The following is a 55,105-nucleotide window of genomic DNA, read 5'->3' on the forward strand; positions in this document are numbered from 1 at the left end:
GGGGGGACCCTGTGGGAGAGTAGGACGCCGCCGAACAATTCTTGGGAAAACCCCCGCATCGAAAGATGCGGGGGTTTTCTGCGTTCCGGGTCCTTCAGGAGGCTTTTCTAGAAGGCCACCTCGGCCGTCTTCACCGTGCCGCCCTGGCGGCCGGGCGCCCTGTGATACGCCCAGTAGAGGTTGGTGTGGGCGATCACCTGCTCCGGGGCGGGAGCGCCGTACTTGGTGAGGTCCTCGGTGGTGTGGGCGTCGGCGACCAGCGTCGCGTCGTAACCACGGACGATCGCGCCGTGCAGGGTGGAGCGGATGCACGCGTCCGTCTGGGCGCCCATGACGAGCAGCCGGCCCACCTTCCGCTCCGCCAGTACTTCCTCCAGACAGGTTTCCTCGAAGGAGTCCGCGTAGGTCTTGGGGACCAGGGGCTCGGTGTCCCGGCGGACCAGCTCGGGGACGTAGGCCCAGCTCTCGCTGCCCTCCTGCAACTGTTCGTCGGAGTGCTGCACCCAGATGACCGGCACGTCCGCCGCGCGGGCCCTGCCGATCAGAGTGTCGATGTTGGCGATGACGCCGTCGCGGTCGTGGGCATCCGCCACCACGCCGTTCTGGACGTCGATGACGAGCAGTGCGGTGTTGGGTCGTTCGGGAAGCGTGGTCATGGAGCCACCGTAGAACCCGGCACCGACAGCGGGCGCCCGTATATCGGGTGAGGGCGGTGACGGGCGAAGCTACCGTGGCCCCATGAGTACCCCGACCAGCGATGTCTACGTCGTCCGTGCCATACGTCCCGAGGAGTGGGCGGCCGTGAAGCAGCTGCGTCTGGACGCGCTGCGGGACCCGGTCGCGCACATCGCCTTCCTCGAGACCTTCGATGACGCCCTGGCCCGGCCGGACTCCTTCTACCAGGAACGGGCGACCCGCTCCGGTGAAGGGTCCGACACGGCACGGCAGTTCGTCGCCGAGGCGCCCGACGGGAGCTGGGCCGGCACCGTCACCGTGCTGATCGAGCAGGCCGGGACGACGGACTGGGCCGGGTATCCGGTCGAGCGGCGGCAGGGCCATGTGGTCGGGGTGTTCGTCCGGCCGGAGCACCGGGGCAACGGGCTGATCAAGACGCTGTTCGACGCCGGTGTCTCCTGGGCCTGGCAGCAGAGTGCCGAGCGGGTACGGCTGTTCGTGCACGCGGACAACGTGCGGGCCCAGGGCGCCTACCGCAAGGCGGGGTTCGGGCCGAGCGGGCTGGTCGTGTCGTTCTCGAAGGACGAGGCCGAGCACGAGCTGGAGTTCGTGCTGGAGCGGTGACCGGCCCGCCGCGGCCTACTTGGATCCCGTTCCGGTGACCGGGCGGTCGTCGCGCAGCTCGGCGAAGAGCCGACGCGACTTCTTCCTGTCCCAGGTCACCACGTTCCCCTTGGAGGTGGGGACGCCGATGCCGGCGACCGGGACGTTCATGTGCTCGACCCGCCCGCCGGACACGTTTCGCATCGCCCGGAACAGCCGGGCCAGTGCGGGCAGGTGCATGCCGTCGTCGACGACGAGGCTGTCCAGCCCCGCCCGGGCCGCCGGATACATGGCGGTGGGGTCCAGCAGCGTGTCGCGGCGCGCCGCCCGGTGGGCGAGCGCCGAGAGGAATCTCTGCTGGTTCTGTGTGCGGTCGAGGTCGCCCCTGGCCTCCTGGTGACGCTCGCGCACGAAGGCCAGTGACTGTCTGCCGGAGAGCGTCTGGCAGCCCTTGTGGAGGTCGGCTCCCGACTTCTCGTCCTTTATGTCGCGGTCCAGGCACATCGGGACGCCTCCGACGGCGTCGACGATGTGCACGAACCCGCCGAAGCCGATCTCCGCGTAGTGGTCGATGCGCAGGCCCGTGTTGCGCTCGATGGTGCTGACGAGCAGCTCGGGGCCGCCGTAGGAGAAGGCGGCGTTCAGCTTGTCGCGTGCCGTGCGCAGGGTCTTTCCGGTCGAGGGGTCCAGCCGGCCGGGCAGCGCGACCCACGAGTCGCGGGGCAGGCTCACCATGGTCGCGCCGTGCGCGCCTGTGTGCAGGATCATCATCGAGTCCGTCCGTCGGCCGCCGCCACCGCCGGCGTGCAGGTTCTCCACCTCCTCGGACGACAGCCCGTCACGGTTGTCGGAGCCCACGACGAGGTAGTTGGTGCCCCTGCCCGGCGGCGGGCGGTGTCCGTAGGCGTTCAGGTCGACGTCACGGTTCAGTTCGGCCTCCGCCCACCCGTAGGTGCCGCCGACCGCGGTGACGACGGTGACGAGCAGGGCCAGCAGACAGCGCCGGAGTTTGCGCCGTTTCCTCTTCGTCTGACGGGCGTGGGCGCGCCGTGGGGCGTAGCGGGAGCTGGGCCGCCCGGAGAACCGGGTGATCGTGTCGGTGCCGTGCCCGCCCTGCCGGGCCGGTGGGGTCGTCATGCTCGGACTCCCGTGTTCCGGCCCGGTGGGCTTCCCGGTGTTCACCGTCATGCCGACGCCACCCCCTCCCGCGAGGGCCGTCCCGCGGCCGGTTCCTGGAGGAGCGGGTCCGCGGTGCCGGAGCGGTGCATGCTGTGCCACTTCAGGCGGGTGCCGAGGAGCGCCGTGATCACGGACTGGACGACCACCAGGTACATCAGCTGCCGGTAGACGAAGAGCTGGAGCGGCAGCACCCACAGGGTGCGCAGCCGCTCCCGGTCCAGTCGCAGCGCGTACGCGGCGGTGACCATCTGGACGGCGAGGAAGCCGAGCCAGATCGCGACGGACTGGACGAGCCCGCGGAAGAGGACCCCGTACAGCGCGTAGAGGTCCATCACCGGTGCGCACAGCGGGGCGCGGATCTGGAACACCATGAGGTAGGAAAGGGCGCGGCGGCTGAAGCGGCCGGCGGGGCCGATCTCCGTGAGCGAGTGGCGGTGCTTCCACATCGACTGCAGCGTGCCGTAGCACCAGCGGTAGCGCTGCCGCCACAACTGGCGCAGGGTGCTGGGCACTTCGGTCCAGGCGACCGCCGACTCCTCGTAGACGACGCGCCAGCCGGCCCGCCAGAGCGCCATCGTGAGGTCGGTGTCCTCGGCCAGGGTCTCGTCGCTGACGCCGCCGATGCCCATGAGCGCGTCCCTGCGGAAGGCGCCGATCGCGCCGGGGACGGTCGCCATGCACTCGAGGACGTCGAAGGTGCGCCGGTCGAGGTTGAAGCCGTTGACGTACTCCAGGTGCTGGAACTTGCCCAGCAGGTGACGTCGGTTGCCGACCTTGGTGTTGCCGCTGACCGCCCCGACGGACGGGTGGGCGAGCGGCTGGACCAGCCGGGACAGCGACTCCGGTTCGAAGATGGTGTCGGCGTCCACCATCACGACGATGTCGTGGCGGGCGTGGGCCAGGCCGGTGTTGAGCGCCTGCGGCTTGCCGCTGTTCGGCTGCCGGATCGCTCGTACCCGGGGGTCGGCGATGGCCTCGGCGATGCGGGCGGTGGAGTCCGTCGAGCCGTCGTCGACCACGATGATCTCCAGCTGGCGATGGGTGGAGGCGAGCAGGGAGTAGACGGTGGAGGCGATGCCCGCCTCCTCGTTGTAGGCGGGCACCAGGACCGTCACCGGGGCGGCGACCGGGCGCAGGCGGGGGGTGCCGGAGCGGAAGGTGTGCACACGGCGCTTGTGGACGCGGGCGAAGACGCTGAGCAGCAGCAGCCTGAGGACACCGAGCGAGCCGGCGACGGCGAGGGTCCATGCCATCACGGTGGTGAGGACGTGCCCGATCCGCACCGACCAGATGAGGCCCTCGCCCTTGACGCGCTGGGCCGCGGGGACCCGGGACACGAAGGAGGGGCGTCCGAGTCCGCCGCTGACGGTGGTGAACCTCGTGACCCTGTGGTCCCGCAGCAGCGCCCGCGCCTCGTGGTAGCCGAGGTCGGTGTGGCTGTACCGGGTGATCACCCCTTGCGACGGCTTGCGGGCCGGGTGGTCGGAGGCGACCACGAGGTAGCCCTGGGTCTCCGCGCGCCGCGCCGCTTGCCACTCGGGGCCGCAGAGGGTGTCCGCGGCGGTCGTCTGCGGCAGCCGCAGCAGGCTGGTGTGGATGCCGGCGGCACCGGCGAGCGCGGTCTGGGTGAGGGCCAGTTCGGCGCGGGCGCGGAACGGCGAGGCGGTTCCGAGGTCGCCGCCGGTGTACGTGTACGAGCCGACCTCGTGGCCCTCACGGACGATCCGCCGCAGGAGGGCGGGGTGGCGGACGACGTCGTTGCCGTGGACGAAGAAGGTCGCCCGTGCGTGGTGTCTGCGCAGCAGGTCGAGCAGGCGTGGCGTCCACACCGGGTCCGGGCCGCCCTCGAAGGTGAGGGCGGCGGTGCCCGGCGGCATGCCGGAGGTCTCGACGCCGGACGGGCCGAAGCGGAGCACCGGTTTCCCGTCGTCGGCCGCGCGCGGTATGGGCCGTGTGCAGGGCTGTTTGGCTCGTGCGGAGTCGACCTGGTGGGTGGTCCAGCCTTCGCAGACGAGGGTGACGGCGACGACCGTCAGGGAGAGCAGGAGCAGCAGCCAGTGTCCGCGTGGTGGCCGTCGTACGTCGGCGTGCGGGCTCACCGGGGGGTGCCTCCGCCCTCCGCCCGGAGCCGGGGCGCGCGTCTCTGCGCGACGTCGTGGTGGCCGGGGTCCGGCGTGTGGGACGGACGGTGCGCGCGGGCGGGGCCGCCGGTGGGTCCGGGGGTGCCGTGGCCGCCGGGTCCGGGTACGTGGGTACGGGGCGGAGCCGAGCCCATCGGTTCCATGAGCCCGCCGACCAGCGTGCCGACGAACAGCAGATAGCCGGAGCAGGCCAGTCCCACGCTCAGGGACACGAGTTGCATCAGCCTGCGGCGCCGCCCGGACTGGTCGATGAACACGGGGCGCCTGCGGGCCTCGGGCGGCTGTGCCTCGGGACGCTGCGCGGGGTGGGTGCCGGATGCGTGGTGGTACTGCCAGCCCGGAGTCGTCCGGACCTTGATCGTCGGCGCCGTCGAATACGGCGGCCGCCTCATGAGCGCGCCTTGCCGTTGCGGACGCGCGGGCGTCCGTCGTCGGCAGGCGCCGGGGGCGCCAGGCGCCCGTCGTTCGATGTGCCGGCTATGTGGGGGGTGCCCTGCACGGGTTGCTCCTGATCTGTCGCCGCGCGGACACGCGGCTGTTGTGGTGGGGGGACGGACCCGGGGGTCCGCTGTGGTGCGCCGCGTGAGGCACCGGTACGCGTACCTGCCGCCAACTCGTGGGGGAGTCAGAGGACTTGAGGGTGCGGCGACCGGCAAATCACACGGCTTCCGACCCTACTCGCCAGAAAACTTTCGGGGCACCCCCCTCTGATCGGGTGGCATATCCCACAGCCGCCGGGAGACGGCGCTCCGAAGCCCGTCCCGGGACGACGGTCAGGCCGGCAGTTCCTCGTGCGGCCAGCGGGCCCTGGCCTGTTCGCGGGAGCGGAGCAGGGCGAGGGTGGGCATGCCCTGGGCGGCTCCGGTGGCGAGCAGATCGGGGAGCTGAGGGAGGGGGGCCACGGCCGCGATGTCGTCGAGGACCAGGGTCAGTGGTGGGTCGAGCCGACCGGAGGATGACCGTTCGGCCATGCGCCGGCCGCGCTCGACCACGCTCGAGACGAGGGCCGTCAGGAGGGGCATCGCACCCGGGTGGGTCCTGGGGTCCTCGATGGATTCACCGACCACATAAAGCGTGCCCCCTTCGTGGACAAAGGAATCCAAGGCGAGGCCATCGGTTCGGTTTGGGGTGCAGGCTTCGCGGATGTTGACGGTGGAGAGGGCGGACAGCGCCCTGCTGATCAACTCCTGTGCCACATCACGGCGTTCGGGATGCGCGGTGAGGGCGGCCTCGAGCTCGCCCGCGGCGCCGGGGGCGGCCTTGGGGTGGGTGCGGAGGGTGCGTACGGCGTCCTGGACCTGGGTGCCCTGGGCCCAGCGGTGGACATGGCGGACGGTGCGGGACTCGAGGGCGGCGGCGTGCAGATAGCTGCGCAGCAGCGTGGTGGCGGTGTCGGCCACGGCCTGGTCGAGTCTGGCGGTCGGCCGGACGGGGGCGAGGAGGCCCTTGGCCCTGTTCAGCGCCGTTTCCTTGTCCTCGCAGCCGCTGGTGGGGGACCAGTGGAGGCGGGCCGGGGTGTCGCAGAGGTGGGCGGGGTCGTAGAGGTGGGCGGGGCCCAGTTTGGTCCTGGCGTCCTTGGTCTCCGCCCAGAGTGCGGGGTTCGAGCTGACCACCAGGGCCGGGCCCGGGGCGTCGGCCACGGCCTGGACGGCGTTGGTGTGCCGGGTCGCCGGCGGGCCGTAGCGCACCCCGCCCGCGGTTCCGGGCGCCTCCGGGCCTGCCGTCGGAGCACCGCCGCCCATGAGGTGTTCCACAGGCTGTGGAGCCGGCTCCGTCTGGGGCACCGGGACCACCTCGTGCCGCTGCTCCGGCACCGCCTCGTGGACGGGAACGACGGCGGGAACGGCGGGAACGGTCGTCGGGGCGGGAGTGGCCGTTGGGGCGGGAACGGTCGTCGGGGCGGGAGCGGGTGCCGTGGCCTCCGCCGGGCCCCGGGCCGCCGTGCCCCGCTCGGAGGCGCGCCGTGCCCTCTCCGCCCGCCATCTCGCCACCGTGCCCATCACGAACAGGGTGAGGACGAGCAGGATCATGAGCTGCCCGATGAACAGGCCCCAGAACAGGCCCCAGCCGGAGAGCTGAGCGGCGGGGGTGTCCGGCCAGGCGCCGGGCAGGTCGTGCGGCTCGCCGATGAGGTGGCGCATGGCCAGGGCCGTGCGGGTGAACGTCACGCCGTCCGGCCAGGCGCCGTGGGCGAACAGGGCCGCCAGACCGGTGGCCGTCCACACCAGCACGGTCATGCCGAGGAGGAAGGCGAGTATGCCGATCAGCAGCCCGTCGGGGATTCCGCCCTGACCCTCGCGGCGGGCGTCACGGCGATCGTCCGGTCTCACTCCTTGCCTCCCCCTACGCCACCGTCGATTCCGAGTCGCCCAGGTGCTGCTCCACGAAGGCCGCCGCACGCTGCTCGGCCTCCAGTTCGGCGGCGCGCAGGGCGTCGTCGGCCGCCCGGTCGCTGGAGGACTCGGTCATCGCGCGGTCGGTGAAGACCAGCGGGCGTTCGGTCTCCGTGACGAGGTGTTTGACCACCTGGACGTTGCCGTTGACGTCCCAGACGGCGATGCCCGGGGTGAGGGAGGGGATGATCTCGACCGCCCAGCGCGGCAGGCCGAGGACCCGGCCCGTCGCTCTCGCCTCGTCGGCCTTCTGGGCGTAGATGGTCCTGGTCGACGCCATCTTCAGGATCGCCGCCGCCTCCTTCGCCGCCGCGCCGTCCACCACGTCGGACAGGTGGTGGACGACCGCCACGAAGGACAGGCCGAGCCGGCGCCCGAACTTCAGCAGCCGCTGGAAGAGCTGCGCGACGAACGGGCTGTTGATGATGTGCCAGGCCTCTTCCACGAGGAAGATGCGCTTCTTGCGGTCGGGGCGGATCCAGGTGTGCTCCAGCCACACGCCGACGATCGCCATCAGGATCGGCATGGCGATGGAGTTGCGGTCGATGTGGGACAGGTCGAACACGATCAGCGGGGCGTCCAGGTCGATGCCGACGGTGGTCGGGCCGTCGAACATGCCGCGCAGGTCACCGTCGACCAGCCGGTCCAGGACCAGGGCGACGTCCAGGCCCCACGCCCGTACATCGTCTATGGCGACGTTCATCGCCTCCGCGGACTCCGGTTCCGGGTGACGCAGTTGCTCAACGATGTCGGTGAGGACCGGCTGGCGGTCGACGATGGACTCGTTGACGTAGGAGTGGGCGACCTTGAGGGCGAAGCCGGAGCGCTCGTCCAGGCCGTGCCCCATCGCGACCTCGATGATGGTGCGCAGCAGCGCGAGCTGGCCCGTCGTGGTGATCGAGGGGTCCAGGGGGTTCAGCCGGATGCCGTGGTTCAGGGCGGCGGTCGGGTCCAGGCGGATGGGAGTTATGCCCAGCTCCTCCGCGATCAGGTTCCATTCGCCGACGCCGTCCTCGCCCTGGGCGTCCAGGACGACGACCTGGCGGTCCTTGAAGCGGAGCTGCCTGAGGACGTACGTCTTCTCCAGGGCCGACTTGCCGTTGCCGGACTCGCCGAGCACCAGCCAGTGGGGGGCCGGCAGCTGCTGGCCGTAGAGCTGGAAGGGGTCGTAGATGTAGCCCTTCCCGGAGTACACCTCGCGGCCGATGATGACGCCCGAATCGCCGAGGCCGGGCGCGGCGGTGGGCAGGTAGACCGCCTGGGCCTGGCCCGTGGAGGTGCGCACCGGCAGCCGGGTCGTCTCGACCTTTCCGAACAGGAAGGACGTGAAGGCATCCGTGAGGACGGACAGCGGGTCCCGCATCAGCGCATCAGCCCCTACCTTCGAATGCCGGTGGCGAAGGGAAGTGTGTTCACGAAGGCCCGGTGGTGCTCGCGGTCGCACCACTCCAGCTTCAGGTACGACTTTCCCGCGGAGGCCCTTATGGTCCGTTTGTCGCGGTTGAGGGCCTCGGGGGACCGGGCGGAGACGGTGATGTAGCCGACCAGGTTGACTCCGGCCGCGCCGCTGGCGAGGTCTTCTCCTCGCTGGTCCAGGCGGTTGTGGGCGGCGATGTCGCGCGGGTCGACGGTGCGGTTCATCTTGGCGGCGCGGGAGGCCTCGGCCTCGTCGTTGGTCTTCTCGGTCAGCATGCGTTCGATGGCCACCTCGGTGGGCTCGAGATCCATCGTCACGGCGACCGTCCGGATGACGTCCGGGGTGTGGACCAGCAGGGGCGCGAGGAAGTTGACGCCGACGGGGGTCATCGGCCACTCCTTCACCCAGGCGGTGGCGTGGCACCAGGGGGCGCGGGTGGCGGACTCGCGGGTCTTGGCCTGGAGGTAGGTGGGCTCCATGGCGTCCAGTTCGGCCGGCCAGGCGTTGCGCTGGGTCATCGCCTGGATGTGGTCGATGGGGTGGTCCGGGTCGTACATGGAGTGGATGAGGGAGGCGAGTCTGCCCTGCCCGAGGGGCTGGCGGACGCGGATGTCGGCCTCCTGCAGCCGGGAGCAGATGTCGGTCAGCTCGCGGGCCATGACCACGGCGAGCCCGGCGTCCCGGTCGACCTTGCCGCCGTGCGCGCGGACGGCCCGGGCCATGGCGTGCGCCTCGGCGGCCAGTTCGCGGCCGTAGTGCATGCAGGCGACGAGGTAGGCGCGGTGCTGCTCGCTGCTGGTGGACACCATGGACTGGAGCTGGTCGTAGGACCGGGACAGCCAGTCGGGTGCCTTGTCGTCGCCGCGCAGCGTGACGTCCTTGGCGTGGGCGTCGGGGTCGGCGGGCAGGGTGCGGGCGAGCATCTGCAGCCGGGTGACGAAGCCGTCGCCGTTGGCGACGTGCTTGAGCAGCGTGCCGAAGCGGTCGACGAGGGCCTCCTGGTCCTCGGAGTCGCGCAGGCCGACGCCGGGGCCCTCGATCTCGATCGCGGCGGTGACGGTCTTGCGGTCGGCGTGCAGCAGCACGGCGATCTCGTCGGGCCCGAACGGCGCGGCGAGCCAGGTGATCCGCCCGATGCCGGGCGGCGGCCCGACCTCGACCTCCCGCCCGTCCAGCCGGATGCCGGCCTCGACCACACCGGAGCGGTAGGTGGTGCCGCGCTTGACGGTGCGCTTGTACGAGCGGTTGATCTCGAACCACTTGTAGAACGTGCGGCGCTTGTACGGCACGTAGACCGCGGCGAGCGCGAGCAGCGGGAAGCCCGTCAGCAGCACGATCCGCAGGGACAGGACGGGAACGAGCAGGCCGCACATCATGCCGAGGAACGCGCCGGCGACGATCAGCGCGATCTCGCCGGACTCGCGGTTCCGGCCGATGATCGCGTTCGGCCGGGCGCGGCCGATCAGATACGTACGGCGGGGCGTGACCGGATGGGACATGTGGGACTCGGTCGTCAACGCCCGTCACCTCCTGAGCGGTTGCTGCTGCTGTTGCGTGTGTTGCCGGCGTGCGGGGTGTTGACCGGGCTGGGCGCGCGCGGTGCGGGCGCGGTGGAGGGGACTGCTCCGCCGCCGCCCTGCGCGGTACGGGTGCTGTGCGCGGCGACGCCGCCGGAGACGGGGTTGGCGGGGCGGGCGCCGCCGGATCCGCCGCCCGAGCCGTTGTTGTCGGCGCGGGCGCTGTGCGTCTTGATGCCCTGGGCGACCATGGTGGCCGGGGAGCTGATCACCGCGGCGGCCTTGCCCTCGGCGCCCTGCATGATGCGGTTGCTGCGGGAGCCGGCGATCTCGTCGCCGAAGCCGGGGACGAAGCGGTAGATCATCGCGCTGGCGAAGATGGCGAGCAGGATGATGGCGAGGCCGGAGACGACGGCGGAGAAGGCGTCGGGGCCGTTGTCGCCGGCCAGCGCGCCGGCCAGGCCGAGCACGATGACGATGACGGGCTTGACCAGGATGACGGCGATCATGATCCCGGCCCAGCGCCGCACGTGGCCCCACAGGTTCTTGTCGACCAGGCCGGCGTAGACGACGGTGCCGAGCAGGGCGCCGACGTAGAGCAGGGCGGCGCGGATGACCAGCTCGAGCCAGAGGATGCCGGCGGCGAGGATGCTGACCAGGGAGACGACGATCAGCATGATCGGTCCGCCGCCGATGTCGTCGCCCTTGTCGAGCGCGCCGGAGAAGGTGCCGAAGAACGTGTCGGTCTGGTCGCCGGTCGCCTTGGCGAGGACGTCCGTGACGCCGTCGGCCGCGGAGACGACGGTGTAAAGGATCAGCGGGGTGAAGGCGGAGGCCAGCACCGTCAGCCACAGGAAGCCGACGGCCTCCGAGATGGCGGTGGTCAGCGGCACGCCGCGCACGGCCCGCTTGGCGACGGCCAGCAGCCACAGCAGCAGCGTGAGGATCGTGGAGGCCGCGAAGACCACGGCGTACTGCTGCAGGAACTTGGTGTTCGTGAAGTCGACGTTCGCGGTCTCCTTCACGGCGTCACTGAGCTTGCCGATGGTCCACGACGCGGCGTCCGCACAGCCCTTGCCGAGAGAGGAGAGGGGGTCGAGGGTGGAGGTGAGGGGGTTGTCGGGGGTGGTGAGGCCCTTTTTGGAGCTGCCGCCGTCCTTCTCGCAGAACTGTTTGGCGGCGCCGTGGATCAAGTCGCAGGCGTCGTCGCTCTTCGTCGGCGAGGGCGACGGTGAGGGCGCGGCGAAGGCATGGGTCGCCATGAGGACCGCTGCCGTCTGCACGGCCGTGACGGCGGCGGCCAAGGTGAGTACGCGGCGGTTAGCGGGCATAGGTGAACCCTCCGTACTCGTCGACGGCCTTCGAGATGTCTTCCGAGCTGGAGGCCTTGTCGTCGCCGGGGACGGGCGCCGGGCCCTCCTGCTGGGAGTGCTTGATGATCTTCCAGTCGTCGGCGGCCCACTCGAGCTTCATCGTGATGGTGAACCAGCTGTTGGTGACCGGGTTGGTGGACTTGTCGCCCGCGAGGCCGAGAAGCCCGCTGCACCAGATCTCGACCGTGGCGGCGTCACCGGTTGCCTCGGTGACCTTCGTGCCGATCGGGCTCGTACGCGAGACGAACGTGTAGCCCTTCGGCGCCGTGCCGTCCGCGTACAGACCGAGACTCTGACTGAAGCCGGGCGTGTAGGCCTTGTCCATCGCGGCCTTCGAACTCGCGACCGTGGAGGGGGTCATGATGGCCTGGAGGATGGAGTCGCGCTCGTTCTTGTTGAACATCTCCGCCGACCCCAACGCCACCGCGTAGTTGGCTGCAGCGCTCTGCGCCCCCTGCTCCGTGTGGGCGAAGCCCGAGGCGATGCCGGCGGACTTGGTGTCGACCGGCTTGGTGCCGCTCGCCGCCGTGGACGCGGCCTTCGGACGGTCTTCCTTGTCGGCGGAGCCGTCCGTCGAGGAACCGTCTCCCCGGTTCGCGAAGGCGATCGCCGCGATGAGGAGGACCACCACGCCGACGACCGTGATCAGGCCCCGGGAGGAGGAGCGGCCCGTTCTGCGGGGCGCGCCGCCGTAGGGGTCGCCGCCGGGCAGGCGGGTACGGGTCTGGCCCGTCTCGGTGTAACCCTGCTCGTCTCCGGGACTCATGCCGGGTAGGCCCCCTCCACGTCGTAGACATACGACGGTAGCCGTGCTGGTTCCCGCGCGGGCGCGGTGTGGTGACTCGACATCAGGGAAACGCAACCTCAGCCGGTGGGCACGACGGGTGGGTGGGGTGGAGGGGACGGCCGGGCCGGCCCGGCGGTGGAGGGGGCGTCAGACCGCCATGCCGTACACGATCGTGAACAGTGTGCCGAGCGAGCCGATGATGAACACCCCGGTGAGGCCCGCGATGATGAGGCCCTTGCCCTGTTCCGCGCTGAAGGTGTCCCGCAGGGCTGTCGCGCCGATCCGCTGTTTGGCCGCTCCCCAGACCGCGATGCCCAGGCAGAGCAGAATGGCCACGGCCATGACCACCTCGATCATCACCTTGGCCTCGTTGCCCAGGCTGCCGAAGGGGCCCCAGTCCGGAGCGATCCCGCCGATGATGGTGTTGATGTCTCCCTTGTCGGCCGCAAAGAGCATGTAAGTCACCGCCCCTGGTGGGTAGTTCCGCAAGCCCCCTGCGGTGTGCAGAGGTCAGGTCCATTCTCGCCGACAACGCCGCGGTCGTATGTCGACTTGACGTCATTGACTGGAGGGTTTCGTACGAATGAGCCGTATGGTCACTCTGTGTATCACGGCAGGTCACGCCGGGCAACGACGCCGGAGCGGAACCTGTCGTGTGGTTCCGTCGTTGACCCCTTCTACGACCCCGCACGGTTCCTGACGGCTGGTCGGGTGAGGCGTCGATACGATGTTCTCACGGGTGGCATACGGCAGTCCGGGTGACTCACGTGAGCTTGACGCCGGGCAGCAGGCTGTCCCGAACCGGCTGGGCTGCCGGCCCCCTGCCGAATCCAGTGTTGATGACCTCCGCACCTTGGTCGGTGGCGTATCGGATCGCCGTCGCCATCGCCCTGGCGAAGACTTCGTCCGCCACGGCCGGATCGATCTTCTCGACGCGCGGGAGGCGAACAGGGAGGACTTTTGCGCCAGGTGCGAGGCCAAATGCTCCGTGTCCTCCAGCGCGGGTTCCGGTGCCTGCGATGAAGCCGGCCATCCTGGTGCCGTGGCCGTCGTAATCGGTGCGCTCGTCACCGCGCTCGGTGGTTGCCATGTCCTTACCGGGCAGGACCCGGCCCACGAGGTCGGGATGGTCGGAGTTGACGCCGGTGTCGATGACCGCGACCGTGACACCCTTGCCGGTACTGGTTCGCCACATCTGCTCAGCCTTCATGGCATCCAAAAACCACTGCTGGTCGCGGACCGATTCGGAGTGCGCGGGCGCGGCTGCGGTGCCCGCCAGAATCAGCCCCATGGCGGCGGAGAGCACGGCTCGGCGGGCGTACAGTCGGCGACGGCTGCTGAACATACGGGTACGATCCGCTTTCTGCGAGGAGTCAGTCGACGGTAGGCGGCACGATACGGCGTCGGTCCGGAAGCCACGTCTCCTCGTCCTCGGTGAGGTATCCCGGACGTACGGCGTCGCGTTCCTCATTGCGGCGCCGCGGCGAGGACGACGTCGGAACGCCTCCGGTGTTCGTGCGAGCCTTGCCGCTGCGCTCGGCCGAGGCGGAGCCACCCGCGATCCCGTCAGGGGATAGTGCGGCACCGCCCGGAACAGCCCGTTCCCCGGTTGCCGTTCGGGCCGCACGCCGCGCGGGCAGAGCGCCCATGACACCTCGACTCTGAGCGGGCGTGCCCTGCCCCGACGGGGCCCGCCCACGCCCCGTCACAGTCTGCCCCGGGCCCGACTCGGAAGTAGAGCCAGATCGGCCACCAGTCTGCGTCCCGCGCAGAGTCCGTTCACCAGGCCGGCTCCCGGGCGTGATCCGGCTGCCAGGTGTGGTCCCGCCCGCCGCCTCACCGCCTACGACCGTGCCGCGATACGGGGTCGCCCTGCCCACCTGCGTCTGCGAGGGACGGCCGCCATGGATCCCATTGGAACCATCAGAGGTGTGCCCGTACGGCGTCGATGCCGAAGTACGTCCGGCAACGGGTGACGTTCGGCCCTCACTATGCCCGGGCGTACCCGTACCCGTAGCCGGGCGCCCGGTTCCCGGCCCGAGCGGCCGTGTCGTGCCCGCAGCATGGCCCTGGCCCGCATGGGCCGAAGGCGCGGCGGGCAGCCGCGTCCCCGATCCGGTGCCTGTACGCCGCGTGGCTCCACTGGTCAGGGGCGGCACAGCAACGGTCGGGGTGCTGGGACCGCTGGACACCGGCCCGGGGGCGGGCGACGTGATGTCTGTCGAGGGGGCATGCGTACGCGTGTCCGGTGCCGTCGCGGCAGAGTCGATGCCCGTGTGCGGAGCATCGGCCGGGTCCACATACGGCGCACGGCCTGCCGATACCTCGCCACCGTGGCCCGGCGCCGTGCTCTGCGCCGTGTGGATCGCCGCGCCAGTGGACCCAGTCCCAGTGTGGCCCGAAGCAACTGCACTGGACGCTACACCGGAAGATCTCGAGCCGGTGGTGGGAACCGGGAAGGCCTTGTCTCTCTCGGAGCCGACGTTCTTGGAGCCTTTCGGCACGATCGCGTCCGGCGGCGGCGGGACCTTCGGCGGCTTCATCCCAGTCAGCCGCTCGGCCGACTGCTGGTACGCCTGCCCCAGCTTCGTCATCTCGTCGGCCGCCTGCTGGCGCACCGCTTCCTTCCGCGCGGTGGCCTTGGCCAGGATCCCGGCCGCATCAGGGTCGTTCGGTGTCGCCTTCGCCGCGTCGATGTCGGCCTGAGCGCCACCGTCGTTCCGTGGAATCGACGACTTGGTGCGGGCGATCGCATCCGCAGCATGGGTGGTCGGCGATCCGCAACGCGGCATTGGCCAGGTCCCCTCCCCAGGCGCGGAAGGAGTCGGCGCCCCGGCCCCTCCATTCCACGTACTGGGGCCTGGTCTTGAGCTCGGTGGCGATCTTCTCGATCACATCGGCCGCTGCGAGTAGCTTCTCTGCGCCTGCCTGCACGATGGCGGGGTTGACCTTGTCGAGCCAGTCCAGCATCTCCTCATGGGACATGTCGGCGAACGGGTCGTTCCCCATCAGATGTCTCCTGCGATCTCGCCGCCCGATTCCTCCGCCGTCGGTGTGCTGCTCAGATCGCCGTGCGTGCCGCCCGCCTTCTCGTTGGGCAGGTAGGTCACATATTGACCGCCGAAGCTCTTCTTCGTCTCAGCGGTGATGGCATGCAGCCGGTCCCGCACGTCGGCGTCCACGTTCTCGTAACCCTTGTTCGAAGCGAGCACCGCAATCCCCATGCCCTCGATCGAGTCGGACAACAGCTTGGACAGTTTCTCCAGCTCGCCAATCACCTTTTCGTGGGCGGTGTCCAGCGCGTCGGCCGAACGCCAGGCGCCTGCACCACCACCGAAATGACACCGGGCGGGCTGGTCCGTGCCGACGTGATGGGAACTGGCCGGCGACGACTTCAAGTCACGGACCAGTTCGTCTATCCGCTCCTGGAACTTGGTGAACGACGTCAGCTCCGCCATCACGTCCGCGGCGGCATCCTTGGCAGCCTCGAAAACGCCCGACGCCCACGAACCCGCGTTCCCCGCAGTCACCACGTCCTCCCTGACCCATCAGGCCCAGCTCACCGCTCGCCGCTGTTCGATGTCACCGCCGGCACTGCCGGACAACTCCGTAAACCGTAATAAGGGCTGACTCTCAAATGCTTGAGTACGCATACTCAAGCCGCGCACAAGCAGGAAGAATGGCGCGAAGCCACTGCCCGGGTCAGCCGACCTCGATGTGCTGGTCCATCCCGAGTTGCTTGTGGCCGTCGACCGGGCAGTACAGGTCGTACGTGCCCTTCTTGAGGTGCACCGTCAGCGTGCCCTCCTGGCCGCTGCGGAGGTTCCCGGTCCTGGCGTCCTCCACGCCGGGGCCGTCGATCGACAGGGCGTGCGTGATCCTGCCGTGGTTGTCGGAGACGAAGGTGTAGGTGCCCGGTGCGAACGACGACCGGGACAGCTTCAGCGCGTACTCGGTCTCGGTGACCGTCACCCGGGTTCCCGGGGTGGCTCCGGTCGCTGAGTGGCTCGCCGTCGGGCCGCTCGCCCGGCCGCCGGCCCCGCCGGAGCAGGCGGCGAGGAGGAGCGCGGCCGCGCACGCCGCCGCCGTGGCGCCGAGTGGCGTGAGGGTCCTGTGTGCCGTGGGTGTCATCCGGCTCATCCCCTTCCGGGTGAAAGGCCGTCCATCCGTCCATGGCTGTATACGGGCGAGTGCGCGTCAGGGTTTGCCGCGGCCGGCGTTCCCCCGCGGGTGCGGGAATGGTCACCTGGTGTGACGGCTCGGGAGGCGGGAGTGGCGGCGGGACAGTACGGTGGATGCGATCGTGTGGCCTGTCCGGGAGGTTCCGCGGGAAGAGTTTCGGTGTGGTCGGGACGGCTTTCACAGCTCGTGGCGGAGAGTGGGGGCCTGATGAAGCGCAGCTCTCGCACCGCCCGTGCCCGGTTCACCTCGCGGCCCGCGCTCCTCGGTGCCGTGGTGCTGCTCGCGCTGACCTCCGCCTCCGTCGCGGCCGCCGACGACGGGCCCGGGCCGCTCGGTGTCACGGCCGAGGCCGCCGGGACGGCGCGGACGGCTCGGGTGGGCGCGCTCTTCGGGGCCGACCGGACCGGCGCACCGGCGGGCGGGCACTTCTGCACCGCCTCGGTCGTGCACAGCCCGCAGCGCGATCTGATCGTCACGGCGGCCCACTGCGTGGACGGCGCCGACGGCGACTTGGTGTTCGTGCCGGGGTACCGGGACGGGAAGGCGCCGTACGGGGTGTGGAGGGTGGGGAAGCGGTTCGTCCCGGACGGGTGGGCGAAGGGGCAGGACGAGGACAGCGACGTGGCCCTGGCGCGCCTGGACGCGCTCGACGGCAGGAAGGTCGAGGACGTGGTCGGGGCCGGCCGGTTCCGGGCCGGGGTGGCCACCGGTGCCACCGCCGTGACGCTGACCGGCTATCCCGACTCCCGTGAGGCGCCCGTCAGCTGCACCAACAGGCCGGGCCGGCAGAGCCGCACCCAGCAGCGCATCGACTGCCCCGACTTCCCGGGCGGCACCAGCGGCAGCCCGTGGACCGACGGCGACGGTCAGGTCGTCGGGGTGCTCGGCGGGTACGAGAAGGGCGGGAGCACGGCCGACGTCTCGTACAGCGTGGTGCTGCGCGGGCAGGCCACGGAGCTGTACCGCGAGGCGACGACGGCATCTTGAGGGCTTGTCAGCCTCCGTTCCCACCCGGCGTTCTCGCCGTTCCCCTGTGAAATGGCGCCACTTCGGGCCGATGATGACTGGAACCGGTCCGACATGGGGGAGAGTTGCACCGTGCGTAAGGTATGGGTGCTCGGTGGTGCGGCGGTCGGGCTCGGCATGGGCTTCGTCATGCTGCTCGTCGTCGGGGTGTACGTGGTCGCCGGAAACCTCGTCAACAACGTCGCCACGGGCAGCCGCGGACTCGCCAAGGGCGCCGTACCGGCCGCCTACAAGCAACTCGTGCAGCAGTGGGGCAACCTGTGCCCCGCGCTGAGCCCCGCGCTGCTGGCCGCCCAGCTCTACCAGGAGAGCGGCTGGAATCCGACCGTCGTCAGCCCGGCGGACGCGCGCGGCATCGCCCAGTTCATCCCGAGCACCTGGGCGACCCACGGCATCGACGGCAACGGCGACGGCAAGCGCGACATCTGGGACCCGAATGACGCGATTCCGTCGGCCGCGTCGTACGACTGCGAACTCGCCAAGTACGTCAAGGACGTTCCCGGGAACGTCTCCGACAACATGCTCGCCGCCTACAACGCGGGCGCCTACCGCGTCATAAGGTCGGGCGGGGTACCGGCCATCAGCGAGACGCAGAACTACGTCAAGCGGATCCGCAGCCTGGAGGAGAGCTTCGCCGCGCCGGTCGCCCGGCTCGACCCGAGCCGGCAGGCCGCGGGTGCCATCGCCTTCGCCCAGAGCAAGCTCGGCACGCCCTATCTCTGGGGTGGCAACGGCACCGCCGACCAGGGAGGACGCTTCGACTGCTCGGGTCTGACCAAGGCCGCGTACGAGAAGGTCGGCATCACCCTGCCCCGGGTCGCCAACGACCAGTACAACGCCGGTCCGCACCCCTCGCGGGACGAGCTGATGCCGGGCGATCTGGTCTTCTTCTCCGACGACCTCACCGACTCGCGGGCCATCCGGCACGTGGGTGTCTACGTCGGCGGCGGGTACATGATCGACGCGCCGAGGACGGGGGCCGTGATCCGGTTCGACCCGATCGACACCCCCGACTACTTCGGTGCCACCCGGGTGACCGAAGATGGCGCAAAAGCACTCCCCACGAACATCTGAACCGAGCGTGAACCTGCCCCCTGAGCTGCGGAGATGAGTCTCTCTTCGATAACGTCTGCGTGATCATTCGGTGGAGAGTGGAACGTTCTGATGGGGGCCGTGCGTTCCTGTTGACGTAGCCGAGCGGACGTCAGTACGGCAGTGCGGCGGATGCGGATCTACGAACCACGGGGAGCCGGAGCGACGCACACGAGGTGCGTCCGGGACTACGACGAAGGGGCCACAGCACCATGGCTGTACTCGCCGAATCCGGATCGAACCCCGACGTCGAGCTGCTGTACGACATCAATGGCCTGGCCAAGGACGCGCCGCACTGGTTCGACCGGGCCATGGAGTTCGTGGGTGAGTACGGGCTGCTGGTGGCCATGGTGCTGCTCGTGCTGTGGTGCTGGTGGTCCGTGCGGCGACGGGGCGGCGAGGAGGCGGCCTCCTCCGTCTCGGCGCTGGTGTGGGCCCCGTTGGCGGCCGGCATCGCGGTGCTGGTGAACGTGCCGATACGGGGGTTCGTCGAGCGGCCGCGGCCCTTCGTGGACCATCGGGGGCTGGACGTCCTCGTCTCCGGGAAGACGGACTTCTCCTTCGTCAGCGACCACGCGACGATCACCATGGCGCTCGGGGTCGGACTGTTCGTGGCCAACCGCCGCTTCGGCCTGGCCGGCATCGGGCTGGCGCTACTGGAGGGGTTCTGCCGGGTCTACATGGGCGTGCACTACCCGACGGACGTCGTCGGCGGATTCGCGCTGGGCACGGCGGTCGCGCTGCTGCTGTCACCCCTGGCCATGGCGCTGCTGACGCCGCTGATGAAGGCGGTCGAGCGGTCACCGCGGGCGGGTTGGATCGTACGGAGCCGGTCCGCGGGGGAGCAGCGCAATGCCCTGCTTCCCGGTTCCCGCGACTCGCTGAAGTCCCAGGAACGGGATCTCGCGGCGTGACGGGTACCGCGCGCCGCCGGTCGCCCGCCGGCGCTCCGGGCATAGTCCCTGGCACTCCCTGCTAAGGCGTTCCGTGGTGCGCCCGGCGACGATGGGTTGCCGGACCAGCACCACCGGACGAACCTGGGGGAACCAGATGAGCAAACGGCACGCCCTGCCCGTAGCGGCTGCCCTCGCGGCGGCGGTCCTGACGCTGACGTCGACCAGTCAGGCTGCACGTGGGAGCCGGAGCGGGGAAGCGCGATCTGCAGGCACTCCGGATCGGACGCGCGGATCAGGTGTGGTGTCCGCAGGGTGCAGAACGACGAGTACGACATGGCCGAGACCTGCGCCCGGCCCAGCGGCATCGTCTTGAACCAGCCGTCGAAGGTGTCGATGTCCAACAGCCGGAAGGCCGTGGGCATCACCGCGCGACGAGTGACCTCGGCCCACGCGGCAAGGCCATCCCGCGCGGGAAGGTCCTCGCTGTCGAAGACCTTCTCCACGATCCCCTTCAGGCCGCCGGTCCCGAGCCGGCCGTCCCGCACAGTCTTCCCGTCCGGATGCTCCCACGCGGCCGGCGACGGTACGCGGTCCCCTACAGCCCCTGCGCGTAGGTGAAGAAGCGGTCCGGGTCGTACTGCTTCTTCACCATGCTCAGCCGTGTCGCCGCGTCCCCGTAGTAGGCCTTGCGCCAGTTCTTCAAGGTGGGGTCCGTGTAGTTCTGGTAGGCCGCGCCGGAGGCGTGGGGCGCCATGGCCTGGTGAGCCGACGTCAGCCACGACTGCGCCGTACCGCCGGAGGCGCCCGCGCCCCAGGAGGCGATGTACTGCGCCAGCATCCGGGAGCGGCGGTGGACGAAGGCCGTCGCCGTGGGGGAGACCCGGTTGACCGCGCCGCCGAGCGCGGTGAACGCGATGCTGCCCGCGCCGCCGCGGACGGAGCCGATCTGCCTGAGCAGGGTCTGGATGCCCGCGGCGGACAGCGAGCGGTCGAAGAAGTCGGAGCGGGCCGCGTAGGTCTCGCGGCCCAGCCTGCCCCGGGAGGAGCGGCCCGGGGTGGAGCCGGGCAGGTGGCACTGGGCGTCGGAGGAGAAGGAGGAGCAGCCGGCGTAGATCTCCATGGCCTCCTCGTAGCCCCGGCGGCGCAGCGAGACGGAGGAGGCGTTCGCGCCGGCCTTGTGGGCCAGGCGGTCCACTGCGTTCTGCAGCTCGCCGTAGGTGCCGAGGGAGAAGCAGGCCACCGAGACGGTGGGGGTGCGGCCCGGTGAGCAGGCCAGGTGCAGGGAGGACCAGATCTCGTCCGGCTGGGTGGGGCCCCACTCCTGCCAGGCCTTGACGACCGCGGCCGCCTTGGACCAGGGCCACGTCATGTACGCCGTCACCGCCTGCGGCGCCGGATGGGTCCTGAAGTGCAGTTCGGTGACGACGCCGAAGTTGCCGTTGCCCGCGCCGCGCAGCGCCCAGAACAGGTCGGAGTGGTTGTGCGCGTCGGCCGTGACCTGGGTGCCGTCGGCGGTGACGAGCGTCGCCCGGGTGAGGCTGTCGCAGGTCAGGCCGTAGGCACGGGAGGCGACTCCGTGGCCGCCGCCGAGGACCAGGCCGGTGACGCCGACGGTGGGGCAGGAACCGGCGGGTATGGTCACGCCCTTCGCCGCCAGCCCGCGGTAGACGTCGATCAGTTTGGAGCCGGCGCCGACCACCGCCTGCCCGCCGCTCACCCGGATCCGGTTCAGCCGGGAGACGTCGAGGACGAGCCGGTTGTCGCCGGAGGAGTAGCCCGCGTAGGAGTGGCCGCCGTTGCGTATCGACACGCGTATGCCGTGCGCCCTGGCGTACGCCAGCGTCGTACGGATGTCGGTGGTGTGGGCGACGTAGGCCACGGCGGCGGGTTTCAGGCCGTCGAAGCGGGTGTTGTAGAGCTGGTGGGCCGTCGTCCAGCTCGCGTCCCCGGGGCGCACCAGGGTGCCGTCCAGGTCGCGGGCGAGGGCCGCCCAGTTCGCGGCGGCGGCCTGGCTGGTGGTCTTCAGTGCCGTACCGGACGATGAGTAGGACCGCGCCGAGGACCGCGCGGAGGGGTCCGTACCGGAGCTGCAGCCGGCCAGCGCGGTGGTGGCCAGCGCGGCCGTGCCGCCCGTGATGAACGTACGCCGTTCCATTTCCGTCGCCCTTCCTCGGCTCTCCTGGAACGAGACGACGCCATGCGCACACGGGTTCCCGTCGCACGAGGGAGAACATCGAGAGTGTGTCCGCGGGAGAGGGATGCCGGTACCTCCACGTGTTCTCCCCGTGAGCATTCCGTGACCTCACCGGGCCGACGGCAGGGGTTCACCCCTCGTTCACTTCCGGCCATCGGCGGCTTCACCTGTTCTGCCTAATTTCGGCCTTACGCGGTGCTCCGGGCGGCCATGAACGCGCTCACGCACCTTCGATGTCTTCGCACGCCGCCGACTGCGGCGGCTCCTGGAAGGAACTCCCGAAAGTGAAGCTTCAGCGCAAGAACCGGCTCCGCGCCCTCTCGCTCGGTGCTGTCGCCGTCTCCGGCGCCCTGGCCCTGACGGCGTGCGGCTCCGACGACACGGGCAAGAAGACGACGGACGGCTCTTCGTCGTCGACCAGCGCCAGCTCCATCAAGTGCGACGGCGCCAAGGGCCAGCTCCTCGCCGACGGCTCCTCCGCGCAGAAGAACGCGATCGACGCCTGGGTGAAGAACTTCTCGCAGGCCTGCGGCGTGCAGATCAACTACAAGGGCGGCGGTTCGGGCGCCGGTGTCACCGCGTTCACGCAGGGCCAGGTCGCCTTCGCGGGCTCCGACTCCGCGCTGAAGCCGGAAGAGGTCACCGCCTCCAAGAAGGTCTGCTCCGGCGGCCAGGGCATCGACCTCCCGATGGTCGGCGGCCCGATCGCCGTCGGCTTCAACGTCCCGGGTGTGGACAACCTGGTCCTGGACGCGCCGACCCTCGCCAAGATCTTCGACAGCAAGATCACCAACTGGAACGACGCGGCGATCAAGAAGCTGAACCCGTCGGCGAAGCTTCCCGACCTCAAGATCCAGCCGTTCCACCGCTCGGACGAGTCCGGCACCACGGACAACTTCACCAAGTACCTGATCGCCACCACCCCGGGTAACTGGAAGTACTCCGGCGGCAAGGCCTGGCAGGCCAAGGGCGGCCAGTCCGCTCCGCAGTCCGCGGGCGTGGCCCAGCAGGTGAAGCAGACCTCCGGCGCCATCGGCTACTTCGAGCTGTCCTACGTCTCGGACGGCATCAAGCCCGTCTCCATCGACACGGGCGCCAGCAAGCCGGTCGCCCCCAGCACCGAGAGCGCCACCGCCGACATCGCGGCCGCCAAGGTCGTCGGCACCGGCAAGGACCTGTCGCTGCAGCTCGACTACAAGACCAAGGCCGAGGGCGCGTACCCGATCACCCTGGTCACCTACGAGATCGTCTGCGACAAGGGCAACAAGGCGGACAGCCTGCCCGCCACCAAGGCCTTCCTGCGCTACATCGCCAGCGAGGACGGCCAGAAGATCCTCTCGGGCATCGACTACGCGCCCGTCCCCGACGAGATCATCGCCAAGGTCCGCACCACCATCGAGGGCCTGAACTGACCTGAGTGCGGTCCGGCCCCCGCGGGGCCGGACCGCACCGTCCGGTGCACCGCCGCCCGGAGCCGCACCGCCCCCCCGACGGGCGTACGGCTCCACCGAGCCGCCCGTCGGGCGGCTCCGCAGACCGGAGAACCCGATGGACATATCGACGCACACAACCGACGCACTTCCCCCAAGTCCCGAGCCGACCCTGACCGAGCAGGCGCGCAGCGCCCGTGGCGCGACCCGCCCCGGTGACCGCGTCTTCCTCGGCCTGTCCCGTGGCTCGGGCATCCTGCTGCTGGTGATCATGGCCGCGATCGCGGTCTTCCTCACCTACCGCGCCTCGCTCGCGATCAGCAAGGACCACGGCAACTTCCTGACCACCTTCGAGTGGAACACCAACCTCACCCCGCCGGTCTTCGGCATCGCGGTGCTGGCCTTCGGCACGGTCGTCTCCTCGATCGTCGCCATGGTCATCGCGGTCCCGGTCTCGGTCGCCATCGCGCTGTTCATCACGCACTACGCGCCGCGCAGGCTGGCCGGCCCGGTCGCGTACGTGATCGACCTGCTCGCCGCAGTGCCGTCCATCGTGTACGGCCTGTGGGGCGCGCTGGTCCTCGTACCGCACATGACCGGCCTCTACGGCTGGCTGGACAAGTACCTGGGCTGGACCGGCGTCTTCGACTGGCAGGGCGGCGCCCCGCGCTCGATGCTCACCGTCGGCATCCTGCTGGCGATCATGATCCTGCCGATCATCACCAACGTGAGCCGTGAGGTCTTCCGGCAGGTCCCGCAGATGCACGAGGAGGCCGCGCTGGCCCTCGGCGCCACGCGCTGGGAGGTCATCCGCATGGCGGTGATCCCCTTCGGCCGCTCCGGCGTGATCTCCGCCTCGATGCTCGGCCTCGGCCGCGCCCTCGGCGAGACCATGGCCGTCGCCACCGTGCTCTCCCCGACCTTCGACATCCAGGCCAGCCTGCTCGACCCGGGCGGCGGCACCTTCGCCCAGAACATCGCCAGCAAGTTCAGCGAGGCGACGCAGGACGGCCGTGACGCGCTGATCGCCTCCGGTCTGATCCTGTTCGTCATCACCCTGCTGGTCAACGGTGCGGCCCGCGCGATCATCGCCCGCCGCAAGGAGTACTCGGGGGCCAACGCATGAGCACCGCCAGCCTCGCCGACAAGCGCGCCAGTTCGCTGCGCGGCGCGAGCCTGCCGAAGTGGTCCCCCTGGGCCATCGCCGCCGGGTCCCTCGTGGTCGCGGTGGGCATCGGCCTCGCCGCCGGCCTGGACAGCAAGGTCCAGTGGGGCCTGATCGCCGCGATCCTGTTCATCCTCGGCACGTTCGGCATCGCCGCCCGCGTCGAGGGCCGCCGCCAGGCGAAGGACCGCGTCGCGACCTCGCTCGTCTGGGTCGCCTTCCTGCTCGCCGTCGTCCCGCTGGTCTCCCTGATCTGGGTGACCGTGGCGCGCGGTGTGAAGGTCCTCGACCTCTACTTCCTGACCCACTCCATGGGGGTCGTCGCCGACTCCGAGCCGGGCGGCGGCATCTACGCCGCCATCATCGGCAGCCTGGAGCAGGTCGGCCTCGCCACCGTGATCGGCGCGCCGATCGGCATCCTCACCGCGATCTACCTGGTGGAGTACGGGCGCGGCAGGCTCGCCAAGTCCGTCACCTTCTTCGTCGACGTGATGACCGGCATCCCCTCGATCGTCGCGGGCCTGTTCATCCTCAGCCTGATGCTGATCTTCAAGATGCAGCCCTTCGGCTTCGCCGGCTCTCTCGCGCTGGCCATCCTGATGATGCCCGTCGTGGTCCGCTCCACCGAGGAGATGCTCAAGCTCGTACCGAACGAGCTGCGCGAGGCGTCGCTGGCGCTGGGCGTGCCGAAGTGGCGCACCATCCTCAAGGTGGTCCTGCCGACCTCGATCGGCGGCATCACCACCGGCGTCATGCTCGCCGTCGCCCGTATCGCGGGCGAGACCGCGCCGGTGCTGCTGCTGGTGTTCGGCAACCCGTTCATCAACAACAACCCCTTCGAGGGCGCGCAGTCGTCGCTGCCGCTGTACATCTACCAGCAGTACGCGCAGAGCGCCGGCGCCAATGCGGCGTACGACCGCGCGTGGGCGGCCTCGCTCACGCTGATCGCCTTCGTGATGATCCTCAACATGGTGGCCCGGGGCATCGCCCGCTGGAAGGCCCCGAAGACCGGTCGCTAAGGCATCGATTTGCGGCTACCGCCGCGTGGCGACCCCCTCAGCGACTGACTGGAAGTGAAGTAGTTATGGCCAAGCGAATCGACGTGAGCGGACTCACCGCTTACTACGGCTCCCACAAGGCGATCGAGGACATCTCGATGACGGTCGAGCCGCGCTCGGTGACGGCGTTCATCGGGCCGTCCGGCTGCGGCAAGTCGACGTTCCTGCGCACGCTGAACCGGATGCACGAGGTGACGTCCGGCGGCCGTGTCGAGGGCAAGGTGCTGCTGGACGACGAGGACCTGTACGGCGCCGGGATCGACCCGGTGTCGGTACGGCGCGAGGTCGGCATGGTGTTCCAGCGGCCGAACCCCTTCCCGACGATGTCGATCTTCGACAACGTGGCGGCGGGGCTGCGGCTCAACGGCAGCTACAAGAAGTCCGAGCTCGGCGACATCGTGGAGAAGTCGCTGAAGGGCGCGAACCTCTGGAACGAGGTCAAGGACCGGCTGAACAAGCCCGGCTCCGGCCTGTCCGGCGGCCAGCAGCAGCGCCTCTGCATCGCGCGGGCGATCGCCGTGGAGCCGAAGGTGCTGCTGATGGACGAGCCGTGCTCGGCCCTGGACCCGATCTCCACGCTCGCCATCGAGGACCTGATCGGTGAGCTGAAGGAGCGCTTCACGATCGTCATCGTGACGCACAACATGCAGCAGGCGGCCCGGGTGTCGGACCGTACGGCGTTCTTCAACCTGGCGGCGGTCGGCCAGCCCGGACGGCTGATCGAGATCGACGACACCGAGCGGATCTTCTCCAACCCGTCGGTACAGGCCACGGAGGACTACATCTCCGGGCGCTTCGGGTAATCCAGATCCCCTCGCGGTGCTGCATGGCGGTGCCACCGCGGGGACGCAAAAGGGCCCGCCCCCGGAATCCCGGGGGCGGGCCCAGTCGCGTCCGCCGTGCTGTCCGGCCCGCTAGAGGACGGTCAGGTTCACGATCCCGAAGGCCGCCGCGGCGACCAGGGCCGCCGCCGGCATGGTGATGAACCAGCCCAGGACGATGTTCTTGGCAACGCCCCAGCGCACCGCGTTCACCCGCTTCGTCGCGCCCACGCCCATGATCGCCGAGGTGATGACATGGGTGGTGGAGATCGGCGCCTTGAAGAGGAACGCCGTGGTGAACATGATCGACGCGCCCGTCGCCTCGGCCGCGAACCCCTGCGGCGGGTCAAGCTCGATGATCTTGCGGCCCAGCGTGCGCATGATCCGCCAGCCACCGGCGTACGTGCCCAGGGACAGCATCACGGCGCAGACGATCTTGACCCAGACCGGGATCGGGTCGCCGAAGGTCTCGTGGCCCGAGATGACCAGGGCCAGCACCACGACACCCATGGTCTTCTGGGCGTCCTGCAGACCGTGCCCGAGTGCCATCGCGGCCGCCGACACCGTCTGCGCGATACGGAAGCCCCGCTTGGCCTTGTGCGGGTTGGACCGGCGGAACAGCCACAGGATGGCCGTCATCACCAGGTAGCCGACGATCAGGCCGACGACCGGCGAGAGGAACATCGGGATGACGACCTTGTCCAGGACGCCGTTCCAGAGCACCTCGGTGCCGCCCGCGAGGGCCGCGCCGACCATGCCGCCGAAGAGGGCGTGCGAGGACGACGAGGGCAGGCCGAAGTACCAGGTCAGCAGGTTCCAGACGATGGCGCCGACCAGGGCGGCGAAGAGGATGGCCATCCCCTTCGAGCCCTGCGGTGTCTCGATCAGGCCCTCGCTGACGGTCTTGGCGACCCCGGAGCCCAGGAAGGCACCGGCGAGGTTCATCACCGCGGCCATGGCGAGCGCCGCCCGCGGGGTCAGCGCCCGCGTCGAGACCGAGGTCGCGATCGCGTTCGCGGAGTCGTGGAAGCCGTTCGTGTACGTGAAGAAGAGCGCGACCGCGACGGTCACGATCAGGGCGAAGGTGTCCATCGACGCCTCAGGACTCCTTGACGGCGATGGTCTCCACCGTGTTCGCCACGTGCTCGAACGCGTCCGCCGCCTCCTCGAGCACATCCACGATCTGCTTCAGCTTCAGCACCTCGATGGCGTCGTACTTGCCGTTGAAGAGGTGGGCCAGCAGCTTGCGGTGGATCTGGTCGGCCTGGTTCTCGAGCCGGTTGACCTCGATCCAGTACTCGGTGAGGTTGTCCATCGTGCGCAGGTTGGGCATCGCCTCGGCGGTCAGCTCGGCCGCCCTGGCCAGCACCTCGATCTGCTGCTCGACGCCCTTCGGCAGCTCCTCGACGTTGTAGAGGACGACCAGGTCGACGGCCTCCTCCATGAAGTCCATGATGTCGTCCAGGGAACCGGCGAGGGCGTAGATGTCCTCACGGTCGAAGGGCGTGATGAAGGAGGAGTTCAGCTGGTGGAAGATCGCGTGCGTGGCGTCGTCACCTGCGTGTTCCGCGGCCCGCATACGCTCTGCGATCTCGGCTCGGGCGGAAGCGTCCGCCCCGAGCAGTTCCATCAGGAGCTTCGAGCCCGTGACGATGTTGTCCGCGGAGGCGGCGAACATGTCGTAGAAGCTCGTCTCCCTGGGGGTCAGACGAAAGCGCACTTGGGGTCCTCTAGGTGCTTCGGTTTCGGTCAGGCTGATGCTAGGCGCAACATCCGGCCACGGCTATCGGGCCGTCTCCCAGTGTCGCCCATCGCTCGGATCGATCGGCACGGGGGCGTACCAAGGGCCCTCTACCCCGCGAAATTCGTTACCATATACCCAGTAGGGGTATGTATCCGCCGCTCGTCCCGACATGGAGGCCCGTGATGACGACGACCGAGGCCGGCGCCACGCACGGCTACCACAAGCAGAAGGACGAGCACCTCAAGCGGCTGCGCCGCATCGAGGGCCAGATCCGCGGCCTGCAGCGCATGGTCGACGAGGACACGTACTGCATCGACATACTCACCCAGGTGTCCGCCTCCACCAAGGCCCTGCAGTCCTTCGCCCTGCAACTGCTGGAGGAGCACCTGCGGCACTGTGTGGCGGACGCGGCCGTCAAGGGCGGCGACGAGATCGAGGCCAAGGTGGACGAGGCGACGAAGGCGATCGGCCGGCTGCTGCGTACCTGAGCCGGGCCCGCCGCGGGTCTCAGAGCCGGTCCCGGCTCCGGGGGCGATCGGCGGATTTCCGCTCCTCGGCCACCCGCAGCACCGCGTCGATGCTCTCCAGGCTCAGCCGGTCCTCGGCGGCCGAGGCGGCGATGATCAGCTCTCCGCACAGTTCGATCTCGTCGAGGGCCACGTGGTCCTGAACTGCCGTACCGCCGAGCGGAGCCACGTGCGTCACCTCGTCTCTGCCGTCACCGACTTCCTAGAGTAGGCAGCGCTCCACACACCGCGCATGGCACGGACGGGCTAGTTCGGCAGGTGCGTCACTGACTAGTGCCCTGACTGGATCTCGCCCCCGGCGCCGGCGCCCCCGCCGGCCCCGCTCTCGGCGATACGGCCCGCGTAGATGTCCGCCGGGCTGGGCAGCCGTACGTCGACGGGGGTGCCGAACCCGAACAGCCGCGTGGTCGAGGCGACCGCCACCGGTGTCTTCTCGAGGCCGTTGACGAAGCTGAAGCGCTGGCGCAGCTTGCGGATGCGGCCCTGGTCGTCCAGATAGACGTCGAACGGCACCTCCGCCGTGGCGAACCCCTTCGCGGCCGCGGCCAGGGACGCCCGGTTGTCCACCGAGGCGTTCGCCGACGCGCGGGACAGGTCCGCCGTGCCCCGGTAGTGCCGCACCGGGGTCCCGCCCACCTCGGCCTTCCCCATGTACGTCGCCGTGCGCGTCCCGCGCAGCACCTCCGCCGCCGCGTACGGGTCGGTGGCGCCGCCGGTGACGAGGTTGCCGTCGGACAGGCCCGCGGTCTCCACCCGTACCCACTTGTCGGCGGGCACGCCCGCGCCCCGGTTCTTCATGAACAGGGCACCGGGTGCGAGGAGCTCGGTGATGGGCCGGTGCTCGGAGGTGCCCGCCGGGTCCTCCGGGAGCACCACGGTCAGCTCTCCGAGCCGGCGCCGGAAGTCGTAGCCGCCCCGGCCGCGGATGGTGACCCGGGTGCCGCCGGTCGCCATCTCCATGGACGTGGTGGCCTTGGAGCTGCCCGTCTCGCGCAGGGTGTCGGCGGCCCGCCGCAGCACGGCCACCGGGTCACCGCCGGCGCCGTGCGCACCCTCGGCGGCGGCCCGGTCACCGGTGCACCCGGTGGCGGCCGCCCCTAGCCCGAGCATGACTCCCACCGCGAGGGCGGTCCTTCCCACTCGCCTGTACTGCCGCCGATCCATCGCGTGAAACCCCCAGCCGGTAGGTCCGTCACGGGCCCCCTGTCTTCCCGGTTAACGACCGGTAGGGAGCACCGTCACGCGCTGCCGTACCGTTGTCACCGTGGTGCAGCAGGACGGGCCGGGGCGAGCCCGGCAGGGGCAGGAACACCTCACGACGACGACCGAGCAGGGCCGCTTCTGCGTGGCCCGCTGCAGCTGCGGCTGGCGCGGCCCGGCCCGCCGGGCCCGCAGCCTCGCCAGAGCGGACGCCCAGGCACACGCGGAGGTGGAGTGAAGCGGCCGTCCCGGCCTTCTCGGCCGTCCCCTCCCGGCCTCGCCGGGCGCCCCGTCAGCGGTGCTCGAAGCGCCGGGTGAGGGCGTCGACGAGGTCGCGGTCGCGTGGCTGGGTCAGCCGGTGGCGGGCCTCCGCGGGGGAGAGCCACAGGATCCGGTCCACCTCGTCGTTCGGCGCGAAGGCTCCCGCGGTGGCCTCGGCCGCCCAGTAACGCACCCGCTTGGGACGGCCGTTGGCCAGATAGCTCAGGGTCGGCAGCTCGGATCCGGGCTCGGCCGTGTACCCGGTCTCCTCCGCGACCTCGCGCAGGGCGCCGGTGAGCGCGTCCTCGCCCCGCTTCAGCTTGCCCTTCGGGTGGGACCAGTCGTCGTACTTGGGCCGGTGGACCAGGCAGAGTTCCAGACCGCCGGCCGCCGGCGAGCGGCGCCACAGGACGCAGCCGGCCGCCTGGACCGTGGTGTCGTTCACATCGCCTCCTCGCGGGGGTTCAGGACGCGCCGACCGGCTGCCTCTGCCAGGCCTGCTGGAAGGCGAACCTGGCCGCTTCCACCTCGTGCCGCTGGTCGGCGTGGAGCACGCCGAGGGCGTACGCCGTCGCCGGGGTGATGCGGGGGGTGCGAGCGGCCTGGGCCGCCGCGGCCGCAGCCTCCGAGGCGTCCCGGTGCCGGTTCAGCGACTGGCCGGCCGTCAGCAGCCTCACGTCGGCGGGGGAGTTGCCGCCGTGCAGCACCTCACGGGCGTAGCGGTGCAGGCGCAGCAGCAGGCGGACCTGGTGCCAGGGGCCGTCCTGGGGGTGCGGGGACGGGTCCGGGGACAGGCCGTGGACCAGGGCCTCCGCGTTGTAGGGGTGGCCGGCGGTGAGCAGCGGGAGCGCGGTGACGGCCTGGGTGAGGCGTTCCTCGGCCGCGGCGGCGAGGGGGTGCAGCGCGGTGCCGGGCGCGTCGGGGGTGAGCGGGACCTCGCTCGCCAGTAAGGCCACTTTGTCGGCGACCGCGTGGAAGCGGGAGGAGCCGAGGGCCTGCAGGGCCGTGGAGTGGGCCCGGGTCCGGGCGAGGGTGAGCTGGCGTTCCAGCAGGGCCCCCGCCTTGGCCGCGCCGACCGTCAGGTTGCCGCGTTCCGGGGCGGGTGCCGGCCGGGCGGGGCCGCCGGTGTGGGGCGGCGCGTTCAGTGGGACGGGTGCCGTCCCCGTGCCGCGACCGCCCGCGGCCGCGCCGGCCCCGTCGGCCAGGGCGCCGGCGGCCACCGCGGCCACGGGCTGGGCCGGCAGCGCCGCGGTGCCCGAGAGCCGGTTCAGGGCCTGCAGCAGCCGTTCCAGCCGGGCCTCGTAGGCGTGCTCCAGTTTCAGGGTGCCCGACAGCCAGGCCAGTTCCGGGCGCAGCTCCTCGGACCAGTCCGGGTCGAGCAGCGGGCGGAAGGTGTGCAGGCTGGCGCTGATGCGGCGGGCCGAGCGGCGCAGCAGCAGCGCCGCGTCGACGGACTCCTCCGCGCCGCCCGCGGTGACGCCGCCGGTCTCCCGGTGCGTGCGCAGCGCGCGGAGGAACTCCGTGGCCCGGGCGCGGAGGTAGCCCGCGAGGGCCTCCCCGGTCACCGCCTGGGCCGTGGGGTCCGTCGGGTCAAGGTGTCGCTGTGCCACGCCGGCGCCTCCGGGCGTCTATGAGCATCTCCTGGACGTTGCGCAGTGGCTGTCCGTCCGCGTCGGTCGCGTGCCGGGTCCACTCGCCGTCGGGGCCGAGGTGCCAGGAGGCGGTGGTGTCGGACATGCCGGTGTCGAGCAGCCTGTTCATGGCCGCCCGGTGGCCGGGGTCGGTGACCCGGACGAGGGCCTCGATCCGGCGGTCGAGGTTGCGGTGCATCATGTCGGCGCTGCCGATCCACACCTCGGGTTCGCCGCCGTTGCCGAAGGCGAACACCCGGGAGTGCTCGAGGAAGCGGCCGAGGATGGAGCGGACCCGGATGTTCTCCGACAGGCCCGCGACGCCGGGGCGGACGGCGCAGATGCCGCGCACCCACACGTCCACCGGCACGCCGGCCTGGGAGGCGCGGTAGAGCGCGTCGATGACCGCCTCGTCGACCATCGAGTTGACCTTGACGCGTACGAAGGCGGGGCGGCCGGCCCGGTGGTGCTGGACCTCCTTGTCGATGCGCGCTATCAGGCCGTCGCGCAGCGACTTGGGGGCGACGAGGAGGCGGCGGTAGGTCTCCCGGCGGGAGTAGCCGGACAGCCGGTTGAAGAGGTCGGAGAGGTCCGCGCCGACCTGCGGGTCGGCGGTGAGCAGGCCGAGGTCCTCATACAGCCGGGCCGTCTTCGGGTGGTAGTTGCCGGTGCCGACGTGGCTGTAGCGGCGGAGGGTGTCCCCCTCCTGACGGACCACCAGGGACAGCTTGCAGTGCGTCTTCAGGCCGACCAGGCCGTACACCACGTGGCAGCCGGCCTCCTCCAGCTTGCGCGCCCACTTGATGTTGGCGTGCTCGTCGAAGCGGGCCTTGATCTCGACCAGCACGAGGACCTGCTTGCCGGACTCGGCGGCGTCGATGAGCGCGTCGACTATCGGGGAGTCGCCGGAGGTGCGGTACAGGGTCTGCTTGATCGCCAGCACGTCCGGGTCGCCGGCCGCCTGCTCCAGGAAGGCCTGCACGGAGGTGGAGAAGGAGTCGTACGGGTGGTGCAGCAGCACGTCCCGGGCGCGCAGGGCGGCGAAGATGTCCGGTGCGGACGCCGACTCCACCTCGGCCAGGTCGCGGTGGGTGCCCGCGACGAACTTCGGGTACTTCAGCTCCGGCCGGTCGAGGCTGTGGATGCGGAAGAGGCCGGTGAGGTCCAGTGGGCCCGGCAGCGGGTACACCTCGGCCTCGGAGATCTTCAGCTCGCGGACCAGCAGGTCCAGCACCTCGCGGTCGATGGACTCCTCGACCTCGAGGCGCACCGGCGGTCCGAAGCGGCGCCGCATGAGCTCCTTCTCCAGCGCCTGGAGCAGGTTCTCGGCGTCGTCCTCCTCGACCTCGAGGTCCTCGTTGCGGGTGAGCCGGAAGGCGTGGTGCTCCAGCACCTCCATGCCCGGGAACAGCTCCTCCAGGTGCGCGGCGATGACGTCCTCGAGCGGGACGTAGCGGCCCGGCGCGGCCTCCAGGAAGCGGGACAGCAGCGGCGGCACCTTCACGCGCGCGAAGTGCTTGTGGCCGCTGACCGGGTTGCGTACGACGACGGCCAGGTTCAGGGACAGGCCGGAGATGTACGGGAACGGGTGCGCCGGGTCGACGGCCAGCGGGGTCAGCACGGGGAAGATCTGGTGCCGGAAGAGCGTGAAGAGGCGTGCCTGCTCCTTCTCGGCCAGTTCGTTCCAGCGGACCAGGTGGATGCCCTCGTCGGCGAGCGCGGGGGCGACGTCCTCGTGGTAGCAGGCGGCGTGCCGGGCCATCAGCTCGCGTGAGCGGGCCCAGATCATCTCCAGCACCTCGCGCGGCTGGAGGCCGGACGCGGAGCGGGTGGCGACACCGGTGGCGATGCGGCGCTTCAGGCCGGCCACCCGGACCATGAAGAACTCGTCCAGGTTGCTGGCGAAGATCGCCAGGAAGTTTGCGCGCTCCAGCAGGGGGGTGTTCGGGTCCTCGGCCAGTTCCAGGACGCGCTCGTTGAAGGCGAGCCAGCTGCGCTCCCGGTCGAGGAAACGACCCTGGGGCAGCGGTGCCCCGTCGCTCTGCGCCTCTTCGTAGGCGTCGAGGTCGGCGTCGAGGTCGGGTTCCAGGTCGGAAACGGTCGCGGCGACGGTATGGGGCCGGTGCGCGGCGATGGAGCCCACGGAGGGCTGCGTGTGCTGGACCTCTGCCTGGGTGTCTTGCTGACTCATGACACCATTCTTCCGCGCCACGCGCGAGACAGGCGCGTCGGAACGTGCGGGCGGGAGCGTCACGGCCCCGTTCCCCGCGAGCCCCTCGGGGGGCGGCGAAGGCTCTGGCACGGCGGGCTTCATTGGCCGAGCGTCGCAAGCCAGTCTGAATCGATGGTTACGGAGACATGACGTCCCGGATATCGAGGGGCGGCCCCCGGGTGTGCGTCCCTCCCCCCGTGGAAGGGACGCGCACCCGGGGGGCCGGCTCAGGCGGCCCGGCGGCGCAGCACCAGGAAGGCGGCCGTCGTCACCAGCGCGGTCAGGGCCAGCACGACGCCCGTCTCCACCAGGTGCAGGGGCCAGAAGTGGGACGCGGGGTGGTAGACGGCGAAATAGCCGTCGGCGTTCCGTCCGGTGTTCCCCTGCCAGGCGCTCTCGGGCAGCACGAACGGCTTCGGCGAGGTACGGGTCACCGCCGGCCACAGGTAGGGGCGGCAGCCGTCCACCACGAAGTGGACCAGCCACATCACGGCGCACGTGGTGCCGAGCGCGGCCAGGGTGCGCCGCAGCAGCAGCGCGGTGAGGGTGCCGACCGCCAGGGCGCACAGGCCGTACGCGACGGTGAGCGGGCCCAGGGCCGCGAAGACGTCGACGGAGGTCCAGTCGTCGGTGGCCAGCAGGTCCGCGTTGGCCGCCCGGCCCCAGCGGTACACCCCCACCAGGACCAGGCCGCCGGCCGTGACGGCCAGGGCCGGGAGGACGAGCTTCGCGGTCAGCCAGCGGACCGGGGTGACGCCCTGTGTCCAGGCCAGGTTCGCGGTGCCGGTCTCCAGTTCGCGGCCGATCAGGGCACCGCCCGCGAACGCGGCGACAGCGAGGAAGCTGTAGCAGACGAGGGTGGAGATCCAGCCGGCCGGCACGCTGTAGTCGAGGCGGCTGAAGAAGTCCGTGCAGGTGTGGGTGCGCCGGCAGACCGCCTCGTCCTGCCGCGCGCGGCCGGCGGTGACCTCGTTCAGCCACACCAGCCAGCCGGTCAGGGCGGTGACGGCGGCGGCCCACACCAGCAGGGCGGTGCGGTGCAGCCGCAGCACGGTGCGGGGCAGGCCCTGGAGGGCGGCGCTCACGCGGCGGCCCCCCGTCCGGCCCTCGGTGACCCGGACAGGCGCCTGAGCACGCCGAACGCGGCCAGGGTGGCCAGGGCGGCCAGGGCCAGCACGAAGGCGCTGGTGGTGAGCTGGAGCGGCCAGTAGTGGGAGGCGGGGTGGTAGGTGTGGAACCAGCCGACGGCGCCGTGCTCACGGAACTCCCGCGCGCATCCTTCCGTGGTGGCCGCGTAGCACTCGGGCTCGGGGATGTGCGCGCCGCCGCGGGTGACCAGGCCCTTGGCGACCTCCACGCCGGAGTAGGGGGCGGCGTAGCCGTCTTCGAGGCCGGTCACGCGGGTGACGGCCGGCCACAGGCGCGGCATGAGCCACTGCGCCAGACCCCAGATTCCGGCGGTGAGGACGACGGAGACGGCGAGTGCGGGCAGGGCACGGCCCAGGGCCAGGCCGGTGAGGGCGCCGGCGGCGAGGGCGGCCAGGGCGAGGGCGACGGTGGTGGGGCCGTTGGTGTGGAAGGTCCAGAAGTCGGACCAGTTCTTGGCGGTGTCGACGCGGCCGTCGGCGGCCGACCAGGCCCGGTGGTGCAGGAACACCAGCAGGGTCGTGCCCGCGGCGACCGCGGCGGCGGGCAGGGCCAGCCTGGTGGTCAGCCAGCGGACGGGGGTGATGCCCTGGGTCCAGGCGAGGCGGGCGGTGCCGGACTCCAGTTCGCGGCCGGTGAGGGCGGCGCCGGCCCAGCCGGCCACGAGGAACGGCAGCGCGGCGAGGGACAGCGTGAGGTAGTTGTAGACATCCTTGTAGCGCAGGATCGCGTCCTGGGCGTAGGGGCACTTCTCGGACCACTCGCAGGCGTTGTACTGCCGCCAGCCCTCCGCGGCCGCGTCGGTGAGCGGTCCGGCGAGCCACAGCAGCAGGGCGGCGCCGAGGACCACCAGAGCGGTCCAGACGACGAGCGCGGGGCGGTGCAGGCGCAGCAGCCAGCGGGCCGTCCGGGGCCGCGCCGCGGGGGCCCGGACGGTGGCCGGGGCGGTCGCGGCGGTCATGCGGCGCTCTCCTCGGTCGCGGCCGGTGCGGTGGTCAGGGCGGGGGCCTGCGGGTTGCGCAGGTGGGCGAGGACCAGTTCCTCCAGGGTGGGCGCCGAGGCGTGCCAGTCGCCGCCGAGCGGGCCGGCCGGGCGGATCAGCGCGGTCCGCTGGCGGCCGGTGACCCGGTCCTCGACCACGGTGTGCGTGTCCAGGCCCGCCTTCCCGGCGGGCCCGCTGACCCGCAGGTGGGCGGCGAGCAGGTCGTCGATCTCGCCGGCCAGCCGGACCCGGCCGTCGCCGACCAGCAGCAGGTGGTCGCAGGAGTCCTCCAGCTCGGCCACCACGTGCGAGGACATCACGATCGTGGTGCCGTACTGGGCGGCCTCGGCCATCAGGGTGCCCATCAGCTCGTGCCGGGCGAGCGGGTCGAGGTCGGCCATCGGCTCGTCCAGGAGCAGCAGTTCGGGGCGCTTGCCGAGGGCGAGGGCGAGCGCGACCCGGGTGCGCTGGCCGCCGGACAGCGACCGTATGCGGGCCTTGGGGTCGAGCGGACCGGCGGCCACGATCCGGCCGGCGGTCTCCGCGTCCCAGTGCTCGGGGTTGAGGTCGGCGCCCATGAGCAGCGTCTCGGCGACCGTGAGCTGCGGGTACAGCGGCTTGTCCTGGGCGACGTAGCCCACCCGGGCGCGGGCCGCGGCGGGTGTGGTGCCGAGCACCGTCAGCCGGCCCTCGGTGGGCGGGAGCAGTCCCGCGGCGAGGGCGAGAAGCGTCGACTTGCCGGCGCCGTTGGGCCCGACGACGGCGCACACCCGCCCGGTGGGCAGCCGGAAGCCGCAGTCGCGCAGCGCCCGGCCTCCCCTGCGCCCGAAGCGCTTGCCGAGGCCGGTGGCCTCCAGAGCCGTGTCGCTCATGAACGTTCTCCCTGGAAGTGCTTGTCGAGTACGGCGGTGAAGAGGGCCGCCACGTCGTCCCGGTCCAGGCCCGCCTCGGCGGCCCTCGCCGTCCACTGCTCCAGCTCCGCCCGCAGGGGGGAGTCGGCCGGGGCGGCGCCCAGTGAGCGCCGTACGAAGGTGCCGAGTCCGCGCCGCGCCTCGACCAGGCCCTCCCGCTCCAGCTCGCGGTAGGCCTTGAGGACGGTGTTGGGGTTGATGGCGGTGGCCTCGACGACCTCGCGGGCCGTCGGCAGCCGGTCCCCCGGGCGCAGCAGGCCCAGCCGGAGGGCCTGTTTGGTCTGCTGGACGATCTGGACGTAGGTGGCGACCCCGCTGTGCCGGTCGATGCGGTATTCGACCACGCGTTGAACACCCTTTCACTAATTGAGTAGTGAAAGGGTGGTGCAAGAGAGGGGTGGCCGTCAAGCCGGCCACCCCCGGGGACCGCGCGGGCGCTTCCGTGCGCCCCGGTATGTCAGGTTTCCGTGCGGTACATCAGGTCGGTCTCGTACGTCGTGAAGCCCAGCCGCTCGTACACCGCGACCGCCGCCTTGTTGTCGGCGTCGACGTACAGCATGGCCGTCGGCAGCCCCTGCGCCGCCAGGTGCCGCAGGCCGGTCAGGGTCAGGGCCTTGCCGAGCCCGCCGCCCTGCTCGCCCGGCCGGACCCCCAGCACGTACACCTCGCCGAGCCCCTCCTCGGCGTGCACCTTGGTCCAGTGGAAGCCCACCAGCTCCCCGCGCCGCTCCGCCAGGAAGAAACCGGCCGGGTCGAACCACGGCAGGGCCTTGCGGTCGTCCAGGTCGCGCTGGGTCAGCGAGCCCTGCTCGGGGTGGTGCGCGAACGCGGCCGCGTTGACCGCGAGCCAGGCCGCGTCGTCCTTGCCGGGCACGAAGGCCCGCACGCTCACGCCCTCCGGCAGCACCGGCTCCGACAGCTCCGGGTCGGTCAACGGCCGCCGCATCTGGCGCAGTTCGCGGAACAGAGTCAGGCCGAGCACCTGGGCGAGGTGACGGGCGGCGGAGTGGCCGCCGTGCGCCCACACCCGCAGCCGCTTGCCCGAGGCGGCGAGCATCGCCGAGCCCAGCGCCCGGCCGTGCCCGTGCCCGCGGTGCGCCGGGTGGACGACCAGTTCGGCGGCCGGCGCCTCCACCGGGTCGGTGTCCTCCAGCTGGCCGTACCCCACCAGTTCGCCCCCGGCGGTCAGCAGCAGGTGCGAGACGCCCTCGCGCGGGCCCCCGCGGAGCTGCAGCCGGCCCTGCTCGGACACCGGCTGCTGCCCGTCGACGCGGGCGGCCTCGGCGAGCAGTCCGAGCACGGCCTCGGCCTGGTCCGGGTCGAGCGCGGAGCGGGTCTCGAGGGAACGGGAGGGGACCGGCCGTACGGAGTCGTCGCTGCTCATGCGTACGAGGGTACGGGGCCGCCGGAGCGAAGTCCCGGTACCGCGGAGCGGAGGAGTCCCGGTACCGCGGAGGGGTGGGGTCCCGCTTCCGCGGAGAACGGAAGTCCCGGTGGAGCGAGGGGAGAAGGACGGCAAAGGGAAACCAGGACGTAACCACGAACCCCCTGTCGCGCTACGCGCGTTGACCTTAGGCTGCGCGGCGAACGGGGGCCACGCGCCCCAGCCGACCCACAGGGGGGTTTCATGTCAGCCGCACCCCGGCGCACCAGACGCAGGACCTACGGCCTCCTCGCCACCACCGCCGCGCTCGCCACGGCCGCCGGCCTCGCCGCCGCCCTGCCCGCGCAGGCGCACACCGGCAAGGACGGCCACGAGCACGGCCGTTCCAGCCGCTACCAGGACGTCCAGCTCCTGTCCTTCAACGACCTGCACGGCAACCTGGAGCCCCCGTCCGGCTCCTCCGGCCGGGTCACCGAACTCCAGCCCGACGGCACGACGAAGACGATCGACGCGGGCGGCGCCGAGTACCTCGCCACCCATCTGCGTCAGGCCCGCCAGGGCCACCCGTACTCCATCACCGCGGCCGGCGGCGACATGGTCGGCGCCTCCCCGCTGCTGTCCGGGCTCTTCCACGACGAGCCGACCATCGAGGCGCTCAACAAGCTCAAGCTGGACGTCACCTCGGTCGGCAACCACGAGTTCGACGAGGGCGCGAGGGAACTGGCCCGCCTGCAGAACGGCGGCTGCCACCCCACGGACGGCTGCTACGGCGACAAGGAGTTCGAGGGCGCCGACTTCCCGTACCTCACCGCCAACGTCCTGGACGACAGGACGGACCGTCCGCTCCTCAAGCCCTACTGGGTCTGGAAGAAGAGGGACGTCAAGATCGGCTTCATCGGCGTCACGCTGGAGGGGACCCCGGACATCGTCTCCGCCGACGGCGTCAAGGGCCTGAAGTTCAAGGACGAGACCGAGACGATCAACAAGTACGCCAAGGTGCTCCAGCGCCAGGGCGTCCAGTCGATCGTGGCCCTGATCCACGAGGGCGGCTTCCCGGCCTCCGGCTCCTACAACTACGACTGCGACTCCGCGGGCGCGGGCTCGGGCATCTCCGGCCCGATCGTGGACATCGCCAAGAACGTCACGCCGGCCGTCGACGCGCTCGTCACCGGCCACACCCACAACGCCTACGTCTGCACGATCCCCGACCCGTCGGGCCGGCCCCGCATGGTCACCTCGGCGTCCTCCTTCGGCCGTCTGTACACGGACACCACGCTCACCTACGACCACCGCACCGGCGACATCGTGCGCACGGCCGTGAAGTCGGCGAACCACGTGGTCTCCCGGGACGTCCCCAAGGCGGCGGACATGACCGGTCTGATCTCGAAGTGGAACACCCTGGCCGCCCCGATCGGCAACCGGCCCATCGGCTACATCTCCGGTGACATCAACAACACCGGCACCGAGTCCCCCATGGGTGACCTCATCGCCGACGCGCAACTCGCCCACGGCAAGCAGCTGGACCCGAAGACCAGCCTCGCCCTGATGAACCCGGGCGGCGTGCGCGCGGGCCTGACCTACGCGGCCAAGGGCGCCGAGGGCGACGGGGTCGTCACCTACGCCGAGGGCTTCACCGTCCAGCCCTTCGCCAACACCGTGAACCTCCAGGACTTCACCGGTGCCCAGCTGATCCAGGTACTGAAGGAGCAGGTGAGCGGCCCCAACGCGGCGGCCCCGAAGATCCTGCAGCCGTCGGCCGGACTCACCTACACGCTCGACATGACCAAGTCCGGGGCGGACCGCGTGGTCACCGACTCCATCCGGCTGAACGGCGCCGCCATCGACCCGGCGGCCACCTACCGCGTCGCCACCAACAGCTTCCTGGCGGGCGGCGGCGACGGCTTCCCCACCCTCGGGCAGGGCACGAACGACCTGGTCGGCAGCGACGACCTGGCCGCGCTGGCGCAGTACCTGACGGCCACCTCCTCGGCCACGAGCCCGATCGCGCCGCCGAAGGCGGACCGCATCTCGATCACGCAGTAGCCGCTGTGCGCCGGGACGCCTGTCGTCCCGTAATTTCTGTGTGAATGCTCCATCGGTTCCGGAATGACCCTGAGAATTTATCTCAGGGTCATTTCATTGAGGTCTCAGCGAAATTGACATTTCCGCGCTTTCGGCTGCCGTAATGTTTTCCATGTCGAAAGCGAACGGCGCTCGAGACACCGAACCGACAAGAAAGGTGAAGCACATGAGCTTCCACAAGATCGCCCCGGTGAAGAAGACCCGCAAGCCCGCTCCGCAGCCGGTGCACCAGAAGAAGGGCCCGAAGAAGCCCGCTCCGAAGCGCCCTGTCGGCCACAAGTAAGGGCCTTGTGAATGCCGGTGTGATCCGGCGGTAAAAGCAAGCTGAGTCCAGCCGGTGAAAAAGCTGGGTTCAGTACACAGGAACCCGTTGAGGCGGGGCCACCGAAAACCGCGTGGTCGGACGGTGGCCCCGCCTCGGCCGTGCCCGGACGCGGTTCTGGAAGAGGGAGTCGACGATGTCGAGGGAAGCCCGCGAGGCCTTCCACCGGTTCTGGCCGCTGACCCGCGGCGACCGCGGGTGGCTGGCGCTGATCGTGGTCTGCGTGGTCGTCGCCGCGCTCGCCGAGACAGCCGCGATCCTGCTGTTCTCCCGGCTGACGGACCACGCCCTGAAGGCCGGCTCGCTCGCCGCCTTCTGGGGGCCGGCCGGCGCCTGGCTGGGCGTGGCCGTGCTCGCCGCGCTCGCCGGCTACCTCGGCAACTCGCTGGCCACCTGGACCGCCGAGAGATTCGTACTGCGGCTGCGCGCGGCCGTCTTCCGGCATGTGCAGGACCTGCCCCCGCACTTCTTCCAGCGGCACCGGCGGGGCGACCTCGTCGAACGGCTCACCGGAGACGTGGAGTCCATCGAGCAGCTCGTGGTCTCCGGGATCGTGGGCGCCGTCTCGGCCGGTTTCTCCGCCGTCTTCTACGCCTGTGCCGCCCTGTGGCTGCGCTGGGACCTGGCGCTGGCCACCTTCGTCCTCGCGCCCCTGTTCCTGCTCGCCGCCCGCCGCTTCTCCGGCCGGATCCAGCAGGCGTCCCGGGACGAGCGGACCGCCGACGGCGCCATCACCGCCGTGGTGGCGGAGTCCCTGGGCAACATCGTGCTCACCCAGGCGTACAACCGGCAGCCGGACGAGGCACGGCGGCTCGACCACGAGGCCCGCGCCTGGCTGCGGGCCAGTGTGCGCGGGGCCCGGCTGAGCGAGCTGTACGAGCAGTTCGTCGAGGTCGTCGAGACGCTGTGCGTGCTGGCGGTGATCGGGCTCGGGGCGTGGGAGATCTCGGCGGGCCGGATGAGCCTCGGTCAGCTCCTGGCCTTCGCCGCCTTCCTCGGCCATCTGTATCCGCCGGTCCGCAGCCTGGGCGGGCTCGGTCTGACGGTGACCGCGGCCACCGCGGGCGCGCGGCGCATCGGGGAGATCCTGGACGCCGAGCCCGCCGTCACCGACCCCGACCGCCCGGTGGCCGCCTGGCCGGTGCGCGGCCGGATCGGCTTCGACGGCGTCTCCTTCCGCCACCCGGACGCCTCCCGCCCCGCCCTGCGGGACATCAGCTGCACCGCCGGACCGGGCGAACTGGTCCTCGTCACCGGCCCGAGCGGCGCCGGGAAGTCCACCCTCGCGGGGCTGCTCACCCGCTTCCACGACCCCTCGGCCGGTGTGGTCCGCCTGGACGGCGTCCCGCTCACCGACGTGCCCCTGAACTTCCTGCGCGAGCAGATCGCCCTGCTGCCGCAGCAGACGCTGATCCTCGGCGGCACCGTCCGCGAGAACATCGGCTGCGGCCGGCCCGGCGCGAGTGACACCGAGATCGAGCGGGCGGCCCGGGACGCGGCGGCGCACGACTTCATCACCGCGCTGCCGGACGGCTACGACACCCGCCTCGCCCCCGGCACCTCCGCCCTGTCCGGCGGCCAGCTCCAGCGCATCGCCATCGCCCGCGCGATGCTCCGTGCCGCCCCGGTGCTCGTCCTGGACGAGCCCACGGCGGGCCTGGACGCGGTGGCCGCCCGCCAGGTGGTGCGGCCGCTGCGCCGGCTGATGGCGGGGCGCACCACCCTCATGATCACCCACGACCTGAGCCTCGCCCCCGACGCGGACCGCGTCCTGGTCCTCGACCACGGCCGCCTGGTCGAGGCGGGGACGCACACGGAACTGCTGGCGTACGGCGGCGTCTACGCCCGGCTCGCCGGCCCCCTGCCGGCGACCGCGGCCGGACCGGACACGGCGGCGGGCACAGCCGACGACACGCTGATCCTCAGGCGGTAGCCGCCCGCCTCGGGCCGCTACCGCTCCTGCTCGCGGAGCCGGCGCGGCACCTGGGCCTCCCAGCGCCAGTGCAGCAGGGCGGCGAAGACACCCAGCGGGGTCCACGGCACCAGGCCGAGCGCGGACGCGTGTTCGACGGCGGACATCAGCACCGCCCACACCAGGAAGCCGCCCACCTGGGCGAACAAGCCCCCGGCGGCCGCCCGTTCCCAGGCCTTGCGGTGCCCCGCCCGGCGCAGGATCAGCGCCTCCACCGCGGGCCGCCGCTCCCATCCTCCAGGTAGTTGTTGTAGAGGTGCGCGTGGGCCACGTTGTCGGCTGACGGGTTGACGCTGCGCGGTCTCGCGGATCCAGTTGTGGTGGATGGTGAGGTCGGCGGTGACGTTGTCGGTCCAGCCGATGGCGAAGGCCTTGTTGTCCTGGCCGCGCTTGTTCCAGGAGACCGTCAGGATGGTCTTGTCCGACCGGACCTTGATCTCCTTGCCGACGGGGTCCACGGTGATCGCCGCGGCGACCACGATGATGTAGGGCTTGTCGGCGGTCGCGTACCTCTCCAGGTCGGCGAGCGTCTCCACGGTGACGATCTCGCCGCCCCGGCCACCGTAGGTCCCGTTCTGCCCGAGGGCGTTGACCGAGGCGAAGCCGTCGGCGGCGGCGGTGGCCCAGGCGGGCGGGGCGGCGGCCGCGGCGGACGCCCTCGGCTGGCCGCCGGGCCCGAGCAGCCCGTAGGTGGGGACGCCGGCCGCGGTCAGCACCAGCGGCAGTCCGGCGGCGACGGCCCTGCGGCGCCGGCGGTGACGGGGGGTGTGGGGGGTCATGGACGACTCCGGTCCCGTAGGAGGTGTGAGCGTCCTCAAGTCGCCGCGCGGCCGGGAAAGGTTGCCCCCTCGCCCGGCATGCCCGGGTACCGAAGGCCTACACCGTCTCCGGGGGAGCCGTGGCCGCGCCCGGCAGGCGGATCGTGGCGGTCGTGCCGCCGCCCTCCGCCCGGGTCAGGGAGACCTCGCCGCCCGCCTGCCGGACCGTGCGGGCCACGATGGACAGGCCGAGGCCGGAGCCCGGCAGGGCACGGGCGCTGGGCGAGCGCCAGAAGCGGTCGAAGACGTGCGGGAGTTCGTCGGCGGGGATGCCGGGGCCGTGGTCACGGACCGTCAGGACTCCCCCGGCCAGCCGCACCTCGACGGTGCCGCCCTCCGGGCTGAACTTCACCGCGTTGTCGAGGACGTTGACCACCGCCCGCTCCAGCGCCGAGGGCTCCACGCGGACGTACCAGGGCTCCAGGTCCGCCGTGATGGTCAGTTCGGGGCCGCGCAGGCGGGCCCGGCGCAGCGCCGCCTCGACCCTGTCCTGGAAGGACACCACCTGGACGCGCTCACCCCGCTGGCCCTCCGAACGGGACAGCTCCTGCAGGTCGCCGATCAGCGCGGCCAGTTCCGTCATCTGCGCCTTCACGGAGGCGAGTAGCGCCTTGCGGTCCTCCGGGGGCAGCGGGCGGCCCGTCTCCTCGCTGCGGGTGAGCAGCTCGATGTTCGTGCGCAGCGAGGTGAGCGGGGTGCGCAGCTCGTGGCCGGCGTCCGCGATGAGCTGCTGCTGGAGGTCGCGGGAGCCGGCCAGCGCGGTGGTCATCGAGTTGAAGGAGCGCGACAGCCGCGCCACCTCGTCGTCGCTGTCGTCGTCGACGGGGATGCGGATGCCCAGGTCCTCGGTCCGGGCCACGTGCTCGACGGCCTGCGTGAGCTTGTCGACCGGGCGCAGCCCCGCCCGGGCCACCGCGAGTCCCGCGGCGCCGGCCCCGATGACCCCGATGCCGGAGACGAGGAGCAGGATCAGGGCGAGGTCCTTCAGCGTGTCCTGGGTGTTCTTCAGCGGTATGGCGACCATCAGGGCCGTGTTGGGGTACATCTGGGGCTGTGTCCCGGGGCCCGGGCTGAACGTGAGCGGCTGGGTCAGCACCCGCACCGCGTTGCCCTCGGAGTCGGTGCCGTCGCGCAGGGTGCCGTCGTGCAGCAGCCCGTCGTGGGCGTCCGCCTTGGCGATGACGTCGGTGTCGGCGGAGGTGGTCTTCACCCGGCCCGCGGAGTTGGAGGACACACAGGCGGTGCCGTTCTGCTTCACGAGCTGGATGTAGTAGTAGTTGCCGTGGGCGTGGAAGTCGCCGAGTCCGGCGTCTCCGGGCGTCTGCGGGCACGACTCCAGCGTGGAGACGATGTTCACCAGCCGCTGCGGCTCCGCGACCTTCTGCAGATCGGCGTCGACCTGGTCGTACAGCTTGCGCTCCACGATGAACCAGCAGGTCACCGAGACCGCCGCCACCGCGAACGCCACCGCCGCCGCGACCAGCATCGCCAGCCGGGCCCGGATCGGCAGCGCCCGGTAGCGGCGCGCCAGCCGGCTCACTCCGCGCCGCCCTGCCGCAGTACGTACCCCACGCCCCGGACGGTGTGCACCAGCCGCGGCTCGCCGCCCGCCTCGGTCTTGCGGCGCAGGTACATGACGTAGACGTCCAGCGAGTTGGAGGAGGGCTCGAAGTCGAAGCCCCAGACGGCCTTCAGGATCTGCTCGCGGGTGAGGACCTGGCGCGGGTGGGCCATGAACATCTCCAGGAGCGTGAACTCCGTGCGGGTCAGTTCCACCTGCCGGCCGCCCCGGGTGACCTCCCGGGTGGCGAGGTCCATGCGCAGGTCGCCGAAGGTCAGCGCCTCGTCCGCCTGGACCTCGCCCGACACGTCGGCCGCGTACGAGCTGCGCCGCAGCAGCGCGCGGATACGGGCGAACAGCTCGTCCAGCTCGAAGGGCTTGACCAGGTAGTCGTCGGCCCCGGCGTCCAGCCCCGTCACCCGGTCGCCCACCGTGTCGCGGGCCGTGAGCATGAGGATCGGGGTGGTGTCCCCGGCGCCGCGGATCCGGCGGGCCGCGGTCAGGCCGTCCATGCGGGGCATCTGGATGTCCAGCACCACCAGGTCCGGCCGGTACGCGGCGGCCTTCTCCAGGGCGTCCGCGCCGTCGACCGCGACCTCGGTGCCGTAGCCCTCGAAGGCGAGGCTGCGCTGCAGTGCCTCGCGCACGGCGGGCTCGTCGTCGACGATCAGGATGCGCTGGGGGTCACGGTCGCCTTCGGCGGGGCTCATCGCTCGCGGTTCCTCAGGGTGCGGTGGGTCGGGTGGACGGGGTGCCTCTCAGCCTCGCACGCCCGGGAGCCGTGGGGCACGCACGCCGGGCTCAGGAGCCCAGCACGCTCAGGCCGCGTGCCGAGCTCAGCTGGTGCACCGCGTTCAGCCGGCGCAGCGGCACCTTGCGGCGGTGCGGACGGTCGGCGGAGGTGCGCAGGCCCATCAGCTCCGGGGCCGGCACGGCGACCTCCGGGACACGGGGGCGGACGGCGGGCGCGTGCAACTCGTGCGCCACCGCCAGGGGGAGGGTGAGGACGGCCGGGCCGGTGGCGGTGACGTCACTGTGCGAGACCTGAGTGATCATGACGTGCTCCCTACTGTGCCGGGTGGGTCGTTCAGCTGGTCGAGCCGGCCCGCAGCTTGGCGAGGTCGGACTTGACGGTGTTGACGGGGATCGCGAAGCCGAGCCCGACGCTGCCCGCGTCCGAGGACGAGGAGGCCTGCGAACTCGACGAGTACATCGCGGAGTTGATGCCGATGACATGGCCGCTCGCGTCGATCAGCGCGCCGCCGGAGTTGCCGGGGTTCAGCGAGGCGTCGGTCTGGAGCGCCTTGTAGGTCGTCGTGGACGAGCCGGTGTCGCCGTTGAACTGGCGGCCGCCGAACTGGAACGGCCACTGGCCGTCGTCACCCTGGCCCTGGTTCTGGCCCTGGCTCTCGTCGGTGGAGACGGTCACGTCCCGGTCGAGCGCGGAGACGATGCCGCTGGTGACGGTGCCGGTCAGGCCCTCGGGGGAGCCGATCGCGACGACCGAGTCGCCGACCTGGACGTCGGAGGAGTCGCCCAGCGCGGCGGCCGTCAGCCCGGAGGCCCCCCGCAGCTTGATCAGCGCGAGGTCCTTGGAGCTGTCGGTGCCGACGACGTCGGCGGTGTAGCTCTTGCCGTCGCTGGTGCGCACCTTGATCGAGGAGGCGCCGGAGACGACGTGGTTGTTGGTGACGATCTCGCCGCCGGACGTGATGACCACACCGGAGCCGGTGGACGAGCCGCTGCTGAGGGTCGCCTGGATCTCGACGACGCTCGGGCTCACGGCCGAGGCGATCGCGGCGACGTCGCCCTTCTTGCTCGAGGGGACCACGGTGGTCGTGGTACCGGCTGAGGCGACCGTGCCCTTGCCGGTCAGTTCCTGGAAGGCGTAGGCGGTGCCGCCGCCGACCGCGGCCGCGACGATGGCCACGGCGGCGAGCAGCGCCATCGGTCCCCGGGTGCGCCGCTCGGCCGGTCCGGCGCCCGGCTCGGTGCCCGGCGCCGTGACCGTGGCCGCCGCGGGCTCGTACGGCGGCGGGGGCGGCCACTCGGGGTTCACGGGAGCGGAGTGGACGTGCTGCTGGGCGTACGCGCCCTCGTGGCCCTGGTACTCGTACTCGCCGCTGCGGCGGATGCTCTCGGTCATGACAATGAGCATGTCCCGCGACCATGAGAGCCGCCTGAGTGCTCCCTGAGAAGCCCGGCAGAACCTCGTTTGCCCGGTATAAAGACGCTTCTCGTCGCCTGGAGCGGGCTCTCACCCGCCTCTCAGGGACGCGCCGGAGCCCTCAGTGCGAGCAGCCGCAGGACGTGCGCACCACCAGCCGCGACGGGAACGTCTTCAGCCGCTCGCGCCGGGACCCGGCCACCCGCAGTCCGTCGTCCAGCACGAGGTCCACCGCCGACCGGGCCATCGCCGAGCGGTCCGAGGCGACCGTGGTCAGCGGCGGGTCGGCGAGCGCCGCCTCCTTGATGTCGTCGAACCCGGCCACCGCCAGCTCGCCCGGCACGTCGATGCGCAGCTCGCGCGCGGCCCGCAGCAGGCCGATCGCCTGGTCGTCGGTGGAGCAGAAGAAGGCGGGCGGACGGTCCGGGCCGGAGAGCACGTCGAGGGCCACCCGGTAGGCGTCGTAGCGGTTGTACGGAGCCTCGTAGAGACGGCCCTCGGTGGGGATGCCCGCCTCGGCCATCGCCCGCTTCCAGCCCTCGACGTGGTCCGAGACCGGGTCGCCGACGGCCGGCGTCTGTGCCGTACCGCCCATACAGGCCACGTACTCGTAGCCGTGCTCCAGCAGGTGGCGCACGGCGAGCTGGGCGCCGCCCAGGTCGTCGGTGACGACGGCGACGTCGTCGATCGCCTCCGGGCGCTCGTGCAGCAGCACCACCCGGGCGTCCCAGGCGTCGATCTCGGCGGCGGCCAGGTCGTTCAGGGCGTGCGAGACCAGGATGAGGCCGGAAACCCGCATGCCGAGGAACGCCCGCAGATAGTGGACCTCGCGCTCGGCGATGTAGTCGGTGTTGCCGACCAGGACCATCTTCCCGCGCTCGGAGGCGGCCTGTTCGACCGCGTGCGCCATCTCCCCGAAGAAGGGCTGGCGGGCGTCCGGGATGATCAGGCCTATCAGGTCCGTCCGGCGCGAGGCCATCGCCTGGGCGACCCGGTCGGGCCGGTACCCCAGTTCCTTGATCGCCGCGAGGACACGCTCGCGCGTGGCCGGGGCGACCGGCCGGGGTCCGTTGTTGATGACGTAACTGACGACGGCGGTGGAGGTCCCAGCCAGCCGTGCCACATCATCGCGAGTCACCTTCGCCACGCGCGGAGTCTACGCGGATTGACCCGCTCTGGGCAGGGCGTATCACATCCCGGCCGCGGGCCGGTCGCGCGCCGCCCGGCCCGGCCGCGCCCGCGCTACACGTCCGCGTGGATCTCGGCGGCGTCGAGCGCGGCCGAGGTGTCCGCATCGTCCGCCTTCGCCCGGCCCGTCTTGGCCTTGTTCTCGTCGGCCGAGCGGTCGCCCTTCTCAGGGGTGACGAAGCGGTAGCCGACGTTGCGGACGGTCCCGATCAGCGACTCGTGCTCCGGGCCGAGCTTGGCGCGCAGCCGCCGTACGTGCACGTCGACCGTGCGGGTGCCGCCGAAGTAGTCGTAGCCCCACACCTCCTGCAGCAGCTGGGCGCGGGTGAAGACCCGGCCGGGGTGCTGCGCGAGGTACTTGAGCAGCTCGAACTCCTTGAAGGTCAGGTCCAGGACCCGGCCCTTGAGCTTGGCGGAGTAGGTCGCCTCGTCCACGGAGAGGTCGCCGTTGCGGATCTCCATGGGGGAGTCGTCGTTGACGATCTGCTGCCGGCCCATGGCGAGCCGGAGACGGGCCTCGACCTCGGCCGGGCCGGCGGTGTCGAGCAGTACGTCGTCGACGCCCCAGTCGGCGGTGACGGCCGCGAGGCCGCCCTCGGTGACGACGAGGAGCAGGGGACAGCCGGGGCCGGTGGAGCGCAGGAGCTGGCACAGGCTGCGCACCTGCGGCAGGTCGCGGCGCCCGTCGATGAGGATGACGTCGGCGCCCGGGGTGTCGACGAGGGCGGGGCCCTCGGCAGGGGCCACCCGCACGTTGTGCAGCAGCAGGCCCAGCGCGGGGAGCACCTCCGTCGACGGCTGGAGGGCGTTGGTCAGGAGCAGCAGAGAACTCATACGTCTGGTTCCTCCTCGGTCCCTGCGAGCGGTACGGAACTGCTCTGCGATCCCGAAAGGCCCCGTACACCCGCGGTCTCCCGCTTCGTATACAACGCTTCCGAAAGCACAAAAGGACCCGGGGGCTGCGCTGCCCGAGTCCTCTGCCAAGCAGAATAGCCCACATGAGCAACCGTCCGTCAGGTCATGTGGCGCGTTCCACCGTTCGTCCGAATCACGAGACGGTCGGACGGCCCCCTATCCGGACGTTCCTGCGCACATCGGACGGAATCGCGGTCGATTCCGTATACGATCCGGGCCCAGTCGTATACGAAGCGTCCCCGTACACCGCCGCGCCGCCCTCCGGCGGCCCGGTGTTCGTGATCGCCCACGGCTTCACCGGGGACGTGGACCGCCCGCACGTGCGCAGGGCGGCGGGCGTGCTCGCCGGGTACGGCGCGGTCGTCACCTTCTCCTTCCGCGGCCACGGCGCCTCGGGCGGCCGGTCCACGGTCGGCGACAAGGAGGTGCTGGACCTCGCCGCGGCGGTGGAGTGGGCGCGCGGCTTCGGGCACACGCGCGTGGTGACCGTCGGCTTCTCCATGGGCGGCTCGGTGGTCCTGCGGCACGCGGCCCTGCGGCCCGGCACGGTCGACGCGGTGGTCGCGGTCAGCGCGCCCGCCCGCTGGTACTACCGGGGCACGGCCCCCATGCGCCGCCTGCACTGGCTGGTCACCCGCCCCGCGGGCCGCCTGGTCGGCCGCTACGGACTGCGCACCCGCATCCACCACCGGCAGTGGGACCCGGTGCCGCTCTCCCCGGTGCGGGCGGTGCCCCGGATCGCGCCGACCCCGCTGCTGATCGTGCACGGCGACCGCGACGGCTACTTCCCGCTCGACCATCCCCGGATGCTGGCCGAGGCGGCCGGTGAGCACGGCGAGCTCTGGGTGGAGCCGGGCATGGGCCACGCCGAGAACGCGGCCGGTGACGCCCTGCTGGGCCGGATCGGCGAATGGGCCCTCGGCCGGGCGGGCTAGCCTGACACCAGACTTCCCTGTTTTCCGCCGTCGATAGAGGAACCAGATGCCCAAGGTCACGGTCCGCTACTGGGCCGCCGCCAAGGCCGCGGCCGGGGTCGGCGAGGAGCCGTACGACGCGGCCACCCTCGCCGAGGCGCTCGCCACCGTGCGGGAGCGACACCCCGGTGAACTCACGCGCGTCCTGCGGCGTTGCTCCTTCATCGTCGACGGTCACCCCGTCGGGACCCGCGCGCATGAGACGGTACGGCTGGCCGAGGGCGGCACGGTCGAGGTGCTCCCGCCGTTCGCAGGAGGATGAGGCGATGAGCGACCAGCCGTATCAGGGCGGGCCGTACGAGGGGTACGACCCGTACCGGCAGCAGCCGTACCAGCAGCACCAGCACCAGAACCAGCCGCAGGAGCACCAGCAGGCCCATCAGGGGCAGCAGGCGTGGTCCGGCTACGACGAGTACGCACAACCCGGCCACGACCCCCAGCTCACGCAGCAGTGGCAGGGGCAGACGTGGGAGACGCAGACCCACGCACCGGTCCAGCCGGCCGAGGCCGCCCACCCGCTGCCGCCGGAGCAGCAGGCGTACCAGCAGCCGCGGCACGCGGCCCAGCACCACCCGCGGACCGCCGAGCCGTACGCACCGCAGGTTCAGCCGCAACCGCAGCCGCAGCATCAGGTACCGCAGCCGCAGCCGGAGACGCACGCGTCGGCACCGGCTGCGGGGGACGCCACCGGTGCCGGAACGGACCCCGGCTACGGCCCCGCCACGCTCGCCGGCAACAGCCGCGTCACCGACGCCCAGCGGGCCCGGCTCGAGGGGCGCTCCCCGATCATCGAGCCCGGCATGCAGCCGGCGCTGCTCACCGCCCTGCTGGGCCTGCTGCTGGCGGTGACGGCGCCCGTCGCCTCGTACGCCCTCGTCGTACCGCTGGTGCTGCTCCAGGCCGTGACGGCCGCGGGCTGGTTCCGGCTGAACGGCATGTGGCCCGCCCGGCAGGGCATCGCGCTGGCCTTCGCGGGAGCGCTCACCGCGGACGTCGCGGTGCTGGTCGCGGGCCGCGACCACGCGCCCGCCGCGATCCTCGGCCCGCTCGGCGTCTGGGTCCTGCTGTCCCTCGTCCTCCAGCTCCGCTCGCACGCCTCGCCCGACGAGCGGATGTACGGCCTGATGGCGACGGTGGCCTCGACGGCCCTGTCGGTCCTGGCCACCGGCTACCTGGGCGCCGACCCGCACGCGGTGTCGGTGGGCGCGGCGGCGGTCGCGGTGGCCGTCGTGGCCCGTGCCCTGCCGTTGCCGACCCCGGCCTCGGTGGTGGTCGCCGTGCTGGCGGCGGCCGGCGCGGGCATCACGGTGGGCGGCATGACCGGCTTCGGCACGAAGGGCGCCGCCCTGGGCGCGGCGGCCGGCGTCTGCGCGCTGATCGGGCACCGGGTCGCCGCTTACGACTACCCGTCCCGCTTCGTGCACTTCACGGCCGGAGTGGCGCTGCCCCTGTCGGCGGCGGCGCCGGTGGTGTGGGTGCTGGGGCGGGCGCTCGGCTAGCCGGCCGCTCCCTCCCGCGCCCCCCGGGGCACGCGGACATGCCGAAGGGCCGCATCCCCTGGCGTCCAACCCAGGGATGCGGCCCTTCGCCGTCACCGAGCCCGTCCGGCCCGCTCAGCCCGCTCAGCCCGCTCAGCCCGCTCAGCCCGCTCAGACCGCGATGGCGACCTCGGCCAGCCCGCCCTGCTGGGCGACGACCGTGCGGTCCGCCGTGCCACCGGGCACCAGCGCGCGGAGGGTCCAGGTGCCCTCCGCCGCGTAGAAGCGGAACTGGCCCGTGGCGGAGGTGGGCACCTCCGCGGTGAACTCGCCGGTCGAGTCCAGCAGCCGGACGTAACCCGTCACCGGCTCGCCGTCGCGGGTCACCTGACCCTGGATCGTGGTCTCACCGGGCTTGATCGTCGAGGCGTCCGGGCCGCCGGCCTTCGCTCCACACATGTGTCTCTCCGTAAGGGGTCTGACCAGAAGGTCGGTCGGGAAGGGTTGGTTGGGTGGGTTACTTGCCGGAGCCGAGCTCGATCGGCACGCCGACCAGGGAGCCGTACTCGGTCCAGGAGCCGTCGTAGTTCTTGACGTTCTGCACACCGAGCAGCTCGTGCAGCACGAACCAGGTCAGGGCCGAGCGCTCACCGATGCGGCAGTAGGCGATGGTGTCCTTGGCGAGGTCCACGTCCTCCTGGGCGTAGAGCTCGCGCAGCTCGTCGTCCGACTTGAAGGTGCCGTCGTCGTTGGCGTTCTTCGACCACGGGATGTTCGCGGCGGTCGGGACGTGGCCCGGGCGCTGGGACTGCTCCTGCGGCAGGTGGGCCGGGGCGAGCAGCTTGCCGGAGAACTCGTCGGGGGAGCGGACGTCGACCAGGTTCTGCGCGCCGATCGCGGCCACGACTTCGTCGCGGAAGGCGCGGATCGAGGCGTCCTGCGGCTTGGCCTTGTACTCGGTGGCGGTGCGCTCGGGCACGTCGTCGCCGGCCACCAGCTCGCGGGCGTCCAGCTCCCACTTCTTGCGGCCGCCGTCGAGGAGCTTGACGTTCTCGTGGCCGTACAGCTTGAAGTACCAGTAGGCGTAGGACGCGAACCAGTTGTTGTTGCCGCCGTAGAGGATCACCAGCGTGTCGTTGGCGATGCCCTTCTTCGACAGGAGCTTCTCGAAGCCCTCCTGGTCGACGAAGTCACGACGGACCGGGTCCTGCAGGTCCTTGGTCCAGTCGATGCGGATCGCGTTCTTGATGTGGTTCTTCTCGTAGGCGGACGTGTCCTCGTCCACCTCGACGATGGCGACGTTCGGGTCGTCCAGGTGCTCCTGGACCCAGTCCGCGTCTACGAGGACGTCGCTGCGGCTCATGCTCTTTCTCCTCCGGGGCAGTTACGGCGGGGCGTACGAGTGCGTGGGTGCGGGCGCTCGGCTGCGGGCGGCGCACGGGTGCCCTTCGAAACAGGGCGGTGGGGAACGCGGAGGGCCGGGGGCGGCCGCTACCGCTTCAGAAAGGGCGACAGAGCATGGCGGCAACGCGGCACAGGTCCACTGCCCGCCGCTTCGTGAGATCCGCCTGTCGCCTCATGGGTTCGATCGTAGGGATGTCTGGGCGGACGTGTCACCGGCATGTCGCATTCTGAGACGCGATCGTCCGCATGATGGGAACGAAAGAGCGCCCGGGCCGTCGTCGTACGGTCCCCGGGCGCTCGTCCACGCTCTTCCATCTGCGGTACGGACGCGGGTGTCTCGACTGCCGGACACCCGCTGTCTCCGCCGGCTGTCGTACTACCCCGCCAGCTTGACGTCCGAACCCTTCACGGTGATCTCCACGCCGTCCTCCGCGGCCCGCACCTCGTCCAGCTCGATGCCGCCGGGCAGCCGGTCGACGGCCTGCTGGAAGTCGGTGACCGAGCGGATCAGGCCCTCCGCGAGATCGAGGCCGCCGAACCTGGGCACGCCGTCGGCCTTGACCCGCACCTTGTTGTCCCGGACGGTGACCGAGCTCAGCAGGTGGATCGTGCCCAGCCCGGAGACCTTCACGGCCATCTTGATCTTGCCGTTCCCGCCGTCCGACAGGCCGACCACCTGGGCCGTGAGTCCCAGGCCGAGCGGGGTGGGCTCCGACTTCGCGGCCTTCAGCAGCTCGTCGTAGGCGATGGTCGCCGTGCCGGTGGCGTCGGCGGCGGTGGCGGAGCTGTAGTCGCCGGAGAAGGTCACGTCCCGCATGTCGGCCCTGAGGTCGTCGATGCGGATCGTCTGCGAGCCCTTGCCGGTGGCCGCCTCGTAGTCCTTGACGCCGACCTCCACGTCGTCCAGCTCGCCGCTCGCCATCTGCGTGAGGAACGGGAAGCCCTTGATGGACACGTCGGGGGTGCTCGCCAGGTTCTCGGTGGTCTTCAGCCGGTCGGCCACCTCGCCCTCCGCGAAGTGCACCGCCACCCGGTCCACGACCACGAACAGCAGACCGAGGATCACGAGGAGGATCAGCAGTATTCGCAAGGCGCGCATGTGGTGTTCCCCCGGGTCGGCGATGGTCTGGATACGCCACGGTAACCGTGCGGGGCGCGGCATGCGGAAGTTTGTCGATCAGTTGTGACAGCGGCGGGGCCGGGCCCCGCGGCCTACGCTTGAACCATGCTCGCCCGTCGACGGCACGTCTACTTCGCCATGATGGGGACCTGCATCGGTCTTTTCGTCCTGGCGTGGGGAGTGGTGCGCCTGTGGTCGGTCCCCGCGGCCGTGGGCATGTGTGTGGTGGCCATGGTCATCCCGCCGGTCGCCGCGATGATCGCGAACCGGCGGGGACCGGACGACCGTTGGTGGGACGACCCGTCCGGAGACCCGAAGTCCGACGAGTGGTGGGACGAGCTGGACGGCAAGAAACGCCGTCAATAGGAGGGGGCCCGTATGTCGTCCGCACGGCTGTCCACGGTGGTGCTCGACGCGCGGGACGCGCACGCGCTGGCCGGCTTCTACCTGCGCCTGCTCGGCTACGTCGTGCGCGCCGAGGAACCCGACTGGGTCCTCATCGGGCCCGCGGGCGGCGGCACCGCGCTGTCGTTCCAGACGGAGCCCGGCTACGTCCCGCCCGTCTGGCCCGGCCGCCGTCCCGGCGACCAGCAGATGATGCTGCACCTCGACATCGAGGTCGACGACCTGGAGAGCGAGACCGCACGCGCGCTCGCCGAGGGCGCGACGCTCGCCGCGCACCAGCCGCAGTCCGACGTCCGGGTGCTGCTGGATCCCGCGGGGCACCCCTTCTGCCTGTGGACCCGGCAGGGCGAGTGAACCGGCCGGAACGGCCGTCCCGGTTCCGGGACGGCCGTCTCAGTAAACGAGCGCCTGGGTCCCGTCGGCCAGCGCCTCCTGCACGAAGACCTGCGCGCCCGCGATCCGTACGCCCTCGATGACGTCCTTCTCGGTGATCTCGCGCCGGGCCGCGCACTGGGTGCACAGGGTGACGCGGCCCGCGGCGAGGACCGAGTCGATCAGGTCCGGCAGCGGCGCCGCGTGCGGCAGCTCGAACTCGGCGGCCCGCCCCGGCAGCGCGAACCAGGACGACTCCCCGGTCAGCCACAGCGAGACCTCCACCCCGCTGGCGACGGCCACCGCCGCCACCGTGAACGCCTGCGAGCAGCGCTCGGGGGCGTCGGCCCCGGCAGTCACCTTGATCACGAGCTTCTTCG

56 protein-coding genes and 1 pseudogene (1 of these 57 cut by a window edge) are annotated in these 55,105 nt (G+C 71.3%); 17 read left to right on the plus strand and 40 right to left on the minus strand.

The annotated features are described in order from the left end of the window. Positions 1-107 precede the first annotated feature (107 nt). Entirely contained in the window at positions 108-656 is a 549-nt protein-coding gene (locus tag AB0924_RS32625; protein ID WP_366913396.1) for a cysteine hydrolase family protein, read from the minus strand. Positions 657-738: 82 nt separating this feature from the next. Between AB0924_RS32625 and AB0924_RS32630 the strand changes: the two genes are divergently transcribed. Continuing rightward, positions 739-1,299 carry a GNAT family N-acetyltransferase gene (locus AB0924_RS32630; RefSeq protein ID WP_366913397.1) on the plus strand — a complete coding sequence of 187 codons (561 nt, stop codon included), beginning with the start codon at positions 739-741 and terminating at the stop codon, positions 1,297-1,299. Positions 1,300-1,314: 15 nt separating this feature from the next. Here AB0924_RS32630 and AB0924_RS32635 read toward each other — a convergent pair whose 3' ends face one another. From AB0924_RS32635 to AB0924_RS32695, 13 genes are all read right to left on the minus strand, one after another. Beyond that, positions 1,315-2,415, minus strand: coding sequence for an LCP family protein (locus AB0924_RS32635; RefSeq protein ID WP_358937217.1), 1,101 nt, complete (start codon positions 2,413-2,415; stop codon positions 1,315-1,317). A gap of 47 nt (positions 2,416-2,462) precedes the next feature. Next, positions 2,463-4,556 carry a bifunctional polysaccharide deacetylase/glycosyltransferase family 2 protein gene (locus AB0924_RS32640; RefSeq protein WP_366913398.1) on the minus strand — a complete coding sequence of 698 codons (2,094 nt, stop codon included), beginning with the start codon at positions 4,554-4,556 and terminating at the stop codon, positions 2,463-2,465. Beyond that, entirely contained in the window at positions 4,553-4,990 is a 438-nt protein-coding gene (locus tag AB0924_RS32645; RefSeq protein ID WP_366913400.1) for a hypothetical protein, read from the minus strand. The genes AB0924_RS32640 and AB0924_RS32645 overlap by 4 nt, the downstream gene beginning before the upstream one ends. A gap of 381 nt (positions 4,991-5,371) precedes the next feature. Continuing rightward, entirely contained in the window at positions 5,372-6,928 is a 1,557-nt protein-coding gene (locus AB0924_RS32650; protein ID WP_366913401.1) for a type IV secretory system conjugative DNA transfer family protein, read from the minus strand. A 13-nt stretch (positions 6,929-6,941) separates the two neighbouring features. Then, complete coding sequence (locus AB0924_RS32655; RefSeq protein ID WP_358937208.1) at positions 6,942-8,354, minus strand: ATP-binding protein; 1,413 nt, start codon at positions 8,352-8,354, stop codon at positions 6,942-6,944. 14 nt (positions 8,355-8,368) lie between these two features. Beyond that, positions 8,369-9,925, minus strand: coding sequence for an SCO6880 family protein (locus tag AB0924_RS32660; RefSeq protein ID WP_358937206.1), 1,557 nt, complete (start codon positions 9,923-9,925; stop codon positions 8,369-8,371). Beyond that, entirely contained in the window at positions 9,922-11,256 is a 1,335-nt protein-coding gene (locus tag AB0924_RS32665; RefSeq protein ID WP_366913402.1) for a hypothetical protein, read from the minus strand. Before AB0924_RS32665 ends, AB0924_RS32660 begins: the two co-directional genes overlap by 4 nt. Then, positions 11,246-12,064: a hypothetical protein gene (locus tag AB0924_RS32670; RefSeq protein WP_366913403.1), complete on the minus strand. Its 819-nt coding sequence runs from the start codon at positions 12,062-12,064 to the stop codon at positions 11,246-11,248. Before AB0924_RS32670 ends, AB0924_RS32665 begins: the two co-directional genes overlap by 11 nt. Before the next feature lie 168 nt (positions 12,065-12,232). Beyond that, positions 12,233-12,541 (minus strand): hypothetical protein, encoded by a 309-nt coding sequence (locus AB0924_RS32675; protein ID WP_014673544.1) that lies wholly within the window; start codon positions 12,539-12,541, stop codon positions 12,233-12,235. A 307-nt stretch (positions 12,542-12,848) separates the two neighbouring features. After that, positions 12,849-13,430 carry a S8 family serine peptidase gene (locus tag AB0924_RS32680; RefSeq protein WP_366913404.1) on the minus strand — a complete coding sequence of 194 codons (582 nt, stop codon included), beginning with the start codon at positions 13,428-13,430 and terminating at the stop codon, positions 12,849-12,851. A 1,316-nt stretch (positions 13,431-14,746) separates the two neighbouring features. After that, complete coding sequence (locus AB0924_RS32685) at positions 14,747-15,094, minus strand: hypothetical protein (protein WP_366913405.1); 348 nt, start codon at positions 15,092-15,094, stop codon at positions 14,747-14,749. Further along, positions 15,094-15,615, minus strand: a complete 522-nt coding sequence (locus tag AB0924_RS32690) for a hypothetical protein (RefSeq protein ID WP_358937195.1) — start codon at positions 15,613-15,615, stop codon at positions 15,094-15,096. Before AB0924_RS32690 ends, AB0924_RS32685 begins: the two co-directional genes overlap by 1 nt. A 172-nt stretch (positions 15,616-15,787) precedes the next feature. Further along, entirely contained in the window at positions 15,788-16,216 is a 429-nt protein-coding gene (locus tag AB0924_RS32695; protein ID WP_358937193.1) for a copper-binding protein, read from the minus strand. A gap of 258 nt (positions 16,217-16,474) precedes the next feature. Between AB0924_RS32695 and AB0924_RS32700 the strand changes: the two genes are divergently transcribed. The 3 genes from AB0924_RS32700 (at position 16,475) to AB0924_RS32710 (ending at position 19,299) form a co-directional block, all read left to right on the plus strand. Continuing rightward, a complete protein-coding gene (locus AB0924_RS32700) occupies positions 16,475-17,254 on the plus strand; it encodes a trypsin-like peptidase domain-containing protein (RefSeq protein ID WP_366913406.1) in 780 nt (259 codons plus the stop codon). Positions 17,255-17,365: 111 nt separating this feature from the next. Next, positions 17,366-18,367 (plus strand): bifunctional lytic transglycosylase/C40 family peptidase, encoded by a 1,002-nt coding sequence (locus AB0924_RS32705; protein WP_358937189.1) that lies wholly within the window; start codon positions 17,366-17,368, stop codon positions 18,365-18,367. A gap of 230 nt (positions 18,368-18,597) precedes the next feature. Further along, positions 18,598-19,299 carry a phosphatase PAP2 family protein gene (locus AB0924_RS32710; RefSeq protein ID WP_366913407.1) on the plus strand — a complete coding sequence of 234 codons (702 nt, stop codon included), beginning with the start codon at positions 18,598-18,600 and terminating at the stop codon, positions 19,297-19,299. Between the two features lie 577 nt (positions 19,300-19,876). Here the strand turns inward: AB0924_RS32710 and AB0924_RS32715 are convergent. Further along, positions 19,877-21,436 (minus strand): FAD-binding oxidoreductase, encoded by a 1,560-nt coding sequence (locus AB0924_RS32715; protein WP_366913408.1) that lies wholly within the window; start codon positions 21,434-21,436, stop codon positions 19,877-19,879. Positions 21,437-21,759: 323 nt separating this feature from the next. On the opposite strand from AB0924_RS32715, the gene pstS reads away from it, so the two are divergent. From pstS to pstB, 4 genes are all read left to right on the plus strand, one after another. Then, complete coding sequence (gene pstS / locus AB0924_RS32720) at positions 21,760-22,887, plus strand: phosphate ABC transporter substrate-binding protein PstS (protein ID WP_358937227.1); 1,128 nt, start codon at positions 21,760-21,762, stop codon at positions 22,885-22,887. A gap of 136 nt (positions 22,888-23,023) precedes the next feature. Continuing rightward, a complete protein-coding gene (gene pstC, locus AB0924_RS32725) occupies positions 23,024-24,031 on the plus strand; it encodes a phosphate ABC transporter permease subunit PstC (RefSeq protein WP_366913409.1) in 1,008 nt (335 codons plus the stop codon). Beyond that, entirely contained in the window at positions 24,028-25,089 is a 1,062-nt protein-coding gene (pstA, locus tag AB0924_RS32730; protein WP_358937181.1) for a phosphate ABC transporter permease PstA, read from the plus strand. The genes pstC and pstA overlap by 4 nt, the downstream gene beginning before the upstream one ends. Positions 25,090-25,154: 65 nt before the next feature. After that, complete coding sequence (pstB, locus tag AB0924_RS32735; RefSeq protein ID WP_358937179.1) at positions 25,155-25,931, plus strand: phosphate ABC transporter ATP-binding protein PstB; 777 nt, start codon at positions 25,155-25,157, stop codon at positions 25,929-25,931. 111 nt (positions 25,932-26,042) lie between these two features. Here pstB and AB0924_RS32740 read toward each other — a convergent pair whose 3' ends face one another. Together AB0924_RS32740 and AB0924_RS32745 are read right to left on the minus strand one after the other, a co-directional pair. Continuing rightward, a complete protein-coding gene (locus tag AB0924_RS32740; protein WP_358937177.1) occupies positions 26,043-27,041 on the minus strand; it encodes an inorganic phosphate transporter in 999 nt (332 codons plus the stop codon). Positions 27,042-27,048: 7 nt separating this feature from the next. Then, positions 27,049-27,669 carry a DUF47 family protein gene (locus AB0924_RS32745; protein ID WP_030744448.1) on the minus strand — a complete coding sequence of 207 codons (621 nt, stop codon included), beginning with the start codon at positions 27,667-27,669 and terminating at the stop codon, positions 27,049-27,051. Between the two features lie 206 nt (positions 27,670-27,875). Between AB0924_RS32745 and AB0924_RS32750 the strand changes: the two genes are divergently transcribed. After that, entirely contained in the window at positions 27,876-28,181 is a 306-nt protein-coding gene (locus AB0924_RS32750) for a metal-sensitive transcriptional regulator (RefSeq protein ID WP_358937174.1), read from the plus strand. 19 nt (positions 28,182-28,200) lie between these two features. On the opposite strand, the gene AB0924_RS32755 is transcribed toward AB0924_RS32750, so the two are convergent. Then, positions 28,201-28,398, minus strand: a complete 198-nt coding sequence (locus tag AB0924_RS32755; RefSeq protein WP_358937172.1) for a hypothetical protein — start codon at positions 28,396-28,398, stop codon at positions 28,201-28,203. Positions 28,399-28,490: 92 nt separating this feature from the next. After that, complete coding sequence (locus tag AB0924_RS32760; RefSeq protein ID WP_366913410.1) at positions 28,491-29,384, minus strand: hypothetical protein; 894 nt, start codon at positions 29,382-29,384, stop codon at positions 28,491-28,493. A gap of 100 nt (positions 29,385-29,484) precedes the next feature. Between AB0924_RS32760 and AB0924_RS32765 the strand changes: the two genes are divergently transcribed. Continuing rightward, positions 29,485-29,658, plus strand: coding sequence for a hypothetical protein (locus AB0924_RS32765; protein WP_358937168.1), 174 nt, complete (start codon positions 29,485-29,487; stop codon positions 29,656-29,658). A gap of 54 nt (positions 29,659-29,712) precedes the next feature. On the opposite strand, the gene AB0924_RS32770 is transcribed toward AB0924_RS32765, so the two are convergent. From AB0924_RS32770 to mshD, 8 genes are all read right to left on the minus strand, one after another. Continuing rightward, positions 29,713-30,126 (minus strand): NUDIX hydrolase, encoded by a 414-nt coding sequence (locus tag AB0924_RS32770; protein ID WP_358937166.1) that lies wholly within the window; start codon positions 30,124-30,126, stop codon positions 29,713-29,715. A 19-nt stretch (positions 30,127-30,145) separates the two neighbouring features. Beyond that, positions 30,146-31,291 carry a CHAD domain-containing protein gene (locus tag AB0924_RS32775; RefSeq protein ID WP_358937164.1) on the minus strand — a complete coding sequence of 382 codons (1,146 nt, stop codon included), beginning with the start codon at positions 31,289-31,291 and terminating at the stop codon, positions 30,146-30,148. Further along, on the minus strand, positions 31,272-33,626 hold the full coding sequence (locus tag AB0924_RS32780) for an RNA degradosome polyphosphate kinase (RefSeq protein WP_358937162.1): 2,355 nt from the start codon (positions 33,624-33,626) through the stop codon (positions 31,272-31,274). The genes AB0924_RS32775 and AB0924_RS32780 overlap by 20 nt, the downstream gene beginning before the upstream one ends. 125 nt (positions 33,627-33,751) lie before the next feature. Continuing rightward, positions 33,752-34,609 carry a hypothetical protein gene (locus AB0924_RS32785; RefSeq protein WP_366913411.1) on the minus strand — a complete coding sequence of 286 codons (858 nt, stop codon included), beginning with the start codon at positions 34,607-34,609 and terminating at the stop codon, positions 33,752-33,754. Continuing rightward, complete coding sequence (locus AB0924_RS32790) at positions 34,606-35,631, minus strand: ABC transporter permease (protein WP_358937158.1); 1,026 nt, start codon at positions 35,629-35,631, stop codon at positions 34,606-34,608. Before AB0924_RS32790 ends, AB0924_RS32785 begins: the two co-directional genes overlap by 4 nt. Then, positions 35,628-36,524, minus strand: coding sequence for an ABC transporter ATP-binding protein (locus AB0924_RS32795; RefSeq protein WP_366913412.1), 897 nt, complete (start codon positions 36,522-36,524; stop codon positions 35,628-35,630). Before AB0924_RS32795 ends, AB0924_RS32790 begins: the two co-directional genes overlap by 4 nt. Then, positions 36,521-36,907, minus strand: a complete 387-nt coding sequence (locus tag AB0924_RS32800; protein WP_351666146.1) for a GntR family transcriptional regulator — start codon at positions 36,905-36,907, stop codon at positions 36,521-36,523. Before AB0924_RS32800 ends, AB0924_RS32795 begins: the two co-directional genes overlap by 4 nt. A gap of 113 nt (positions 36,908-37,020) precedes the next feature. Further along, positions 37,021-37,947: a mycothiol synthase gene (mshD, locus tag AB0924_RS32805; RefSeq protein ID WP_358937153.1), complete on the minus strand. Its 927-nt coding sequence runs from the start codon at positions 37,945-37,947 to the stop codon at positions 37,021-37,023. A 243-nt stretch (positions 37,948-38,190) separates the two neighbouring features. On the opposite strand from mshD, the gene AB0924_RS32810 reads away from it, so the two are divergent. Both AB0924_RS32810 and AB0924_RS32815 read left to right on the plus strand, forming a co-directional pair. Continuing rightward, positions 38,191-39,990 (plus strand): bifunctional metallophosphatase/5'-nucleotidase, encoded by a 1,800-nt coding sequence (locus AB0924_RS32810; protein ID WP_366913413.1) that lies wholly within the window; start codon positions 38,191-38,193, stop codon positions 39,988-39,990. A gap of 497 nt (positions 39,991-40,487) precedes the next feature. Further along, positions 40,488-42,284, plus strand: coding sequence for an ABC transporter ATP-binding protein (locus AB0924_RS32815; protein ID WP_366913414.1), 1,797 nt, complete (start codon positions 40,488-40,490; stop codon positions 42,282-42,284). A 17-nt stretch (positions 42,285-42,301) separates the two neighbouring features. Here the strand turns inward: AB0924_RS32815 and AB0924_RS32820 are convergent, their stop codons facing one another. From AB0924_RS32820 to AB0924_RS32855, 8 genes and pseudogenes are all read right to left on the minus strand, one after another. Next, entirely contained in the window at positions 42,302-42,538 is a 237-nt protein-coding gene (locus tag AB0924_RS32820) for a hypothetical protein (protein ID WP_366913415.1), read from the minus strand. Positions 42,539-42,546: 8 nt separating this feature from the next. Then, positions 42,547-43,102: pseudogene (locus tag AB0924_RS32825) on the minus strand (hypothetical protein); the annotation flags it as partial. A gap of 97 nt (positions 43,103-43,199) precedes the next feature. Beyond that, positions 43,200-44,681, minus strand: a complete 1,482-nt coding sequence (locus AB0924_RS32830) for a HAMP domain-containing sensor histidine kinase (RefSeq protein WP_366913416.1) — start codon at positions 44,679-44,681, stop codon at positions 43,200-43,202. Continuing rightward, positions 44,678-45,412 carry a response regulator transcription factor gene (locus AB0924_RS32835; protein WP_366913417.1) on the minus strand — a complete coding sequence of 245 codons (735 nt, stop codon included), beginning with the start codon at positions 45,410-45,412 and terminating at the stop codon, positions 44,678-44,680. The genes AB0924_RS32830 and AB0924_RS32835 overlap by 4 nt, the downstream gene beginning before the upstream one ends. Before the next feature lie 91 nt (positions 45,413-45,503). Further along, complete coding sequence (locus AB0924_RS32840; protein ID WP_366913418.1) at positions 45,504-45,758, minus strand: hypothetical protein; 255 nt, start codon at positions 45,756-45,758, stop codon at positions 45,504-45,506. 31 nt (positions 45,759-45,789) lie between these two features. After that, a complete protein-coding gene (locus AB0924_RS32845) occupies positions 45,790-46,848 on the minus strand; it encodes a trypsin-like peptidase domain-containing protein (protein WP_366913419.1) in 1,059 nt (352 codons plus the stop codon). Positions 46,849-46,990: 142 nt separating this feature from the next. Further along, the gene (locus tag AB0924_RS32850; protein WP_358937137.1) at positions 46,991-48,016 is read right to left on the minus strand and encodes a LacI family DNA-binding transcriptional regulator; all 1,026 of its coding nucleotides are present in this window, start codon (positions 48,014-48,016) and stop codon (positions 46,991-46,993) included. A 95-nt stretch (positions 48,017-48,111) separates the two neighbouring features. Beyond that, the gene (locus AB0924_RS32855; RefSeq protein ID WP_358937135.1) at positions 48,112-48,891 is read right to left on the minus strand and encodes a response regulator transcription factor; all 780 of its coding nucleotides are present in this window, start codon (positions 48,889-48,891) and stop codon (positions 48,112-48,114) included. A 164-nt stretch (positions 48,892-49,055) separates the two neighbouring features. Here AB0924_RS32855 and AB0924_RS32860 point away from each other — a divergent pair, with 164 nt between their 5' ends. The 3 genes from AB0924_RS32860 to AB0924_RS32870 are packed head-to-tail and all read left to right on the plus strand — an operon-like array spanning position 49,056 to position 51,445. After that, a complete protein-coding gene (locus tag AB0924_RS32860; RefSeq protein WP_358937133.1) occupies positions 49,056-49,907 on the plus strand; it encodes an alpha/beta fold hydrolase in 852 nt (283 codons plus the stop codon). A gap of 46 nt (positions 49,908-49,953) precedes the next feature. Further along, positions 49,954-50,208: a MoaD/ThiS family protein gene (locus tag AB0924_RS32865; protein WP_199211071.1), complete on the plus strand. Its 255-nt coding sequence runs from the start codon at positions 49,954-49,956 to the stop codon at positions 50,206-50,208. Between the two features lie 4 nt (positions 50,209-50,212). After that, on the plus strand, positions 50,213-51,445 hold the full coding sequence (locus tag AB0924_RS32870; protein ID WP_366913420.1) for a hypothetical protein: 1,233 nt from the start codon (positions 50,213-50,215) through the stop codon (positions 51,443-51,445). Positions 51,446-51,595: 150 nt separating this feature from the next. On the opposite strand, the gene AB0924_RS32875 is transcribed toward AB0924_RS32870, so the two are convergent. The 4 genes from AB0924_RS32875 to AB0924_RS32890 all read right to left on the minus strand — a co-directional run bounded on the left by AB0924_RS32875 (position 51,596) and on the right by AB0924_RS32890 (position 53,927). Next, the gene (locus tag AB0924_RS32875; RefSeq protein ID WP_006348354.1) at positions 51,596-51,883 is read right to left on the minus strand and encodes a DUF1416 domain-containing protein; all 288 of its coding nucleotides are present in this window, start codon (positions 51,881-51,883) and stop codon (positions 51,596-51,598) included. Positions 51,884-51,941: 58 nt separating this feature from the next. Further along, positions 51,942-52,787 carry a sulfurtransferase gene (locus AB0924_RS32880; protein ID WP_358937128.1) on the minus strand — a complete coding sequence of 282 codons (846 nt, stop codon included), beginning with the start codon at positions 52,785-52,787 and terminating at the stop codon, positions 51,942-51,944. A gap of 136 nt (positions 52,788-52,923) precedes the next feature. Beyond that, positions 52,924-53,004, minus strand: a complete 81-nt coding sequence (locus tag AB0924_RS32885; protein ID WP_351055874.1) for an Ms5788A family Cys-rich leader peptide — start codon at positions 53,002-53,004, stop codon at positions 52,924-52,926. Positions 53,005-53,204: 200 nt separating this feature from the next. After that, on the minus strand, positions 53,205-53,927 hold the full coding sequence (locus AB0924_RS32890; RefSeq protein ID WP_366913421.1) for a DUF2993 domain-containing protein: 723 nt from the start codon (positions 53,925-53,927) through the stop codon (positions 53,205-53,207). A gap of 126 nt (positions 53,928-54,053) precedes the next feature. On the opposite strand from AB0924_RS32890, the gene AB0924_RS32895 reads away from it, so the two are divergent. Together AB0924_RS32895 and AB0924_RS32900 are read left to right on the plus strand one after the other, a co-directional pair. Next, positions 54,054-54,314: a DUF3099 domain-containing protein gene (locus AB0924_RS32895; protein WP_358937124.1), complete on the plus strand. Its 261-nt coding sequence runs from the start codon at positions 54,054-54,056 to the stop codon at positions 54,312-54,314. A 12-nt stretch (positions 54,315-54,326) separates the two neighbouring features. Next, complete coding sequence (locus AB0924_RS32900) at positions 54,327-54,707, plus strand: VOC family protein (RefSeq protein ID WP_358937122.1); 381 nt, start codon at positions 54,327-54,329, stop codon at positions 54,705-54,707. 39 nt (positions 54,708-54,746) lie between these two features. Here AB0924_RS32900 and AB0924_RS32905 read toward each other — a convergent pair whose 3' ends face one another. Next, a protein-coding gene (locus AB0924_RS32905; protein ID WP_358937120.1) for a DsrE family protein crosses the window boundary here: on the minus strand, positions 54,747-55,105 show its 3' portion. Its footprint extends 4 nt past the window's final position; 359 of the gene's 363 nt are visible here — the last part of the coding sequence; its start codon lies beyond the right edge, outside the window; it ends in the stop codon at positions 54,747-54,749.

It is taken from the genome of Streptomyces sp. NPDC047869, assembly GCF_040704065.1.
Taxonomy (GTDB): domain Bacteria; phylum Actinomycetota; class Actinomycetes; order Streptomycetales; family Streptomycetaceae; genus Streptomyces.

Excerpts from the sequence above, each read along its gene's own strand:
- AB0924_RS32870 (WP_366913420.1), top strand. The coding sequence starts at position 50,213 with ATGAGCGACCAGCCGTATCAGGGCGGGCCGTACGAGGGGTACGACCCG.
- AB0924_RS32760 (WP_366913410.1), bottom strand. The coding sequence starts at position 29,384 with ATGGATCGGCGGCAGTACAGGCGAGTGGGAAGGACCGCCCTCGCGGTG.
- mshD (WP_358937153.1), bottom strand. The coding sequence starts at position 37,947 with ATGAGCAGCGACGACTCCGTACGGCCGGTCCCCTCCCGTTCCCTCGAG.
- AB0924_RS32675 (WP_014673544.1), bottom strand. The coding sequence starts at position 12,541 with ATGCTCTTTGCGGCCGACAAGGGAGACATCAACACCATCATCGGCGGG.
- pstB (WP_358937179.1), top strand. The coding sequence starts at position 25,155 with ATGGCCAAGCGAATCGACGTGAGCGGACTCACCGCTTACTACGGCTCC.
- AB0924_RS32665 (WP_366913402.1), bottom strand. The coding sequence starts at position 11,256 with ATGCCCGCTAACCGCCGCGTACTCACCTTGGCCGCCGCCGTCACGGCC.
- AB0924_RS32815 (WP_366913414.1), top strand. The coding sequence starts at position 40,488 with ATGTCGAGGGAAGCCCGCGAGGCCTTCCACCGGTTCTGGCCGCTGACC.
- AB0924_RS32880 (WP_358937128.1), bottom strand. The coding sequence starts at position 52,787 with ATGAGCCGCAGCGACGTCCTCGTAGACGCGGACTGGGTCCAGGAGCAC.
- AB0924_RS32900 (WP_358937122.1), top strand. The coding sequence starts at position 54,327 with ATGTCGTCCGCACGGCTGTCCACGGTGGTGCTCGACGCGCGGGACGCG.
- AB0924_RS32885 (WP_351055874.1), bottom strand. The coding sequence starts at position 53,004 with ATGAGGCGACAGGCGGATCTCACGAAGCGGCGGGCAGTGGACCTGTGC.
- AB0924_RS32635 (WP_358937217.1), bottom strand. The coding sequence starts at position 2,415 with ATGACGACCCCACCGGCCCGGCAGGGCGGGCACGGCACCGACACGATC.
- AB0924_RS32860 (WP_358937133.1), top strand. The coding sequence starts at position 49,056 with ATGAGCAACCGTCCGTCAGGTCATGTGGCGCGTTCCACCGTTCGTCCG.
- AB0924_RS32875 (WP_006348354.1), bottom strand. The coding sequence starts at position 51,883 with ATGTGTGGAGCGAAGGCCGGCGGCCCGGACGCCTCGACGATCAAGCCC.
- AB0924_RS32750 (WP_358937174.1), top strand. The coding sequence starts at position 27,876 with ATGACGACGACCGAGGCCGGCGCCACGCACGGCTACCACAAGCAGAAG.
- AB0924_RS32700 (WP_366913406.1), top strand. The coding sequence starts at position 16,475 with ATGAAGCGCAGCTCTCGCACCGCCCGTGCCCGGTTCACCTCGCGGCCC.
- AB0924_RS32680 (WP_366913404.1), bottom strand. The coding sequence starts at position 13,430 with ATGTTCAGCAGCCGTCGCCGACTGTACGCCCGCCGAGCCGTGCTCTCC.
- AB0924_RS32895 (WP_358937124.1), top strand. The coding sequence starts at position 54,054 with ATGCTCGCCCGTCGACGGCACGTCTACTTCGCCATGATGGGGACCTGC.
- AB0924_RS32855 (WP_358937135.1), bottom strand. The coding sequence starts at position 48,891 with ATGAGTTCTCTGCTGCTCCTGACCAACGCCCTCCAGCCGTCGACGGAG.
- AB0924_RS32710 (WP_366913407.1), top strand. The coding sequence starts at position 18,598 with ATGGCTGTACTCGCCGAATCCGGATCGAACCCCGACGTCGAGCTGCTG.
- pstA (WP_358937181.1), top strand. The coding sequence starts at position 24,028 with ATGAGCACCGCCAGCCTCGCCGACAAGCGCGCCAGTTCGCTGCGCGGC.
- AB0924_RS32835 (WP_366913417.1), bottom strand. The coding sequence starts at position 45,412 with ATGAGCCCCGCCGAAGGCGACCGTGACCCCCAGCGCATCCTGATCGTC.
- AB0924_RS32655 (WP_358937208.1), bottom strand. The coding sequence starts at position 8,354 with ATGCGGGACCCGCTGTCCGTCCTCACGGATGCCTTCACGTCCTTCCTG.
- AB0924_RS32795 (WP_366913412.1), bottom strand. The coding sequence starts at position 36,524 with ATGAGCGACACGGCTCTGGAGGCCACCGGCCTCGGCAAGCGCTTCGGG.
- AB0924_RS32740 (WP_358937177.1), bottom strand. The coding sequence starts at position 27,041 with ATGGACACCTTCGCCCTGATCGTGACCGTCGCGGTCGCGCTCTTCTTC.
- AB0924_RS32625 (WP_366913396.1), bottom strand. The coding sequence starts at position 656 with ATGACCACGCTTCCCGAACGACCCAACACCGCACTGCTCGTCATCGAC.
- AB0924_RS32890 (WP_366913421.1), bottom strand. The coding sequence starts at position 53,927 with ATGCGCGCCTTGCGAATACTGCTGATCCTCCTCGTGATCCTCGGTCTG.
- AB0924_RS32630 (WP_366913397.1), top strand. The coding sequence starts at position 739 with ATGAGTACCCCGACCAGCGATGTCTACGTCGTCCGTGCCATACGTCCC.
- pstC (WP_366913409.1), top strand. The coding sequence starts at position 23,024 with ATGGACATATCGACGCACACAACCGACGCACTTCCCCCAAGTCCCGAG.
- AB0924_RS32865 (WP_199211071.1), top strand. The coding sequence starts at position 49,954 with ATGCCCAAGGTCACGGTCCGCTACTGGGCCGCCGCCAAGGCCGCGGCC.
- AB0924_RS32790 (WP_358937158.1), bottom strand. The coding sequence starts at position 35,631 with ATGACCGCCGCGACCGCCCCGGCCACCGTCCGGGCCCCCGCGGCGCGG.
- AB0924_RS32840 (WP_366913418.1), bottom strand. The coding sequence starts at position 45,758 with ATGATCACTCAGGTCTCGCACAGTGACGTCACCGCCACCGGCCCGGCC.
- AB0924_RS32715 (WP_366913408.1), bottom strand. The coding sequence starts at position 21,436 with ATGGAACGGCGTACGTTCATCACGGGCGGCACGGCCGCGCTGGCCACC.
- AB0924_RS32780 (WP_358937162.1), bottom strand. The coding sequence starts at position 33,626 with ATGAAGCCCGCCGTGCCAGAGCCTTCGCCGCCCCCCGAGGGGCTCGCG.
- AB0924_RS32695 (WP_358937193.1), bottom strand. The coding sequence starts at position 16,216 with ATGACACCCACGGCACACAGGACCCTCACGCCACTCGGCGCCACGGCG.
- AB0924_RS32685 (WP_366913405.1), bottom strand. The coding sequence starts at position 15,094 with ATGGGGAACGACCCGTTCGCCGACATGTCCCATGAGGAGATGCTGGAC.
- AB0924_RS32810 (WP_366913413.1), top strand. The coding sequence starts at position 38,191 with ATGTCAGCCGCACCCCGGCGCACCAGACGCAGGACCTACGGCCTCCTC.
- AB0924_RS32845 (WP_366913419.1), bottom strand. The coding sequence starts at position 46,848 with ATGACCGAGAGCATCCGCCGCAGCGGCGAGTACGAGTACCAGGGCCAC.
- AB0924_RS32670 (WP_366913403.1), bottom strand. The coding sequence starts at position 12,064 with ATGAGTCCCGGAGACGAGCAGGGTTACACCGAGACGGGCCAGACCCGT.
- AB0924_RS32645 (WP_366913400.1), bottom strand. The coding sequence starts at position 4,990 with ATGAGGCGGCCGCCGTATTCGACGGCGCCGACGATCAAGGTCCGGACG.